At 43.5% G+C, this 57,671-nt stretch carries 52 protein-coding genes (2 of these 52 running past the window's edge); 23 read left to right on the top strand and 29 right to left on the bottom strand.

What is annotated here, in order from left to right; all coding sequences use genetic code 11:
• Positions 1-10: the 3' end of a pyridoxal-phosphate dependent enzyme gene (locus L1D21_RS07560; RefSeq protein ID WP_239844629.1), read on the top strand. Its footprint begins 914 nt before the window's first position; the window shows 10 of its 924 coding nt (coding positions 915-924); its start codon lies beyond the left edge, outside the window; the stop codon is at positions 8-10.
• Positions 11-184: 174 nt separating this feature from the next.
• Here L1D21_RS07560 and L1D21_RS07555 read toward each other — a convergent pair whose 3' ends face one another.
• Positions 185-358: a hypothetical protein gene (locus L1D21_RS07555; RefSeq protein ID WP_239844628.1), complete on the bottom strand. Its 174-nt coding sequence runs from the start codon at positions 356-358 to the stop codon at positions 185-187.
• 473 nt (positions 359-831) lie between these two features.
• Between L1D21_RS07555 and L1D21_RS07550 the strand changes: the two genes are divergently transcribed.
• Positions 832-1,785 (top strand): chemotaxis protein CheV, encoded by a 954-nt coding sequence (locus L1D21_RS07550; protein WP_239844627.1) that lies wholly within the window; start codon positions 832-834, stop codon positions 1,783-1,785.
• On the opposite strand, the gene L1D21_RS07545 is transcribed toward L1D21_RS07550, so the two are convergent.
• Together L1D21_RS07545 and L1D21_RS07540 are read right to left on the bottom strand one after the other, a co-directional pair.
• A complete protein-coding gene (locus L1D21_RS07545; protein ID WP_239844626.1) occupies positions 1,765-2,418 on the bottom strand; it encodes a hypothetical protein in 654 nt (217 codons plus the stop codon). The genes L1D21_RS07550 and L1D21_RS07545 overlap by 21 nt on opposite strands.
• A 57-nt stretch (positions 2,419-2,475) precedes the next feature.
• Entirely contained in the window at positions 2,476-2,835 is a 360-nt protein-coding gene (locus tag L1D21_RS07540) for a DUF2750 domain-containing protein (RefSeq protein WP_239844625.1), read from the bottom strand.
• 254 nt (positions 2,836-3,089) lie between these two features.
• Between L1D21_RS07540 and L1D21_RS07535 the strand changes: the two genes are divergently transcribed.
• From L1D21_RS07535 to L1D21_RS07515, 5 genes are all read left to right on the top strand, one after another.
• A complete protein-coding gene (locus tag L1D21_RS07535; RefSeq protein ID WP_239844624.1) occupies positions 3,090-4,277 on the top strand; it encodes a lytic murein transglycosylase in 1,188 nt (395 codons plus the stop codon).
• 110 nt (positions 4,278-4,387) lie between these two features.
• Positions 4,388-5,263, top strand: a complete 876-nt coding sequence (locus L1D21_RS07530) for a WYL domain-containing protein (RefSeq protein WP_239844623.1) — start codon at positions 4,388-4,390, stop codon at positions 5,261-5,263.
• A 119-nt stretch (positions 5,264-5,382) separates the two neighbouring features.
• Complete coding sequence (locus tag L1D21_RS07525; protein ID WP_239844622.1) at positions 5,383-5,865, top strand: peptidylprolyl isomerase; 483 nt, start codon at positions 5,383-5,385, stop codon at positions 5,863-5,865.
• Between the two features lie 128 nt (positions 5,866-5,993).
• Positions 5,994-6,215, top strand: a complete 222-nt coding sequence (locus L1D21_RS07520; RefSeq protein ID WP_239844621.1) for a DUF3389 family protein — start codon at positions 5,994-5,996, stop codon at positions 6,213-6,215.
• Positions 6,216-6,408: 193 nt separating this feature from the next.
• Positions 6,409-7,080, top strand: coding sequence for an alpha/beta hydrolase (locus L1D21_RS07515; protein ID WP_239844620.1), 672 nt, complete (start codon positions 6,409-6,411; stop codon positions 7,078-7,080).
• Positions 7,081-7,158: 78 nt separating this feature from the next.
• On the opposite strand, the gene L1D21_RS07510 is transcribed toward L1D21_RS07515, so the two are convergent.
• The gene (locus L1D21_RS07510) at positions 7,159-8,391 is read right to left on the bottom strand and encodes a uracil-xanthine permease family protein (protein WP_239844619.1); all 1,233 of its coding nucleotides are present in this window, start codon (positions 8,389-8,391) and stop codon (positions 7,159-7,161) included.
• 183 nt (positions 8,392-8,574) lie between these two features.
• On the opposite strand from L1D21_RS07510, the gene L1D21_RS07505 reads away from it, so the two are divergent.
• On the top strand, positions 8,575-9,672 hold the full coding sequence (locus L1D21_RS07505; RefSeq protein WP_239844618.1) for a DUF2066 domain-containing protein: 1,098 nt from the start codon (positions 8,575-8,577) through the stop codon (positions 9,670-9,672).
• Between the two features lie 70 nt (positions 9,673-9,742).
• The gene (hda, locus tag L1D21_RS07500; RefSeq protein ID WP_239844617.1) at positions 9,743-10,453 is read left to right on the top strand and encodes a DnaA inactivator Hda; all 711 of its coding nucleotides are present in this window, start codon (positions 9,743-9,745) and stop codon (positions 10,451-10,453) included.
• 183 nt (positions 10,454-10,636) lie between these two features.
• Here hda and L1D21_RS07495 read toward each other — a convergent pair whose 3' ends face one another.
• The 3 genes from L1D21_RS07495 to L1D21_RS07485 all read right to left on the bottom strand — a co-directional run bounded on the left by L1D21_RS07495 (position 10,637) and on the right by L1D21_RS07485 (position 13,008).
• A complete protein-coding gene (locus tag L1D21_RS07495; RefSeq protein ID WP_239844616.1) occupies positions 10,637-11,011 on the bottom strand; it encodes a DUF2069 domain-containing protein in 375 nt (124 codons plus the stop codon).
• Between the two features lie 14 nt (positions 11,012-11,025).
• Positions 11,026-11,373, bottom strand: a complete 348-nt coding sequence (gene arsC, locus L1D21_RS07490) for an arsenate reductase (glutaredoxin) (RefSeq protein ID WP_239844615.1) — start codon at positions 11,371-11,373, stop codon at positions 11,026-11,028.
• Between the two features lie 177 nt (positions 11,374-11,550).
• On the bottom strand, positions 11,551-13,008 hold the full coding sequence (locus L1D21_RS07485) for a M48 family metalloprotease (protein WP_239844614.1): 1,458 nt from the start codon (positions 13,006-13,008) through the stop codon (positions 11,551-11,553).
• Positions 13,009-13,198: 190 nt separating this feature from the next.
• Between L1D21_RS07485 and L1D21_RS07480 the strand changes: the two genes are divergently transcribed.
• Positions 13,199-13,426, top strand: coding sequence for a sulfurtransferase TusA family protein (locus L1D21_RS07480; protein WP_239844613.1), 228 nt, complete (start codon positions 13,199-13,201; stop codon positions 13,424-13,426).
• A 30-nt stretch (positions 13,427-13,456) separates the two neighbouring features.
• Positions 13,457-14,539, top strand: coding sequence for an AI-2E family transporter (locus L1D21_RS07475; RefSeq protein WP_239844612.1), 1,083 nt, complete (start codon positions 13,457-13,459; stop codon positions 14,537-14,539).
• Positions 14,540-14,627: 88 nt separating this feature from the next.
• Here L1D21_RS07475 and bcp read toward each other — a convergent pair whose 3' ends face one another.
• Positions 14,628-15,098, bottom strand: coding sequence for a thioredoxin-dependent thiol peroxidase (gene bcp / locus L1D21_RS07470; protein WP_239844611.1), 471 nt, complete (start codon positions 15,096-15,098; stop codon positions 14,628-14,630).
• Positions 15,099-15,108: 10 nt separating this feature from the next.
• Positions 15,109-15,651, bottom strand: coding sequence for an ACT domain-containing protein (locus tag L1D21_RS07465; RefSeq protein ID WP_239844610.1), 543 nt, complete (start codon positions 15,649-15,651; stop codon positions 15,109-15,111).
• A 242-nt stretch (positions 15,652-15,893) separates the two neighbouring features.
• Here L1D21_RS07465 and dapA point away from each other — a divergent pair, with 242 nt between their 5' ends.
• The 6 genes from dapA (at position 15,894) to L1D21_RS07435 (ending at position 25,255) form a co-directional block, all read left to right on the top strand.
• Positions 15,894-16,778 carry a 4-hydroxy-tetrahydrodipicolinate synthase gene (dapA, locus tag L1D21_RS07460; protein ID WP_239844609.1) on the top strand — a complete coding sequence of 295 codons (885 nt, stop codon included), beginning with the start codon at positions 15,894-15,896 and terminating at the stop codon, positions 16,776-16,778.
• A gap of 3 nt (positions 16,779-16,781) precedes the next feature.
• Positions 16,782-17,903, top strand: coding sequence for an outer membrane protein assembly factor BamC (gene bamC, locus L1D21_RS07455; RefSeq protein WP_239844608.1), 1,122 nt, complete (start codon positions 16,782-16,784; stop codon positions 17,901-17,903).
• Between the two features lie 133 nt (positions 17,904-18,036).
• On the top strand, positions 18,037-20,430 hold the full coding sequence (locus tag L1D21_RS07450) for a GGDEF domain-containing protein (protein ID WP_239844607.1): 2,394 nt from the start codon (positions 18,037-18,039) through the stop codon (positions 20,428-20,430).
• Positions 20,431-20,572: 142 nt separating this feature from the next.
• A complete protein-coding gene (locus tag L1D21_RS07445; protein ID WP_239844606.1) occupies positions 20,573-21,658 on the top strand; it encodes an efflux RND transporter periplasmic adaptor subunit in 1,086 nt (361 codons plus the stop codon).
• Complete coding sequence (locus L1D21_RS07440) at positions 21,655-24,753, top strand: efflux RND transporter permease subunit (RefSeq protein ID WP_239844605.1); 3,099 nt, start codon at positions 21,655-21,657, stop codon at positions 24,751-24,753. The genes L1D21_RS07445 and L1D21_RS07440 overlap by 4 nt, the downstream gene beginning before the upstream one ends.
• A gap of 166 nt (positions 24,754-24,919) precedes the next feature.
• Positions 24,920-25,255: a hypothetical protein gene (locus L1D21_RS07435; protein ID WP_239844604.1), complete on the top strand. Its 336-nt coding sequence runs from the start codon at positions 24,920-24,922 to the stop codon at positions 25,253-25,255.
• A gap of 86 nt (positions 25,256-25,341) precedes the next feature.
• Here L1D21_RS07435 and L1D21_RS07430 read toward each other — a convergent pair whose 3' ends face one another.
• From L1D21_RS07430 to L1D21_RS07355, 16 genes are all read right to left on the bottom strand, one after another.
• Positions 25,342-25,554 carry a DUF2897 family protein gene (locus tag L1D21_RS07430; protein WP_239844603.1) on the bottom strand — a complete coding sequence of 71 codons (213 nt, stop codon included), beginning with the start codon at positions 25,552-25,554 and terminating at the stop codon, positions 25,342-25,344.
• 12 nt (positions 25,555-25,566) lie between these two features.
• Positions 25,567-26,304: an 8-amino-3,8-dideoxy-manno-octulosonate cytidylyltransferase KdsB gene (gene kdsB, locus L1D21_RS07425; protein WP_239844602.1), complete on the bottom strand. Its 738-nt coding sequence runs from the start codon at positions 26,302-26,304 to the stop codon at positions 25,567-25,569.
• 70 nt (positions 26,305-26,374) lie between these two features.
• Entirely contained in the window at positions 26,375-27,445 is a 1,071-nt protein-coding gene (gene kdnB / locus L1D21_RS07420; RefSeq protein ID WP_239844601.1) for a 3-deoxy-alpha-D-manno-octulosonate 8-oxidase KdnB, read from the bottom strand.
• 92 nt (positions 27,446-27,537) lie between these two features.
• Positions 27,538-28,722, bottom strand: coding sequence for an 8-amino-3,8-dideoxy-alpha-D-manno-octulosonate transaminase KdnA (gene kdnA, locus L1D21_RS07415; protein ID WP_239844600.1), 1,185 nt, complete (start codon positions 28,720-28,722; stop codon positions 27,538-27,540).
• A 205-nt stretch (positions 28,723-28,927) separates the two neighbouring features.
• Positions 28,928-29,539, bottom strand: a complete 612-nt coding sequence (gene can / locus L1D21_RS07410; RefSeq protein ID WP_239844599.1) for a carbonate dehydratase — start codon at positions 29,537-29,539, stop codon at positions 28,928-28,930.
• Positions 29,540-29,628: 89 nt separating this feature from the next.
• On the bottom strand, positions 29,629-30,462 hold the full coding sequence (locus L1D21_RS07405; RefSeq protein WP_239844598.1) for an alpha/beta hydrolase: 834 nt from the start codon (positions 30,460-30,462) through the stop codon (positions 29,629-29,631).
• Positions 30,463-30,477: 15 nt separating this feature from the next.
• Complete coding sequence (locus L1D21_RS07400; RefSeq protein WP_239844597.1) at positions 30,478-31,152, bottom strand: M15 family metallopeptidase; 675 nt, start codon at positions 31,150-31,152, stop codon at positions 30,478-30,480.
• Complete coding sequence (dapE, locus tag L1D21_RS07395; protein WP_239844596.1) at positions 31,146-32,276, bottom strand: succinyl-diaminopimelate desuccinylase; 1,131 nt, start codon at positions 32,274-32,276, stop codon at positions 31,146-31,148. The genes L1D21_RS07400 and dapE overlap by 7 nt, the downstream gene beginning before the upstream one ends.
• Entirely contained in the window at positions 32,276-32,617 is a 342-nt protein-coding gene (locus L1D21_RS07390; protein ID WP_239844595.1) for an ArsC family reductase, read from the bottom strand. Before L1D21_RS07390 ends, dapE begins: the two co-directional genes overlap by 1 nt.
• A gap of 199 nt (positions 32,618-32,816) precedes the next feature.
• Positions 32,817-33,326, bottom strand: a complete 510-nt coding sequence (crr, locus tag L1D21_RS07385) for a PTS glucose transporter subunit IIA (RefSeq protein ID WP_239844594.1) — start codon at positions 33,324-33,326, stop codon at positions 32,817-32,819.
• A 69-nt stretch (positions 33,327-33,395) separates the two neighbouring features.
• Positions 33,396-35,102, bottom strand: coding sequence for a phosphoenolpyruvate--protein phosphotransferase (gene ptsP, locus L1D21_RS07380; protein ID WP_239844593.1), 1,707 nt, complete (start codon positions 35,100-35,102; stop codon positions 33,396-33,398).
• A gap of 11 nt (positions 35,103-35,113) precedes the next feature.
• A complete protein-coding gene (locus L1D21_RS07375) occupies positions 35,114-35,374 on the bottom strand; it encodes an HPr family phosphocarrier protein (protein ID WP_239844592.1) in 261 nt (86 codons plus the stop codon).
• 35 nt (positions 35,375-35,409) lie between these two features.
• Positions 35,410-35,796, bottom strand: coding sequence for an ACT domain-containing protein (locus L1D21_RS07370; RefSeq protein ID WP_239844591.1), 387 nt, complete (start codon positions 35,794-35,796; stop codon positions 35,410-35,412).
• A gap of 104 nt (positions 35,797-35,900) precedes the next feature.
• Positions 35,901-37,529, bottom strand: coding sequence for a methyl-accepting chemotaxis protein (locus tag L1D21_RS07365; RefSeq protein WP_239844590.1), 1,629 nt, complete (start codon positions 37,527-37,529; stop codon positions 35,901-35,903).
• A 367-nt stretch (positions 37,530-37,896) separates the two neighbouring features.
• Complete coding sequence (gene fusA, locus L1D21_RS07360) at positions 37,897-39,990, bottom strand: elongation factor G (protein WP_239844589.1); 2,094 nt, start codon at positions 39,988-39,990, stop codon at positions 37,897-37,899.
• A gap of 421 nt (positions 39,991-40,411) precedes the next feature.
• Entirely contained in the window at positions 40,412-41,740 is a 1,329-nt protein-coding gene (locus L1D21_RS07355; protein WP_239844933.1) for a M28 family metallopeptidase, read from the bottom strand.
• A 398-nt stretch (positions 41,741-42,138) separates the two neighbouring features.
• Here L1D21_RS07355 and L1D21_RS07350 point away from each other — a divergent pair, with 398 nt between their 5' ends.
• From L1D21_RS07350 to L1D21_RS07335, 4 genes are all read left to right on the top strand, one after another.
• Positions 42,139-43,542 carry a DEAD/DEAH box helicase gene (locus L1D21_RS07350; RefSeq protein ID WP_239844588.1) on the top strand — a complete coding sequence of 468 codons (1,404 nt, stop codon included), beginning with the start codon at positions 42,139-42,141 and terminating at the stop codon, positions 43,540-43,542.
• Positions 43,543-43,857: 315 nt separating this feature from the next.
• The gene (locus L1D21_RS07345; protein ID WP_239844587.1) at positions 43,858-45,105 is read left to right on the top strand and encodes a sugar MFS transporter; all 1,248 of its coding nucleotides are present in this window, start codon (positions 43,858-43,860) and stop codon (positions 45,103-45,105) included.
• A gap of 154 nt (positions 45,106-45,259) precedes the next feature.
• Entirely contained in the window at positions 45,260-46,474 is a 1,215-nt protein-coding gene (locus L1D21_RS07340; RefSeq protein ID WP_239844586.1) for an RsmB/NOP family class I SAM-dependent RNA methyltransferase, read from the top strand.
• Between the two features lie 258 nt (positions 46,475-46,732).
• Positions 46,733-49,852, top strand: a complete 3,120-nt coding sequence (locus L1D21_RS07335) for a DEAD/DEAH box helicase (protein ID WP_239844585.1) — start codon at positions 46,733-46,735, stop codon at positions 49,850-49,852.
• A 45-nt stretch (positions 49,853-49,897) separates the two neighbouring features.
• Here the strand turns inward: L1D21_RS07335 and L1D21_RS07330 are convergent, their stop codons facing one another.
• The 4 genes from L1D21_RS07330 to pabB form a co-directional block, all read right to left on the bottom strand.
• On the bottom strand, positions 49,898-50,317 hold the full coding sequence (locus L1D21_RS07330; protein ID WP_239844584.1) for a secondary thiamine-phosphate synthase enzyme YjbQ: 420 nt from the start codon (positions 50,315-50,317) through the stop codon (positions 49,898-49,900).
• A gap of 88 nt (positions 50,318-50,405) precedes the next feature.
• Positions 50,406-51,806 (bottom strand): asparagine--tRNA ligase, encoded by a 1,401-nt coding sequence (gene asnS / locus L1D21_RS07325; RefSeq protein ID WP_239844583.1) that lies wholly within the window; start codon positions 51,804-51,806, stop codon positions 50,406-50,408.
• Positions 51,807-51,950: 144 nt separating this feature from the next.
• A complete protein-coding gene (locus L1D21_RS07320) occupies positions 51,951-52,520 on the bottom strand; it encodes a CoA pyrophosphatase (protein WP_239844582.1) in 570 nt (189 codons plus the stop codon).
• On the bottom strand, positions 52,510-53,970 hold the full coding sequence (gene pabB, locus L1D21_RS07315) for an aminodeoxychorismate synthase component I (protein ID WP_239844581.1): 1,461 nt from the start codon (positions 53,968-53,970) through the stop codon (positions 52,510-52,512). The genes L1D21_RS07320 and pabB overlap by 11 nt, the downstream gene beginning before the upstream one ends.
• 132 nt (positions 53,971-54,102) lie before the next feature.
• Here pabB and L1D21_RS07310 point away from each other — a divergent pair, with 132 nt between their 5' ends.
• Both L1D21_RS07310 and L1D21_RS07305 read left to right on the top strand, forming a co-directional pair.
• The gene (locus L1D21_RS07310) at positions 54,103-55,620 is read left to right on the top strand and encodes a fumarate hydratase (protein ID WP_239844580.1); all 1,518 of its coding nucleotides are present in this window, start codon (positions 54,103-54,105) and stop codon (positions 55,618-55,620) included.
• Positions 55,621-55,756: 136 nt separating this feature from the next.
• On the top strand, positions 55,757-57,671 hold the 5' portion of the coding sequence (locus L1D21_RS07305; protein WP_239844579.1) for a S9 family peptidase. It continues 134 nt past the right edge of the window; the window shows 1,915 of its 2,049 coding nt (coding positions 1-1,915); it begins with the start codon at positions 55,757-55,759; the stop codon falls past the right edge of the window.

Here is a 57,671-nt window from a genome sequence, read left to right as displayed (position 1 = left end):
AAGCAATTGATTTAAAATGGTTAGTTGATTAGTGCATTAATGCCATTTGGCTAGGTTAGTATCTGTGAAAGTGATACAACCTGAGCCAAATGAAGTGCTGAGTCGTTGACTTAATGGTGTCAATCCTACTGGTTGCTTGAGCAACCTTCGATACAATGAGAGGAAGGGTATCGAATAGCGAGGTTTATTTGTTACTTGAAAGCAACCATTTCATGAATTGTAACGCTTCGGTACGCTTTGAAAATGTTTGCTTATTTTTACCAAGACTATCGGTAAATGCGATAGATGACTTGTTTACTGATATTGAGGCCACTGGGAAATTAACTGTGATCTCATGACCATTCATTTTGTACGACATAGGCCATACTCCTTTTATTTTAGCTGCTTATGCAGTTGAATTTTATAAATAAAAAATCCTTAGCTTTTTGCAAAGATGAATTTTAACCTTGTTGAAGTTACCTACCTTTATTCATCTAATCAAGTCTCTATTACAAATTGATAGGGGGATTACCCTGTTCAAATTGCGAATAATGCAAGATCGACGCACAGTACATCATGGTTACATGACAGTAAGATGACGAAGAGGAAACTGCTGATTTGTTGGATGCGGTGACGAAAGGGTCTAGCGATACAAAAAATAGGGCAGGAATTTCAAAACCGATGGATTATATCGCGCCTTTACTGCTTGTCAATCGATTTAAACTTTAAATATCAGAAATGATAGTGGCATCGGCTTATGCTTATTCAAATTAGGCCAAGCGGCTTAATGACTTAAGCTTTGTGCCCACAGGCCGATAGCTAAATGAATTAGAAGTCATCAAGAGAATTAAAATGACCAGAGTGCTGGAAAGCGTTGATCAGCGTACTCAGTTAGTGGGTGAAAATCGATTAGAGCTGTTGTTATTTAAAATCAATGCAACTCAACTGTTTGCAATTAATGTATTCAAAGTCAAAGAGGTGGTTAAGTTGCCTCGATTAAGCAAACTGCCTGGAAGTCACCCGAGTATCAAAGGCGTGGCTAATATTCGAGGAACATCAATTCCGGTTATCGATCTGCGTTGTGCCATTGGCTTTAAGCCTATGCTCGATACCAGTGAGGCGAATTTGATCATCACCGAATACAACCGAAGCATCCAAGGTTTTATGGTTGGTAAAGTTGATCACATTATCAATATGACTTGGGGGGATGTGTTACCGCCACCTAAAAGCACGGGCAGTAATAACTACTTAACCGCAATTACTCAGGTTGATATTCAAACGCCGTCGGGAGCAACAACGGAATTAGTGTCGATTATTGATGTTGAGAAAGTGCTGGCAGAAATTATTCAATATGACGTGCGTTTGTCTGATGGTGTTTTAGACCAATCATTAATGACACAGATGCAAGGGCGAAAAATCCTCTTGGCCGATGATTCTTCTACCGCGCGTGAGCAGGTTAAACAGACTCTTACACCTTTAGGCATAGAAGTCATCGAAGCCTCTGATGGCCTTGAAGCATTATCCATGCTGCAAAAGTGGTGTGAGCAGGGGCGTGATGTGGCCAATGAGCTACTGATGTTGATCACCGATGCCGAAATGCCTGAAATGGATGGTTATCGATTAACCCACGAAGTGCGCAATGATAAGCGAATGGATCAGCTGTTTATTACCTTAAATACTTCGCTGAGTGGCAGCTTTAATAATCTGATGGTAGACAAGGTTGGTTGCGATCGGTTTATTTCTAAGTTTCAACCAGATTTATTAGTCGATACGGTACAGCAGAGGTTACGAGATATCGTCGGTTGATTCGTTGGCAATATCTTGCAGTACCTGGCGCTTAACCGCTTTACTTGCGACGATATTAAGTCGACTGACTCTGACGGCGTAAGCAAATCGGTGCCGCCCGACAATGCTGACAAGTTGTTGTAAAAAGTCTTTATCTAGACCTAGCATCTGGCTGTAATGATCAACGGCTTTCGCGATAGAGCTGTAGTTTACGCCGTCAAATTGAAAGCCCAGCTGATAATCAGTGCTATCTAGCGCGACGCCATTAATACTGATTGGCCAAGGTGCCGCGCTGACTCTGCCTTTAGCGACTTGGTACATAAACCAAGCGCTTTTTTTAAAGCCTTCAAATACCTTGCAAGAAAACTCCGATTCGGCGAGTTCCTGTTCGGTCCAATTCTCACCAATTGCCAGGTGTTTAGCGTAGATCCGCATCAGTTCGTCTTTAACCGCCATATGGCAATCCCAAATGGAAGTCAGCGGATTTTTACTCGCAATTTTCTTGCATTCTTTGCAGCTTGGTACCGCAAGCGAGGGGTGAGGTGTATAGGCTTGAGCTGGATATTCAAAAGTATCGGCACAGGGTTCAGCGCAAAACCAACAGGTGTGGCGTTGCTCGAAGGGAATATCAATCAGGGGAAAGTCAGCAGACAAGAGTCAGTTACCTTGTCTGCTTAGATGTGATAAAACACGGTTGGCAATGAACTCGATTTAAACTTGCTCAATGTCCACTAAGTGCTTGGCTAGCGTGATAGGGTCGAGTTCAAGACAATCTTGGTCTGCTTGCCAATCTACACCGACTAACACGCCATCATCATGTAAATCTTGGATCCAATACTCTAGTAACTCTTCTAATGGAATTGCGGCAACTTGGTAATCTTGCCACTCCTCGGTGCAATGCTGTTTAGCTTGCTCAGGTGTTGACCAAAGCGGCATTACATCGGTTTCATCAAACTCTGAAGAGTCACATACTACCCAGCCTTCGCCAGTTTCGTCTTGAAGACCCCAAACCGCTTGGTGCTCAGTTACGTTTTCGATAAAGCTTGATAAAACTGGGTTGCTATCAGTCATACAGATCTCTTAAAAGTTTGTGATAAACAAGGCCATTATACGCAAACTGGCTGCTGTACCAAGTGATAGTTTTATGAAAAGGACACTATTTAGGCGCTTACCTTAAAAAGCACTGACTTAAGCAATAATTAATCAGAAAAGACTAGTGTAATCAGTTTCTATGGTTATGATGTGCAGAGGCTAGCCCGTTTCTTTCGGTCGCTGTTTTTTGGCTAGCGCAGGTTTGCGGCTATTGATTAAATGGAGTTGTTGTTTTGAAAAAATTGTTTACTTTCGCTTCACTCATACTAGCAACAGGGTTCTCCACCCTTGCTCAAGCGAACCAAGATTTCGATACCTGTGTTGTGGGCTTAAAGCAAAAAGCAAAAGATGCAGGTATTTCGGCTAAAACCATAGACGAAACCTTAGGCCAAGTCAGTTATGTCACTCGGGTTATCGAACTGGATAAAAAGCAGCCTGAATTCAGTCAAAGTTTTGATAACTATTTCAGTAAGCGGGTGACAGATTGGCGAGTCGAAGAGGGACGCCGATTACTGAAACAACATCGTCAGTTACTCACCAAACTGCAACAGCAATATGGTGTTCCACCACAATATCTAATGGCGTTTTGGGGATTAGAAACCAATTTTGGCAGCTATAAAGGTAAAATGCCCGTTATCGACAGTTTGGCAACCTTAGCCTGCGATCCAAGACGTAGCAGTTATTTTACCGGTGAATTACTGCAAGCAATGAAGCTTAAGCAGAATTATCAATTCAGTACCAGTGACATGGTGGGTTCATGGGCTGGGGCTATGGGACATACTCAATTTATGCCTTCAGCGTATGCCAAATATGCTATCGATGGTGATGGTGATGGTAAGGCCGATCTATGGAACAGCACAGAAGATGCTTTGAGTTCTGCGGCGAATTTTTTGCAGCAATTAGGTTGGGTTAAAAATGAACGTTGGGGGCGGGAAGTCAAGTTACCCGCGCAGTTTGAGTTTAAATCACTGGGGCGTAATTCTACGCAGCCATTAGTGAATTGGGCTGAATTAGGCATTATCAAAGCCAATGGTCAAAAGCTATCTACACCTGATATGACTGCTGCACTATATTTGCCCGCTGGCCATACTGGGCCTGCATTTTTAGGTTACGAAAATTTTAATGTGATCATGCGCTGGAACCGTTCCGAGTTCTATGCCATCGCCGTTGGGCATCTTGCCGATAGAATTAACGGCGCGGCACCTTTAATGGTGGCACCACCGCAACAGGATAACTTTAGCCGCGATAAAATTAAGTTGCTGCAAAGTAAACTCAATGAACAAGGTTTTGATGTGGGTAAACCTGACGGCGTGTTAGGGACGAACTCCCGTACTGGACTACAAGCGTATCAACGCAGTGTTGGCATTGTTGCCGATGGTTTTCCAAGTGAAGAGACATTTAAACGGATAGGTATCGAGTAATAAACTTATCGTGTATCAATTGCATCCTTAGGGGAAATCTATTAGTTTTGGCGCATCAACATACCTTAAGTCAATGTCTGTAAGGTATTAAATCAATAGGGTTTTGCAATATGGATGCATTAGACAACTTATCTCATGCCGAACGCCAACGACTGGCGTTTATCGATTTTAGTTTGCAGTATTTTGGTCAGATCTCGGCGCAGGATTTAATCGCTAAATTTGCCACGGGCTTAGCGGCGTCTAACCAAGACTTGATTAATTATCGTGGTCTTGCGGCAGATAACATGAGCTTGATGCATCAAGATAAGCGTTATCTGCGAAACCCAGGTTTTAAGCCGTTGTTTGACCATGATCCTGAGATGATTTTGCATGGTTTAGCAAATGGATTTGGCGACGGTTTGTCCCATCCGGTGCAGCCAAGTGCAGTGTGCATTGATGCTGTGCAGCTTATCCATCCCGATACCAATATTATTGCCGGGATTATGCGGGCTATTCAGCAGAGACAAGCGATTAGCGTCACTTATGTGTCTGTGTCTTCTGGCGAAACACAGCGCGATTTAGTGCCTCATACTTTAGTTAATAATGGTCAGCGTTGGCATGTGCGTTGTTTCGACAGGACCCATGAGATTTTCACCGACTTTGTGGTAACTCGTATTAAATCTGTTGCAATCAGTGCTAATGAGCCTTTTGATCATGAACTGGCGGCGCAAGACAAACATTGGCAAACCGTTATCCCACTGGTGATCATTCCTCATCCAAGTTTAAAGCATCCTGAGGCCATCGAACTGGATTATCAGATGCAAGATGGCAAGCTGACTCTTCATAGTCGTGCAGCACTGGCTGGTTACTTATTACGTCAGTGGAGTGTCGATTGCTCAGCAGGACATCAAATCAGCCAAGGGGTTTGTCAGCTAGCATTAGCGAATTTGCAGGTGTTGAGCCAAATTGAGCATCTCACGATAGTTCCGGGCGCTAAGTCTCGTTAATTTGTCCCTGTTTAGGGATACGGCAGTTGATATTCAAATAAGAGAAACGGCTAGAGCAATAATCTGAGTTTTGTTAAGCTCTAGCGAATTTAATTAATCAAATGATTTAAGGACGCTCAATGAGCATTAAAGACGATATGGTCGTGCAGTTTAATTACACCTTGCGTGATGAAGCAGGTGATGTGCTTGAGACCAACGAAGGATTAGATCCAATTGCTTATCTTCATGGCCACGACAATATGATGCCGGGTGTTGAAAATGCGATTGCGGGGCATGAAGTCGGTGATAGTTTTTCTGTGACTCTGCCTCCAGAAGAAACTTATGGTGTGCGCAATGAAAATGCCGAGCAAAGAGTCTCGGTTAAGCACCTACAAGGCGCTAAAGTATGGAAGCCTGGTATGCGCGCATTGATCAATACTGATCAGGGCCAGCGCCAAGTAACCATTATTAAAGTCGGTAAGTTTATGGCCACTGTCGATGTCAATCATCCCTTGGCTGGCCGTGAATTAACCTTCGATCTTGAAATCATTGATGCGCGTGATGCGACCGATGAAGAGATTGCTCACGGTCATGCCCATGGTGTGGGTGGACATCACCATTAATATTATTGACTATTTATTGCTAAGTGAAATTAGCTGAACAATTAAGCCGCACAAATTTAGTTGAATAATATTTGCGATAAAACCCAGACGTTAGTTTGGGTTTTTCACTATCAATGGAGTGCAATGTTATGGTGATCGAGTTTTCAAAAGGGCGTTTAATCCTTACTAATAACGAAATTCAAGCCAAATTAAATCAAGGGCAAGTGACCTTTTATGCTATGGCTGAAGATCTTAAAGTGATTTCAGATGCTTTGCTGTTGGTAGCTGATGCTGGTGCGGTTCGTTGGACTTTGACATTGGATAACCGCGAGCAACTGGATGTGATTATTGAGCAGTTACAACTGATTTAACACTGTTAGTTTGTGGGTTTTGTCTTAAGTTTCTCTGTCTTTTCAGCTTCTTGTTCCATTTTCTTATCACTGTTATTAACCAATGACAGTTTATGTGTTGCTAATTAATGTTAGGCACGATTAACACTTGTGGTTATTTTTGCTTTATCATTGCGTCGGCAATTTTTCATCATAATAATTATAGGATAACACTATGCCAGATCAGCCATTAGAGCGACTGACTATTGAGCCCAAACAAGCAGCACGCGCTTGTGTGATTTGGTTACATGGACTTGGAGACTCTGGTGCAGGCTTCGCACCTGTGGTGCCATTACTTAACATGCCTGACGCTTTAGATGTGAGATTTATTTTTCCTCATGCACCAAATTTGCCTGTTACTATTAATCAAGGCTTTGTGATGCCAGCTTGGTATGACATTAAGGGCATGGATATTGAAAATCGCGCTGATATGGTCGGCGTTCAGGCTTCTGAAAAAGCCATTGCAGCGCTTATTGATGAGCAGATAAATTTAGGCATTCCTGCTAACAAAATTATTTTGGCGGGTTTTAGCCAAGGCGGGGTGATGAGTTTGTTCACTGGACTGCGTTATCCACATGCACTTGCAGGCATCATGGCATTATCTTGTTACCTCGCTACAGGAAATAAATTGCCTGAGGATCTGAGTGAAGCGAATAAAAACACGCCATTGTTACAACATCATGGCGAGCAGGATGAAGTGGTACCTTTTGCTGCAGGTCTAGCTGGCTATGAATTGATAAAAGCATCTGGCTATTCGACTTTATGGCACAGTTACCGTATGGGTCATAGCGTTTTACCAGAGCAACTAAAAGATATTGGTGATTGGCTAACGCAGCGACTAAGTTAATCTGCTCGTTAATCCGCTTAAACTCGCCACAAAAAATCCACCTCTTAGGTGGATTTTTTGTTTTAGTACAGTCGTAAATTAGCTGGCAATGGATTCTTGTGGTTTAGGCAAGGGCAGTAACAAGTTCATCATGATTGCAACAATACCACATAGGCTAATGCCAGTAAGACTGAATGAGCCAATACCGAAGGCCATACCGCCAATACCAAACACTAAGGTTACGCCTACAATACATAGATTTCTTGGTTCGCTTAGGTCGACGTGGTTTTTGATCAAAGAGTTAAGACCCACAGCTGCAATGGAGCCAAACAGTAGACACATGATCCCGCCCATCACAGGAACTGGGATAGTTTGCATTAATGCACCTAATTTACCGATGAATGCCAACGAAATTGCGGTGATAGCAGTCCAAGTCATGATACGAGGGTTGAAGCTCTTGGTCAGTGTTACTGCGCCTGTTACTTCTGAATAAGTTGTATTTGGTGGTCCACCTAAAGCCGCTGCTGCAATGGTCGCAACACCGTCACCACTTAGCGTACGATGCAGTCCAGGCTTTTTAAGGTAGTCTTTACCTGTGACATTAGAGATAGCGAGGATATCACCAATGTGCTCAACAGCAGGTGCGATCGCAACAGGGATCATAAAGGCGATAGCATGCCAATTAAACTCAGGCGCGACGAAATTGGGGATGGCTAACCAACTCGCATTATGAACCGGTGAGAAGTCGACAATACCTAGAGCCAGACTTAAGCCATATCCCACGATAATACCTGCTAGAATAGGCATTAATTTAGCAATCCCTTTAGCAAAAATTGCGACCGCAATCGTTGTCAGCAGAGAGGCTATGGAGATAATCAATGCGTGATCGGCATCGACCAAAACTAAGGTTCCATCACCGCTTTTACCCATGGCCATATTGACGGCGACAGGAGCAAGCCCTAAACCGATCACTATGATCACTGGGCCAACGACGACAGGAGGCAGCAGACGTTTGATAAAGCCATCGCCTCTGAATTTAACCAGACTCGCAAGTAATAAATAAACACAACCTGCAGCCATCAATCCGCCCATAGTGGATGGAATTCCCCATGTTTGTACGCCATATAAAACTGGCGCGATAAACGCAAATGAGGAGGCTAAAAAGATGGGGATTTGGCGTTTTGTAATGAGTTGAAATAACAAGGTACCAATACCAGCGGTAAATAGTGCCACGTTAGTGTCTAAGCCGGTTAATAACGGCATGAGAACTAAAGCACCAAAGGCAACAAATAGCATTTGTGCGCCTTGTAGGGGGATCATTAAGCGATTCATTATTATTCTCTATTCGTAGGTAAACTGTTTGATATTAGCGTGTTAATAACATTTTTACATCTTCAAGGATCACACTCTGCTTATTTGATTGAAATCCATCTTATCGATGTGATCTCGACATACATGATTTAGCGCTTTGTGTTACACTTGCGCCAATCTCTTCGCTTTAAAGAATTAATACGGATGTTCAAGACTCTTATTTTCGGTATTTTTACTGCTTCTATAGTGTTGATGGCTAATGCGACAGTAGCGACAGAGCGACTGCAATTAGATGAGAGCGTAGTCAAGGTGGACGACAGAACCACCCAAACCAAGAATGCGGCTTTACAACAAGCACTACGTGATGTGATTTTGAAAAACTCAGGCAGTGAAAGTGCGCTAGATGTTGCCAGCATCAATTCTGCTATTAGTAATCCAACCAGCTATATCCGTCAATTTGGCTATCAAGATATTGAGGGGCAGCAGTATTTACGGGCCTCTTTTGACCAACAAAAAATCATTAAATTACTGCGGGATGCTCAGCTGCCAGTTTGGGGCAAACAAAGACCATTAACCTTAATGTGGTTGGCCGATCACAATCAAGGCGAATTCAACATTGTTAGCGATGCTTCAGATACTGTAGTGAGTGGCGATATCAGACAGATTTCGCAATCTCGTGGTATGCCGATGCTACTTCCTTTGATGGATTTGGATGATGCAATGTTTGTGGGTGTTAATGACGTTAGAGGCATGTTTGCTGATCAAGTTGCTAAAGCATCTCAGCGTTATAACACTGATTATTTCATCATGGCTTCGGTAGAAATTAATAGTGATAATAAAGCAAGCTTTAACATGGTGCTTTATCCTATGGGCACTGAACAGGGCTTGTATCAACCGCTAGCGCAAAAATCTGGTGTTGCCGACACTGAAACCGCTGCCATTGGTCAGATGCTTTCAGCTGTGAGTGAGTTTTATGCCGCCCGCTATGCGGTAGCGGATAGTGGGGAGTCTTTAAGTAAAAAGCTGACCTTTATTGATTTAAGCCAACGCAAGCAGTTAGTGGATATTGAGAAGTTTTTAACTCAACTCAGTGCAGTAAAATCGGTGTCGTTAATTCAACTTAAAGGCTCTACTGCGTCCTTCTCACTGGAATTATTTGGCTCAGAAGCAGATTTGAAGCGATTGTTGAATCTCGAGTCTAAGGTAAAGCAGCAAATCGTGCTACAACCCAATGTTGATCAGAGCGATCCGTTAGCACCATCACAAACTGAAGTCGTTAATTATATTTGGCTAGGACAGTGATGTAAGGTGGGCACCTTTTTGATGGTTCCCGCCATTTTTAACCCAACATGCGAACTTGAGACTTAATTTAGTGGCATCTCATTCCCCCCTACAATTATCGTTACCTGTTTATTTACCCGATGATGAGACTTTTAAAAGTTATTATCCGGCCTCGGGTAACGATGAGTTGATTCAAAGCTTACAAGCCTGTGCAGATGGTCACATCAATAAGTCCGTTTATTTATGGGGGCCACAAAAGTCTGGCCGAACCCATTTAATGCACGCTACTTGTGCACGAGCCAATGAGCTGCATCGTAATAGCTTTTATCTGCCGTTGGCGATTCATGCCAGTATCTCTACCGAGCTGCTAGAAGGGTTGGAGCAAGTGGATTTGGTGTGTATCGATGATATTGATGCTATTGCCGGTCATCCGCTGTGGGAAGAGGCATTATTCGACCTCTATAACCGCATTGCAGAACAAGAGAATTGTGCCTTAGTAGTTAGTGCCAGCGCTTCGGCTATCGACAGTGGTTTTACGCTGCCGGATTTAGTTTCTCGTATGCAGTGGGGGATGACCTACCAATTACAGGCTATGGCTGATGATGAGAAGCTTGCAGCATTACAACGCCGTGCAGCTATGCGTGGCCTTCAGTTACCTGAGGATGTGGGCCGTTTCTTATTGAATCGTTTAGCTCGAGATCTACGAACCTTGTTTGATGTGCTCGACAGACTGGATAAGGCATCGTTAGTGCATCAGCGTAAGTTGACCATTCCTTTTGTCAAAGAGATGCTCAGATTATAAATTAGGGCTGACAACAGTTGTTGTGACGACTAATCGATAGAGCATTTGTACATATGGCAAACTAACTAAAAAAGCGCCACGGGGATTATGAAGAGACCCAGTGGCGCTTTTTATTTGCTTCGTCATGATTAAAGCAAGCTAGGGTTAAAGCTAACTAATAGCTAAATCATGGTATGAATAGCATTACTTTTTGTTTTTCTTTTTTAAACCTAGCCCAAGTTCACGGCCCTTGACTCGTGCGTAAAACGGCAGCGTTATCATTAGCACAGACAGTAATAGCACTTCGATAATAGCAAAGACTAATGCCGTGTCGGTGACATATAACAGGGTTAAGCCGTGTAATAAGTACAAGCAGATAATAAAACTGGCCCAAGCGTAGGTATAAGGATTACCGGTTAAAATGCCTTTTAAAGGCGCTAACAAAGGTAAAATCCATAATAGGCTAAAAACCATGGAATACTCACCCGTTAATCCTTGGTTACCAAACCAGGCGGTCATCAGTAATAACAAGGCGACATAGCAAGTACGACTTATTTTAAACAGCTTATCTGAACTCATTAGCTTGGTTTGCCTTATAACAGTGAAAGCACATTTTCAGGTGGACGACCGATCACCGCTTTATCATCAATAAGCACAATTGGGCGTTCAATCAATTTCGGGGTGTCAACCATGGCTTGGATCAATAATTCGTCATCAGTGACTTGGTCTAAACCAAGGGCTTTATACTCAGTTTCTTTGGTGCGCATTAACTCGCGAGGGCTAATGGCTAACTTATCTAAGATTGAGCGGATCTCACCTTGAGTTAATGGAGTTTTCAGGTATTCGATGATTTGAACCTGACAGCCGTTTTCTTCCAGAAGTGCCAAAGTTTGGCGGCTTTTAGAACAACGAGGATTATGAATAATACTTGCTTGAGTCATCGTTTTACTACCGTTGCTGAAATTTGTCGATATTCTACTGCAAAAGGTGACCGGAGTCACAAGGGGTTATGGCTATTATTAAAAATGGCGATCGTTATTATACTGATTGGTATTATTGTGTCGTTTGCGAAGCATCGCTTAAAAAACAACAACCGCCAAAGGGCGGTTGTTAAGCGGCTAAAGTAGCTCTAATGCTCTTTTCGATTGTTTAAATTGTCTTATTCGCGCTTCGATACGGGCCAGTTGTAAAGGATTTTGCTCTGATAAACGATAGGCAAAATTAAGTTGATCGATAGCACCAGCATAATCGGCGGCTAATGCTAATGATTCGGCCTTAGCATAATGCTCCATCGCCTTATTGCCCGACTTTTTATAAGCATCACTGAGTAACAAAAGTGGTAGCTGATTTTGTTTATCGAGGAAGATCATCTCTTCTAACAGTGGAATCGCTTTTTTAGGTTGTCCAGCCTCTATGTAAGCATTAGCTAAGTTGAGGTTAATTACTTGCGATGTAGGTTTTAGACGCTTTTCACGCTCTAACAGGCTAATAGCTTGGTCGAACTTCTGCCGCTCAAGTAATAAATCGGTTTTAGTGTCGATATAAAATAGGTTATGGGGATCCTCTTTTAGTAATCCATCTATGATGGTTTCAGATTGAGGCGCTTTTTTTTGTCGCAGTAAGGCGAGGGCAAGTCCATATTGCGCTGCTTGTCTAAAGTTATAGCTGTTTTTATCGAGTTGTTCTTCAAATAGAGACGTCGCTGCTTCTTCGCTGTAACTTGAAAATCGAACCTGAATGCGGGCTTTCGCAAGTTGAAAATCTAAGTTATCGGGGATATATCGATGTGGGTATTGCGCTGCACGGTTTCTTGCTTCGCTAATACGAGACTCAGGTAAAGGGTGAGTCAATAGCATTTGTGGTGGCTTAGATGTAAAACGATAGCGGGTGGCTAACTTTGCAAAAAAGTCGGCAGCGCCTTCGGGATCGAAGCCTGCTTCAACTAAGATTTTCATTCCGATCCGGTCGGCTTCTTGCTCATGTAAACGGGTATAGTTAATTTGTGCTTGGGTTGCTAATGCTTGTGTGGTCGCCAAGGCAGCGATACCAACCTGCGGCGCGGCAATGGTTAATAATATTGCACCTAAAAGTCCAGCCATGGTAGCGGTAGAACTTTTGGCATTAGCCTCTAAACTTCGGGCTAAATGTCGTTGGGTAACATGGGTAATTTCGTGCGCTAAAACCGAGGCAATTTGGCTTTCGTTATCGGCATTGAGAAATAATCCCGTATGAACACCTACGTGACCCCCAAAAAATGCGAAGGCGTTAATTTCATCATTACGTAATAAGAAGAAGTAGAAAGGGGTTTTCACTCCGGTGGCATGTGCCACCAATCGATTACCTAATTCTGTGATGTATTGATTAAGCACAGGATCATTGAGAACTGGAGCTGACGAGCGGATGACTCGCATATAGGCGTCACCATAGCTACTCTCTTTCTCTAAACTAAAGGTATTAACTGCTGCGGTGCCAAGATCGGGTAAATCGTTGTTTGCAAACCCTTGTGGTGCAATTGAGAAAAGGGCGAATGACAGTGCGCCAGCAACGAGGGATTTGACTGTATTTATGTTTCTCAAACTTTTCCTTAGCGGTTATCTGTATTCTATCTATTTTGAGCTACCAAACGGCAATTAGTTCATTGAATTTGGTGAACTAAGTCATTGCATCATGTGCATAACAAAGGGATGTTTGAATAGCGCATTGATAACTTGTGGTTTAGCTAGAGACTTAGGATAATAGCGACAGTTTACATTTAGCAAGTTCATTATGATTTTTATTGATTTAACGGCTGATCGTTGTCCACTTGCATTGGTTAAGTTTAAATTGGCGCTTAAGCACCTTGCCGTTGGTGAAGAGTTACAAGTGGCACTAAAAGATGCTGGAGCTCGGCAAGATGTGCCACGTTATCTCAATAAAATTAATTGTTCTTATACTGAGCTGAAAAATGACCCACAGGTGTTACTCTTATCTATTGTGAAACACTTAACCCCATAATTTTAGAGCGTTACTGCGTAGGAATAGTGAATGTTATCCATATTAGCAGATTGGTATAAAGCCCGTTTTAGCGATCCTCAAGCCGTCACCTTAGTCTTTATTTTAGTGGGGATTGCGCTGGCTATTTATTTCGCAGGCGGATTATTAGCACCACTATTAGTGGCCTTAGTGTTGGCCTTTTTACTGGAGTGGCCCGTTGCACAAATGGTTAAAGTTGGTATTAACCGTACCACTGGCGCCTCACTGGTCTTAGTGTTGTTTTTAGGCGTCATGTTATTACTGACATTTGGTTTGGTGCCCAGCATTTGGCGACAAGGCGTAGCCTTAGTTGCCGATCTGCCTAACATGTTAGACAAAGGCTTATTGACCTTAAAAACTTATGTAGAACAATACCCGCGTTTTTTTAGTGTTGAGCAACTCGATGCGAGTGTAGGCGAGATAAAAAAACTACTTGATACGCATAATATTATCGATTTTGGTAAGCAGTTAATCGGCTACTCGGCATCATTATTGGTATTGATGGTGTACGCGATTTTAGTACCATTGTTGGTGTTCTTCTTTTTGAAAGACAAAGATGAATTAATTAAGGGCAGTAAACGTTTTATTCCAGCCAATCGAGAACTGGCTCGTAAAGTGTGGCTTGAGATGGATCAACAGATCTTTAATTACATTCGTGGCAAAGTGATCGAGATAGTAATTATCGGGGTTGCTAGCTATATCTTCTTTGCGATTATGGATCTACGCTATGCTGCATTACTCGGTGTTTTAACCGGTTTTTCTGTGCTCATTCCTTATGTTGGTGCAACATTAGTGACGCTTCCCATCGCTTTGGTCGCATTCTTCCAATGGGGCATCAGTCCTGAATTTGGTTATCTGATGCTTGGTTACGGTATTATTCAGGCACTCGATGGCAACTTGTTGGTACCGATATTGTTTTCAGATGCTGTTGATCTGCATCCTGTGGTTATTATTGCGGCGGTATTAGTGTTTGGCGGTTTGTGGGGAGTCTGGGGAGTGTTCTTTGCCATTCCGTTAGCTTCACTCGTCAAAGCCGTTATTAACGCTTGGCCTAAGTCTGAGAAAGAGAAACAAGCCGAAGAACGAGCCGCATAAATGTTTTGCGATCAATTAATTTGATATCAAAAAAGCCAGTATAATACTGGCTTTTACTTTATTTGGGCTGTTTTTTTAGGGTTGTCTTTTATTGTTGCTCAATAATATTCAATACCACTTCATGGTGATCTTTGGTCTTAAACTTGTTGAATACGTGGGCGACTTTACCGTCTTGTCCTATGAGGAAACTCAGGCGGTGGATACCATCATATACTTTACCCATAAACTTCTTTTCACCCCATACGCCAAATGCATCGGCAATCGCGTGATCCTCATCACTCAGGAGTGAAAAATTAAGAGCGTGTTTATCGGCAAAGCGGGCTAACTTAGCAACGGGATCGGGACTGATGCCCAATACAGTGACATTAAGTCCATCGAGTTGAGGTTGGGTGTCACGCAGACCACACGCCTGGACCGTACAGCCTGGTGTTAGTGCTTTAGGATAGAAATAAACCAGCACAGGCCCTTTGTCGAGTGCTTGTTTCAGAGAAATGGATTCGTCATTTTGATTCTTTAGCATAAAGTCAGGTGCGAGATCACCTGCAATTAAGGTATTCATAAAAATTCCTTTATGGTTGTGTTTCGATACCTTGCATACGTTCGATGCTACAGCTGAGGTTCATTTGGTGTGCCAATTCATGCAGACTCAGTTCTAATTTATCTATCTCGACTTTTTCAGGCACATTAATAGTTAATGACACAGTTTGAATTGGTTCACCTTGTGCGTTTTCTTCGGCGTGAGAGCGTACCGCGGCGAGATCAAGTGAACGATCGGCTAAGAATTGTGTCAGTTTTCCCATAGTACCGCGCTGATCTTGGCCATTTAAGGTCACCAGTAGTCTGGATACGAAATTGAGTGGAGTATGTTTTGAAGTACGCTTCATGACCGTGAGAAGGCCCAGCTCAACACTTAATGTAGATAAGCTAGTTTCCATCTTTGTGATCGATGTCCAAGCGCCGGAAATCATCATGATTAAGGTGAATTCATTACCAAACAATGCCATGCGGCTATCGACAATATCACAATCGCATTCACTGGCTAGTCTTGCAAAGCGACTGACGATTCCGGGACGATCTGAGCCCAGAGCAGTGACGACCAGATGATTGGACATGAAATTCTCCTAAATTGACGACTTAACCTTGTTTAAAAAAACACCAAAGAACTAAGGTGCTATTTTGAAGACAGTTATGCTAACACATGTTCATCATTTTGCGATCCCTGTCTTAATAAACAGCAGGAGAAATGGTTAGCATTCTTAAGGGATGCCTTTCTAATAAATCGCAACATAGTTATGCTTGTTTTTAACAGTTAGCATCAGTACCATAGCGAGTCCTGAATCCTTGGGGAAGTCACATGATAAACGGAAGCATTGTAGCCTTAATCACACCTATGAATAGTGATGGCTCGGTTGATTATGCAAGTCTAGAAAAACTAGTTGAATACCATATTGAACAGGGAACCGATGGCATTGTTGCCGTAGGCACCACTGGTGAATCTGCAACCTTACCACTTTCAGAACATATAGAAGTTGTTGCCCATACGGTTAAATTCGCTGCAGGTCGTGTACCTGTTATTGGCGGCAATGGCGCTAATGCAACGGCTGAAGCGATAGAGCTAACCAAAGCTCAATCTAATCTTGGTGTTGCAGCCATGCTTGGGGTGACACCTTATTATAATAAACCGACACCAGATGGTTTAGTTGCGCATTATACTGCGGTTGCTAATTCAACTGATATTCCACAAATTTTATATAATGTTCCCGGACGCACTGCAGTGGATATGCTACCAGAAACAGTCGCGCGTCTAGTGGAAGTACCTAATATCATGGGCCTGAAAGAGGCGACTGGCGATGTGAGTCGTGTGGCTCGTCTGCGTCAATTATGTGGTGCAGATTTCAAATTATACAGTGGTGATGATGCAACGGCGCGTGAATTTCTTTCACTTGGTGGTGATGGTGTTATTTCTGTTGCCAACAATATCGTGCCACGTCAGTTCAAAGCAATGTGTAAAGCAGCACTAAATGGCGATACAGCAGGGGCTATAGCGGTCGAAGTAGAGATCATTTCTTTATTTGATTCATTGTTTTGTGAAGCTAATCCTATCCCCGTTAAGTGGGCTGCTCACCGTATGGGATTGATCAATCATAGTCATATTCGTTTACCTTTAACGGAACTTTCACCTAAGTATCATGGTCTGTTGCTAGAAGCGATGAAAAAAGCCCGGATAGAGGTCCAATAATAAATGCTAAAGCAAGTAACCCCGATTTTGCTAATTGCAGCTGTCACAGCCTGTAGTTCACCGATAGATAGACGTCAGGCTAATGGTAACGAAGATTATGTCTCGTTAACTCCCCAGCCTGATTTGGTTATTCCGCAAGGGCTTAACAAGCCTAATTACAGCTCCGAGTACAATATTCCTGAATTAGGAAGTAAAGCTGATGCTAGCTTAGTGGGTAAAAAGCTTGATATTCGTCCGCCATTGCAAATTTTGCCTATGGCGGAAGGGACTCATGTTGAAGATTCTAGTGACAAGATAAAAGTGGTAGTGGAATCTATCGATAATGAAGTCGACCTACGCCAAGAACTGTATACAGTGATCACCGATTACTTAAATAGCCGTGATGTTAGTATCGTAAGGCAAGATAATGCTGCTGGAGTGATTGAAACTGATTGGATTGAAAACCAGGAAGTCATCGATTCAAACTTTTGGGGTAGCGACGAAGTGTATACAGTACGTCAACGTTATCGTTTTACTATCGACGTAAGACCCCATGGCCGCAGTGGTAACTTAACCATCGAGCTTATCGATCATGAAGAGCATTTTGATGGTCAGCAACAAGATATCTTATTAACTGGTGAAGACAAGCGCCGTTACACCGTCGATATGCTGAACGGCACTATCGCATACATGAGCGTTAAGCGTGACAAGATGCTTAAAGCCAAACGAATTCGTGAAAGTTTAGGTATTACTGTTGAGTTGGTCAAAGCTGCTGACGTTGCTGAAGGTGAGACTCAAGCTGCAAGTTATTGGTTAGCAGACGCGCCATATAACCGTACTTGGGAACGCCTACGCATTGTATTACCAGAAATGGGCTTCGAAATTGTCGATATGGATAGCAACAAAGGCTTGTACTATATCAATGTTAATGACGATTCAGGCTTTTGGAGCTCATTATGGAGTGAGAAGAGTTTGCCTATTAAAGAAGGTTCTTATCGCTTATTGGTTGATGAAGATAACGCTGACGACAGCAAAACCCGAATTTATCTAAACGATATGGCCGATGCGCCAGTGGATAATGAGGTGGTCGAAGCGGTATATCAAGGTCTATCTGATTTAATGAAAGAAGATCGTAAGGTCAGATAATCTCAGTTTTGATAAATAAAAAAGAGGCTATTAAGCCTCTTTTTTTATAATTATTTGTTGTACTTGAACTCGCTAGGGAAGGTTTTTTACCATATAGTTTATGGATTGAACTAGTCCAATGCACGGGGAATAGATGACGGCAAAATTTCAGCTTCAAGATGTCGATGCAAAGTACTTAGATATAGTGAGTACATTTGCCATTGAGATGCTGTCTCTACATGAGATTGACGAGATATTATGGCACCTTGCCCGCAATGTCGTTGCCCAGTTGGGTTTTGATGATGTGGTGATTTATCTATTGGATGAATCCCGTGATGTTTTAGTTCAGAAAGCCAGTTTTGGTGCCAAAAACCCCAAAGATTTAGAAATTTTATCTCCTATTGAATTGAAAGTGGGTGAGGGGGTCGTTGGACAGGTCGCCAAGATTAAAAAACCGCTACTTATCACCGATACTCGCCGTTTCCCCAATTATATTGTCGATGACGCACCACGCTTATCAGAGCTTGCAGTACCCATGATAGTTGAGGGTGAAGTGGTGGGGGTTATTGACAGCGAACATCCCAAAAAGAATTTTTATACCCAGCAACACGAACATATCGTGATGGCGTTAGCCTCAATTACTGCGATGAAGATCCACAAGGCAAAAACCTTAGTCAAATTGCAAAATACTATCGAAGAACTGGAATATTCGAGCAAGATCCAAGATGCGTTATTTGAAATTGCTGAGCTGATTTTTGAGACCGACAGCTTGAATGCCTTCTATAAAAGATTACATCAATGCATTGGCAGATTAACTTTTGCCAAGAACTTTTACGTCGCCATTTTAGATGAGGACCGTAGCGGTTTAAATTTTGTCTACCATGTGGATGAATTTGATCAATTAGATGCGTTTGAGCAACTCGATGAAACGAATAGACGATTGGAAATCGATCCTAGCTACTTGAGCATTACTGGTTATGTACTACTTAAAAATAAGCCTTTGTTAGTCAACGAAGCGCAAATAAAATCCATGGTCGAAGATAAGACGATTCAGGTGTTTGGGAAAATGCCTAATGCTTGGCTAGGGGTGCCATTTGGTGATGATCAATTTAAAGGCATTGTCGTTGTACAAAGTTATGCTGATAGTTATCAATTTCAGCAAAAAGATAAACAGTTATTGGTGTTTGTGGCTAAGCATATCCGTAATGCAATTGAGCGAATGAACGTTAAGTCTCGCATGGAGTTCCTCGCATTACATGACTCGTTAACTGGCTTACCCAACCGCACGTTATTTATTGATAGGTTAACCCAAGCAATCAATAACGCTGATGAACAAAGCGGCGTATCATTGCTTTATATGGATGTGGATCGATTTAAGAGTGTCAATGACACTTACGGGCATCATCTCGGTGATGAACTGCTAAAAGGGTTAGCCGAGCGTTTATCTCAGGCATTAGGTCCTCATGACACCTTGTGTCGTTTAAGTGGTGATGAATTCGCTATCTTGCTCAGCAAAGTAAAAAATTCACAACACAGCGAATTTATCGCTGCGCAGTTGTTAAGTTTACTCGAAGAGGTAATCGATCTAGGTGGTATCCGAATTAAAGTCTCAATAAGCATAGGGATTGTTAACTGTTTTAATCGCGATTTATTACCAAATCAATTGCTGATGTTGGCCGATGAAGCCATGTATAAAGCTAAATTGCAGGGGCGTAACCAGATCTTTGTTTGTAACGAAGATATGGAAGAGGGACTAACATCGACCTATAAACTGGAGCGTGAGTTTTTATTGGGGATCGAAAAAAAGCAGTTTTATCTCGAATATCAGCCGGTATATGAGTTAAAAACCGATCTTTTGGTGGGCGCCGAGGCGCTAATTCGCTGGAAACATCCTCAGCATGGCATCTTGGGTCCAGGGCGCTTTTTACCTGAATTACAAAGGTCTGGCTTGTTAGAGAAGCTAGACCTCTACGTGGTACAACACGCATTAGAGTTCATGATTAAACATCAATTAAAACTGCCTAGCGGTTTTAAACTCAGCGTTAATGTATCAGGTGTAGGGTTAAATTCAGGGCAATTACTTAACTTATTTGAATATTATTATTGTCATAATAGTTCTGTATTGTCGCAAATCTGCGTGGAAATAACCGAGCAAACCTTAGTAACCTCGGTGGAGGAGACCACTTTTACCATTGAGCGCTTGCGTCAAATGGGGATCTCCTTGTCATTGGATGATTTTGGAACCGGTTATTCATCGTTGAGTTATTTACATAAGTTTGTTTTTGACATGCTGAAGATCGACCGCTCCTTTATTAGCCACATGGATATGGCTTACGACAACCGAGTTATTTTGGAAACGATCATTAATCTAGCCCGTTCGCTTAACATCAAGACGGTTGCCGAAGGTGTTGAAACCCAAGAACAATATCAGAGTATGCAGGTGTTGGGTTGCGATTACGCACAAGGTTATTTTATGCATCCGCCGTTAGCTGAGGACGTATTATTTGAAGTGGTCAATAATCAGCACGTTTTTAACCATATTAGTTGAGAAAACCAACAGTCTGTCGATTCATCAACCAATAAGGTGTTGTTGCTAAATTGTTAAGTTTGTAAGCAAAAGTAAAACACCTTGAAGCGCATATATTCCTAGGTAAACTACCGTTAACAAAATGATCTCTTTTGGAAGATTGATGAAAAAAACTATAATATTCTCAATACTTTTAGCGGCAGGAGCCGCTTACTATTTCTATTCAAATCAACCTGCTAGCAAGGCCGAATCACAAGCTCGTCCTACACCGAACGTGGTAGTGGCTAAAGCAGAAATGCAGCCCATTCGTGATGAGGTTGAAGCATTAGGTACTACCAAAGCTAACGAATCTATTGCTGTTACACCTAAAGTGACTGATATGGTAACAGAGCTTAACTTTGACGATGGTGACATTGTTGAGAAAGGGCGGATGTTGGTACGTTTGCAAGATCGTGAGCAAATTGCCAGAGTTACAGTTGCTAATGTTAAGATGAAAGATCATAAGCGCGAATTGGCTCGTATTAGTTCATTGGTTACCAGTCAAACTGTCGCCGAGCTTGAGCGAGACAGACTGCAAACTTTAATCGATACCGCTAAGGCTGAATTAGATGAAGCTGAGTCAGCGCTGAAAGATCGACATATTCTAGCCCCATTTTCGGGTCGCTTAGGCTTACGCCAAGTGAGCTTAGGCAGCTTGGTCACTCCTGGTACTGTGATCACTACACTGGATGACATTTCGGTGATTAAACTTGATTTTTCAGTTCCTGAACGCTTTTTACAATCGATAGAGATAGGTAAAGAGGTAGAAGCAACTGCGGTTGCCTTCGATGATGAAGTATTTAAAGGTAAAGTTGTTTCGGTAGACAGCCGAATTAACCCTGTCACACGTGCTGTGGTGGTTCGCGCCGAGATCCCGAATAAGAAGTTGCGTTTGCTTCCAGGTATGTTGATGACAGTTAAACTGATTAAACAGAGTCGTGACGGGTTAATCATTCCCGAATCTGCCATTATTCCCATTCAAAAAGACCACTTTGTCTATTTAGTAAACGATGAAAACATCGTAGAGCGTCGTCAAGTTAAACTGGGTATTCGCAAGCGAGGCTGGGTAGAAATTGTTGGTGGTATCGAGGTAGGTGAACAGGTGATGATCCGCGGTATCCTCAAGGTGCGTCCTGGTGACAGTGTTAAAGTTGAGACCAGTGAAAACTTTAGTTTTCAGGATCAAGCTAAGGTAGGACCTACCGTATGATGCTGACAGATTTGTCGGTAAAACGGCCGGTTTTTGCTTCCGTTATCAGCATATTACTGATTGTTTTCGGTTTAGTATCTTTCGATAAGCTGCCACTTCGTGAATATCCTAATATCGATCCGCCAATTGTTTCTATACAGACAAACTATCGTGGTGCGAGTGCGGCAGTTGTCGAAAGCCGCATTACCCAGTTGGTTGAAGATCGGATCAGTGGTGTAGAGGGAATTCGAAACATCAACTCATCCAGCAGCGATGGACGTTCTTCGGTCACGCTTGAATTTGATGTTGGTCGCGACATTGAAGCCGCCGCTAACGATGTACGTGACCGCATTTCTGGTTTACTGAATAATCTTCCTGAAGAAGCCGATCCCCCAGAAGTTCAAAAAGCTAATGGCGGTGATGAAGTGATCATGTGGCTCAATTTGGTGTCTGATCAGATGAACACCCTTCAGCTTACCGATTATGCTCGCCGTTATTTGGAAGATCGTTTTTCGGTTATTGACGGGGTAGCCAATATTCGACTCGGTGGCGGTAAAGTCTACGCCATGCGGATCTGGATAGACCGTCAAGCCTTAGCCGCAAGACACCTTACCGTTGCAGATATTGAAAAGGTACTGCGCTCTGAAAACGTTGAGTTACCCGCGGGTTCTGTTGAGTCTAAAGAGCGTCACTTTACTGTGCGTCTCGAGCGTACTTTTAAAACCGCCGAAGACTTTTCAAACTTAGTGTTAAGCGAAGGTGAAGATGGCTATTTAATCAAGTTAGGTGACGTTGCAAAAGTTGAGATTGGTTCCGAAGAGGAACGTATCACTTTTAGAGGCAATAAAGAGGCGATGATTGGTTTGGGGGTTTCCAAACAGTCAACGGCAAACACTCTTGATGTAGCTAGAGCTGCAAATGCTTTGGTTGATAAAATCAACCCAACGCTCCCCGCAGGTATGGAAATTAAGCGCTCCTACGATAGCTCAGTATTTATCGAGGCATCGATTAACGAGGTTTATCAGACTCTGTTTATCGCTATGTTTTTGGTGATTGTGGTTATTTATCTGTTTTTGGGTAGTGTGCGAGCCATGTTAATCCCCGCGTTGACAGTGCCCGTTTCTCTCATGGCTACCTTCATCGTGTTATTTGCCTTAGGTTATACCATCAACTTACTCACCTTATTGGCGATGATTCTTGCTATCGGTATGGTGGTTGATGATGCCATCGTGATGTTAGAGAACATTCATAGACGAATTGAAGAAGGGGATTCACCACTCAAAGCAGCATTTTTAGGTGCAAGAGAGGTTGGCTTTGCGATTGTAGCTACCACCCTAGTATTGGTTGCGGTATTTATGCCTATCACTTTCCTTGATGGCGATTTAGGTAAACTGTTTAAAGAATTTGCTGTGGCGATGAGTGCTGCGGTGATTTTTTCCAGCATCGTTGCACTGACATTGAGCCCAATGATGTGTTCGAAGCTGCTAAAACCTGCTGCTCAAGATGGTTGGTTAGTGCGAAAGATTGATGCGGGAATGGACAAGTTTACTGCATTTTACCGCAGCATATTAGCGAGATCGATGAAGCATCCAATCTTGATCAGTTCCTTTGTGTTTTTATCTTTAGCAGCCAGTGGCTATTTAATGACTAAAGTACCACAGGAGTTTGCACCTCGCGAAGACAGAGGCTCGATGTTCTTGATTGTCGATGGACCGCAGGGCGCAAGCTTTGAATACATGACGCCATATATGGATGAAATAGAAGCACGTCTAATGCCTTTGGTGGATAGTGGTGATATCAAACGTTTATTGATCCGTGCTCCACGTGGTTTTGGTCGCAGTGCCAATTTTTCTAATGGTATGGCGATCATTGTGCTTGAAGATTGGGCAACACGTCGTCCTGCATTTGAAATAATTGCTGATATACGCCAGCGTTTATCAGACTTGGCCGGTATTCGAGCATTTCCGGTGATGCGTCAGGCCTTTGGTCGTGGTGTGGGTAAACCGGTACAGTTTGTACTGGGGGGACCAAGCTATGAAGAACTGGCTAATTGGCGTGATATTTTGTTAGAAAAAGCCAAAGAGAATCCAAACTTAATTGGTTTAGATCATGACTACAAAGAGACCAAGCCTCAGTTGAGGGTGGTGATAGATAAAGATCGCGCTGCCGACCTTGGGGTGTCTATCTCTCATATTGGTCGAACGTTAGAGTCGATGTTGGGGTCACGTTTGGTAACTACCTTCATGCGCGATGGTGAAGAGTATGATGTGATCATCGAAGGAGATCGTGATAATCAGAATACTGCCACCGATTTGACCAATATCTATGTACGTTCAGATAGAAGCGGTGAGTTGATCCCCTTGGCCAACTTAGTCAATGTGGAAGAGTTTGCCGATGCCAGCCAATTAAATCGTTACAATCGTATGCGTGCTATCACTATTGAGGCTAACTTGGCTGATGGCTACAGCTTAGGCGAAGCATTAGATTACTTAAATGATATAGCGCATGTTTATCTGCCAGCAGAAGCGGTGATCAGTTATAAGGGACAGTCGTTAGACTATCAAGAGTCAGGAAGCTCGATGTATTTCGTCTTCTTGCTGGCGCTGGGTATTGTTTTCCTCGTGTTAGCAGCGCAATTTGAAAGCTATATTCACCCAATTGTGATCATGTTAACTGTGCCTTTAGCAACATTAGGAGCCTTGATTGGGCTGTGGTTAACCGGACAAAGTCTGAATATTTATAGTCAGATCGGGATCATCATGTTAGTGGGATTGGCGGCGAAAAACGGTATATTGATCGTTGAATTTGCCAATCAACTGCGTGATAAGGGAATCGTGTTTGATGATGCTATTATCCAAGCATCATGTCAGCGCTTACGTCCCATTCTGATGACGGGAATTACCACCGCAGCGGGAGCTATTCCGTTAGTGTTGGCACAAGGCGCAGGTGCAGAGACTCGCTTTGTTATTGGTGTTGTCGTGTTATCAGGCATCATCTTAGCGACCTTCTTTACGCTATTTGTGATCCCTGTAATGTATTCTCTGATCGCGAGAAATACTAGCTCACCAGAGACAATAGCCAAGGTATTGGATAAAGAGCTTAATGAACCATCATAGGCTATTTTAGTGTCATGCTGTCAAAGCCAACCTCACGGTTGGCTTTTTTATTTGATGTATTTTATATTGAATTTCATACAAATCGGTATAAAGAAGTGCTAAAACTAGTCGAGTAGAGCTTTTTCTTATACTGATTGGTATTAAATATAATGGATGAGGAGGGACTATGCGGGAAGTGTTTATAATGGATGATAGCCAGTCTAAAACATCACAGGCAAGCTTTCAAAAGGGAGCGATTCGTGTCGATGGAAGGTTAACTAAGACTAGGGAACAGCTTTGTTTCGAAGCACATGATCCTAAAAGTTATTATGGTCCTTATCAGCTTTTACTCAGCGACATAGTTAAAATCAAATCTTGTTGGGGCAAAGGGGCGGGTATTTTACCTATTACCCCAAATGGTGTTGAAGTGACCATGGAAAATGGTGAGCATTACCAATTTATCGTGGCGGATAATCAAGCCTGGATAAATCTTTTGACCCATGAGCTACAAGTGACTCAATAATGAAATGTACTTGATTAAAAATCATGGGCTTAATAGCAATAGACAATAAAAAAGCTTACCTAGGTAAGCTTTTTTATTGTCTATTGCTAATTATCATTATCTGAGTGCTTGGTGTCTTGCTCTTGCTTCACCGTTTTACTGTCAGGTAATTGGGTTTTGTCAGTAGGCTTAGGTTTAGTTAAATCGTCCTTGCCAAATTGTGGCATCTTAAACTTTGCACTGTATTTTAACACTGCAATATTACTGGCAATAACGCCAATAACCAGAATGATGATCAACCATACTTCAAGATCTGACATAGCTTCCTCGGCTTAATCTACTGCTAAGCGTTTTTCACAAATACGAATATCTTCTGGAGTATCAACTTCTGGTGAGTCGAATGCACTGATGGCGACCTTGATTTTATAGCCATGTTCAAGGGCTCGTAATTGCTCAAGCTTTTCGAGATCTTCTAAGCGTCCTAGCGGTAACTTAGCAAAGGTTGAAATAAACTCTCGGGTATAGGCATAAACACCTAAGTGTTTATACACAGGGTAGTCGTTGGTATCTCGTCCAAAAGGAATGCGGGCACGAGAAAAATATAACGCATTAAAATCGTTATCAAACACCATCTTAACATGCTTAGGGTCATTGAGTTCATGCTCTTCGGTGATCTCATATCCTAAAGTGGCCATTGAGAATTCACCCGGATGACGTTCAAAAAGCGTGATGATTTGCTCTATTGATATAGGATCGATAAGGGGTTGATCGCCTTGTAGGTTGATCACTAAATCATCATCGGCAAGCCCTAGTTGGGTAATGGCATCTTCAATTCTATCGGTTCCAGAGGCGGCATTAGCGTCAGTCATTACCACTTTACCACCGAAAGACTCAACCGCTTCTTTAATACGATCGTCATCGGTTGCCACATAGATGGCGGTTAATCCTTTGGCCAAGCCAGCACGTTCATAGACATGTTGGATCATCGGCTTGCCGTTAATCGGTGCTAGCGGTTTACCGGGAAAGCGGCTAGAGCCATAGCGTGCAGGGATTAACAGAGTTACATTCATAGATATACCTTAATTGGTCATTGCATGGATATTAATAAAAGGGCCCGAGATGAGCCCTTTTATGACACCATTAAATACGACGGAATAACTTGGTGAGCATCTCGTCGGTTACTTTCTCTTCCCATCCACTACCGTAAACATTGTCCCATAATGGACCCATGCTCTTCGTGACGGCAACCATTTTAGCAATCGTCTCATCAGGAAGATCTTTACAGATATTCTTAGGAAGGGTGATGTTGTGCTTTTCCATCATGGTGCGGAATTCAGCCACGCCTTCTGGATAGAACTCTTCAAGGACGTTAAAGGCTAAGCAGTTACCGATGCCGTGATGATAACCTAGTACATAGCTTAGACCATAAGAAACGGCATGACACGCACCTACTTGGCTATAGGCGATGCTCATTCCGCCCATGTAAGATGCCATCATCAACTTGTCATCTTTTTCTGGATGGTCGTCAATGAAAACTTCTAGACAAAGATCCATCGACTTTTCTGCGAAGGCCTTAGCAAACTCATTCAAATAAGTGCCTTGCAATGATTCAACACAGTGGATATAGCAATCCATACCTGTGTAGAACCATTGATCCGTTGGCACCCCAGCGATGAGCTCAGAGTCCATAATGATTTGATCGAATACAGTGTAGTCCGAGTTTAAACCTAGCTTTCTAACAGGGCCACATAATACTGCGGTGCGAGAGGCTTCTGCACCGGTACCTGAAACAGTTGGAATACCAATATGGTGAACCGCTGGGTTCTTGATAAGATCCCAGCCTTGGTACATTGCACTGCCACCAGGGTTAGTGAGCATCAAAGACACCGCTTTGGCTAAGTCCATGGTTGAGCCGCCACCAAGACCAACTACGCTTACTGGTAATTTACTATTGAAGGCTTGAACCTGTTCAGTTAATGAATCGACTTGTACTGTTGTTGGTTCTTCATCAACATTGACATAGATAACCAGATCATGGTCTTTGGCTGGAACGCGTTCAGCTAATGGTTTATTTTGATGAACATCATCGATAAGAAAAACCACAAAGTCATCTTCAACTTTACGCTCTTCGCCCAATACTTTGTCCAGATCAACAAAGCAACCACGGCCAAAGATCATTTTAGGTACGCATTTAAAATTTTTGAAACTCATTACAACATTCTCCGTTGAGACTAGTACTGTAAAAAGTACTATCGAGCCATTAGGATTAAAGGCTCGATAGGGGTGTTAACTTTAGAAACTAATTAAGCAAAAGCACGCTGAATGTTCGCGATACGCTGCTGGATTTCTTCTTCTGTCCAAGACAACTTGATGAGCATTGAGATGGTACGGCTCATGATGGCATCTGATTTAGGTACAGACACTTGAGTATAGTCAGGTTTGTCTGCAATTAGTGTGATCGGCAAAGCAGCAGGCGACTTAAGCTCTTGAATGTGTTTCCAATTGCTTAGGTAGTGCCAGTTGTTAACATACCAGTAGAAGCAGCCATCTACACCGTTTTCAGCCAGTTTTTTGCTGATCTCGATAGTACGTTCTTCGGTCGGCATCATAAAAGTCAAGAAGCCTGCTGAATCACCTTCGGGATCAGGAATTTCACGGAATGAAACTTCAGCAATATCAGCCATCGCGTCTTTTAGGAGCTTTTTATTCTTGCGTTGAATATCGATAATGGTATCTAACTTACGTAGCTGAGCAAGACCCAATGCAGAGTTCATTTCAGAGATGCGGAAGTTAAGCCCCATAATCGGATGTCCTTCTGCACCACGGTCATTACCAACATGGTCATGGCCGTGATCAGAGAACATGTGAGCGTGGTTGTAGATGGTTTCATTGTTCGTCATGATAGCGCCACCTTCACCACAAGTGATGGTTTTAACTGAGTCAAATGAGTAACAACCGACATCACCAATAGTGCCTAATGCCTGTCCTTTATAACTGCCGCCAATGGCTTGGCAAGCATCTTCGAGTAAAACCAAATTGTGCTTGTCACATATGGCTTTGATCTCATCCATCTTGGCCATAGAACCACACATATGTACTAGGTTAACGGCTTTGGTGCGTGGCGTGATTGCTGCTTCGATACCTTCAGGAGACAAACATAAGGTTTCATCGATTTCAGCAAATACAGGCACTGCACCAGCCATAAATACTGCTTCAACTGATGCAACAAAGGTAAACGGAGGCACGATAACTTCATCACCTGCACCGATTCCTGCAGCAGCCATTGCCGTTTGTAATGCTGCAGTACCACTCGATACAAGGTGAGCATGTTTAGCGTTCATCTTTTCGCAGAGTAGGGCTTCCATTTCACGCGTTTTCCAACGGTCATTACGCATGTGATCAAAGTTATAACGGAAGGTAAACCCGTTCTCCATTACATCTGCAACTTCTTGCTTTTCTTCAGGACCAAATAATTCAAAACCAGGCATGGAAAGTTTCCTTAGCATTCGCTGCGCGTGTTGCGCGAAAAAAATATACTGAATTATAACTGGGATGAAGTAGAAACTGCGATGTTTATTAAGGAATATTTACTAAAAAAGGAAAATATTTGCTTTGCTACTAAGACAATAATAAAAAAGCGCATGATTTTGCATCATACGCTTAGGTTGTCATTATTATTTGAATGACGTGAGATTATTTGTTGTTCAATATCTCGTTATCAACTGTGACATCAAGGTCTGACAATAGACCATTTTCAACGCTGTAGATCCAGCCATGAACCGCAACGTTTTGTCCTTTAGCCCACGCATCTTGAACGATAGTGGTACTGGTAACGTTACCTACTTGTTCAATAACATTAAGCTCACATAAACGATCGAAACGCTGTTTCTCATCGAGCTTATCTAGCTCATCTTGATGCAGGCGGCGAATATCACGAATATGACCCAACCAGTTATCGATAAGCCCTAAACGGTCGGAGCCCATAGAAGCTTTAATACCACCGCAACCATAATGGCCGACAACCATAATGTGTTTCACTTTCAATACTTCAACGGCATATTGTAGTACTGATAAGCAATTAAGATCCGTGTGGATCACCATGTTTGCAATATTGCGATGAACAAAGACTTCACCTGGCATCAAGTCGATGATTTGATTTGATGGCACTCGACTATCGGAACAGCCAATCCATAGATATTCGGGATTTTGCTGCTGTGCAAGTTGTTGAAAAAAAGCTGGATTTTCTTCAAGAATACGACCCGCCCAGCGGCGATTATTATCAAACAAAGGTTTCAGTAATTTCATTTTTATAATGTCTTGTCTATTAAGAAGATTATTATTGTCATTGTATCACCGAAAATCTCACTCTGTGGTCTATTCAGTGACGCCTAATCTTAACCTAGTCGGTGACTTAGGAAAGTCATAAGTTGTTGATTAACAAAATCAGCTTGCTCAAGTGTTGCCATATGGCCTGCCTGAGGAATATGAATAAATTCACTGCCATCAATCGCATCATGCATTAAATAGCTTTCAAGTACGGGGCGTGGTTTATCCTCGGTTCCAACCATGATCAGGCAAGGAAGTGTTAATAATGTGGCATCTTCCATTATGTCTCGGCGCGCAAACATCATGCGTCCGATGCGAACAATTGACTCAATATTGTCCCTAGGAAGGGCAGCTAAAGCCTGCTTGAATTGTGCTTGTAATTCAGGCTTGCGCTCTGTGATATCGGCTGCAAAAAATAGCGGTGCTATCTCATCGACAAGCTCAATTGGAAAAGCTTGTTGCTGGCGAACGCTGTCGAGCATCTTATCGTATTTAGCTCGGCTGACTTCTGGTTCAAATCCAAGAAAACAGCCAATCAAGGTTAAGCTATTGACCCGTTGTGGCACCAATAAACATAGCTCTGCAGCCCACATACCACCAATGCCTGAGCCAATAATCGAAAACTGGTCGATATTTAAATTGTCCATTAATGCGAGGTGATGCTCGGCTAATGTTTTGAGCGAATGGCAAGTTTTAGGCATTGGCGCGGAATTGCCATGGCCCCAAAGATCGCTAACAATACAGCGATAATGTTGGCTTAGTATTGCAATTTGTGGCACCCACATCTGGCTATCCCAAAGGTAAGGATGGGCTAATAACAATGTAGGCCCGCTACCAATATCAAGATAACTGAGCTGCTGTTGTTCTATGGTGATGTGATGACGATACTGGTTGAGATTCATGTATGTTATTTCAATTTAAGATAGTGGTTCAGGAGCGATACGAAAGGCGAACTCGTTAACAATACTGTCTAATCTGGCTAAAACGGCATCTTTAAGTAACATATCCTGTTTCGATAACAGTGCTCTCAGTTGCTCGATATTAAGCTCGCTGAGATATTGCTTGGCTTTGGGATAATAACTTAGGTGCCAAGGTTCGGCGCTCACTCCGCTTAAACCGGGTTGATAAGGGAAGTAAAAGCCAAAGTCACTGCCATATTGACTGAGCCAGGTGTGCATTTTATGGCAGGGACCGGTGGCACAATATTCGGCTTCAACAAGCTTTAGATTGGCTTGATTAATACGTTTAGCATCAAACAGATCCACATCTGTGCCCCAGTGATGGCGAGAAATTCCCGGCAATGCAGACCAAAGCAAAATACTATCTATTAATTGATCATCATTAAGAGAATCGAAGGAGATAGGCTGAGAGTCTTTATCCAATAAGGTACGTTGACCGCTGGCTTTGGCATTCCAGATAGTAAGTTGGCGCTCAAAGTTGCGATATGCGGAGCAGATGGTGATGCTGATATCATCCTTCGCTGCCGCCGTTTGGAGCTTTTGCAGTTGAGCGGCGGTATCACTTTCGAGTAAATGGCCTTGATAATCCACTAATGGCGCATCGCCAAGACCATAAACATCAGTCGTTAACACAATAGGTTTTCCAAAATACGTTCATAGACCAGGGCGAGCTGCTCGATATCATCGACCTTAACACATTCATTCACTTTGTGAATCGTGGCATTGACAGGACCCAGCTCCAACACTTGCGCACCCGTTGGAGCAATAAAGCGACCATCTGAAGTGCCACCTGAGGTTTGAGGATCAGTATCTAAACCTGTAATAGTTTTAACCGCTTCTTTAGTAGCATCGAGTAGGGGGCCTTCACCTGTTAAGAAAGGTAAGCCATTGAAGACCCAGTCGATATCGTAATCTAGTCCGTGAGCATCAAGAATGTTGAGTACTCGTTGAATAAGAATTTCAGCGGTGACTTCGGTAGAGTAACGGAAGTTAAACATCACCTCTAGTGCCCCAGGGATGACGTTAGATGCGCCGGTACCGCCATTGATATTGGCGATTTGAAAACTGGTGGGCGGGAAAAATTCATTACCGTTATCCCATCTCATTTTGGCCAACTCATCTAAAGCTGGTGCCGCTTTATGAATTGGGTTGTCGGCTAGGTGAGGATAGGCAACATGGCCTTGAATTCCTTTGACCGTGAGGTGACCTGTTAAGCTACCACGGCGGCCGTTTTTTACGATATCACCCAGCTTATGGGTTGAAGAGGGTTCACCAACTAAAGACCAAGTGATTTTCTCATTGCGGGCTTCAAGGGTATCGATAACGCGCGTAGTACCATTAATAAATGGACCTTCTTCATCGCTGGTGATCAAAAAGGCGATAGAGCCATTATGATCAGGATGCTTTTCCACAAAGCGTTCAGTGGCCACCACCATGGCAGCGAGTGAGCTTTTCATATCGGCGGCGCCACGGCCATGTAAGTAGCCATCGATGACCACAGGATCGAACGGTGGTGTATGCCAACGATTTAAATCACCTACGGGCACAACATCGGTATGGCCAGCAAAACAAAACACTGGCGCTTCAGTACCGCGTCTTGCCCACATATTAGTGGTGTCTTCAAACACCATAGATTCGATATTAAACCCTTTCGCTGATAGGCGTTCTGCCATCAGTTGCTGACAACCTTCATCCAGTGGTGTTACCGATGGGCGTGAAATAAGATCTTGCGCGAGAGCCAGAACCTCTTGAGCCATTACTGAAATATCTCCTGATATTGTTCGGCTTTAAAGCCCACATAAATCTGCTGTTCAAATACTAACACCGGACGTTTAATCAATGTTGGGTAGCTATGCATTAAGGTAATGGCTTTATCTTGGTCGAGATCGGATTTTTCTGCATCAGACAGATTTCGGAAACTGGTACTACGTTTGTTGAACAGGGCTTCCCAACCCACTTGTTTGACCCAAGATTGAATATCTTCAACGGTTAATCCATTTTCACGAAAGTCGTGAAAGGTTACAGACTGATTGTTGCTTTCGAGCCATTTACGGGCTTTTTTCACCGTATCACAATTTTTGATGCCATATAGGGTCAAACCAGTTCTCCTTGTAACGTCTGCTTATTGTTGTGCTCAGGGTTTTATCATAATGGGTATTAATGTGTGCATTGTGTCATTGAGTGCTGTCTGGCTCAAGTATGTTTATGGGTGTTTGTTGAGTAATCAAGCTGAGTTGAATATGGCTCTTGGGGGCAAGCGCCCAGGCAGGGCGCAATTAAGAATAATTAAGAGTGGGTTACAGCTGAACAGTGAAGATGACATCTTTGCCAGCTTCAATTGAACCTTGGTGTTTTACAATGCATTGAACATCTTCCATGTTAGCAAGAACAACAGGCGTGAGCAGGCTGTCTACATGGGATTTTAGGTATTCTAAGTCGAACTCTAAAATAGCATCACCGGCTTTGACCGTTTGTCCTTCTTCAGCTAAACGTTTAAAACCGTTACCTCTAAGTTCTACCGTACCAACGCCAAAATGCACAAACAGCTCTAAACCTTGAGGAGACTCGATACTGAAGGCGTGATTAGTTTCAAATATCTTTCCTATGGTGCCGTCTACAGGCGCCAAGATAAGATTGCCTTTAGGTGCGATCGCGATACCATCGCCGACAATTTTTTCGGCAAATACAACATCGGGTACTTTTTCAATGGCGACAATCTCTCCCGATACGGGAGCTAAAATATCTATGCCGCCAGTCACAGGTGGCTGTCCAGATATTAATCGTCTAATTCGGCTTAAAAATCCCATTCATTAGCCCCTATACATTTATCATTATTCTTGCGTGCTCTAACTTAGGTTAAGCATACCCAAAAATTATCAAGAGTGACAGCATGTTAGCAATTGATTTAATTCAGCTATGCGCGTTGTCACAGTGGCTTGCTGAGCAAGGGTGACACAATCTTCGTAACACCATTGACTGAGCGCCTGTTTGACTTCCAGTAATGAAGCAATACTGACGCTTAATTCGTCGACTCCGAGTCCAATTAACAGCGGCGCAGCAATTGGATTACTGGCGAGCTCACCACATACAGATACTGTGATATTTTGCTGTTTTGCACTATTAATGGTTTGAGCTATCAGCTTCACTATCGCGGGCGATAACACCGGATACTTATTGATAAAGTAAGGGTTGGTTCTATCTGCAGCCATTGCATATTGGGTTAAATCATTAGTGCCGATACTGATAAAGTCTAGTAGAGGAAGCATGGACTCAAGATTAATCACCGCTGCAGGGGTCTCAACCACAATGCCCAGTTCCACATCGCCATAACCTTGCTCGGCCTCATTGAGTGCAAGTTTACATTGCTCAATAATTTCAAATACCGTATCTAATTCTTCAACCTGATTAACCATAGGAAACATCAAGCGGATAGGACCATGATTGGCAGCGCGTAAGATGGCTTGTAGCTGAGAGCGAAACAGGGCTGTATGGCTTAAGGTATAACGTATGCCACGCACACCTAAGGCGGGATTCTCCTCTTTGGGCATGGTAAGACTCGGCACATCTTTATCGGCGCCCAGATCGATAGTGCGGATCGTCAGTGGTTTGCCATCGAGCAAGCGTAAGGCATCACAATAAAGCCGATACTGTTGCTCCTCATCAGGGAGTTGATCGCTATTCATGAACATAAATTCAGTACGGAATAGCCCGACACCTTCGGCGCCAACTTCGGCAAGATGATTGATCTCGCTAATCGAGCCAACGTTTGCCAGCAAAGCCACCTGATGGCCATCTTGGGTTTGTGTTAGCTGGTGTTTAAATTTTTCCAGCCCTAACTTACGTTGGATTGCCTGTTGCTGTAGTTGTTGTAGCAGTTCGATTTGATCTGCCGTAGGCTCGATAATGACTTCACCTTGTAAAGCGTCGATAGCTACTGTAGTGCCATCAATGATTATATCTAAATCACAGGGACAGCTCATCAACGTGGGGATTGCAGCGCTGCGCGCTAAGATTGCCGTATGGCTGGTAACACCGCCGGTCTGTAACACTAGACCAGCAATTTTATCTAAAGGTAAGGTGGCAAATTCGGCAGGCGTAATATCTTTGGCTAACACAATACAGTTATCAGGTAAGGCGGATAATTGCACACACTCACCGGTTAACAACAAATTGACTAACCGCTGCCCAAGACTCAATACATCTTCTGCACGACAGCTAAGATAAGCACTGTTCATCTCGCGCATCGCCTGTGCTTGTTTAGCAAAAGTATGTTCTACGGCAAGGGCGGCTGAAAATTGCAACTGGGTAATGGTATTGATCAATTCTTGCTGAAGTTCTTCATCTTCAAGCAGCAGCAAATCGGCTTCAATTAATTGGTAATGCTCACTGTCAACATTGAGATGCTTAGCACTAGTTTTAATTTGTTCAATTAAGTTGTTGAGTGCTTGCTGAAGATGACGACATTCTTGTTTGAGTTTTGAGGGGGGGAGAAGATGATAATCAAGTGGACAGTCCAGAGGCCGAAACACTTTAGCTTGCCCAAGTGCGATACCGGCTGAAACAGCAATCCCTTTGATTATCATCCTAAAATCCTTTAACTAAGAGTGATTAATAATGCCGATACGCTTTCAACTGCTTGCTGAGCTTGAGGGCCGTTAGCACTGACCGTGACCGAAACCCCGTTATATAAACCCAAGGTTTGTAACTTAAAGAGGCTTTTAGCGCTGGCTTGTTTTCCTTGGCATTCGACTAAGATATCACAATCAAATTGTTTTGCTTGTTTAACTAGCATGGCGGCTGGACGCGTATGGATCCCATGCTCTGCGGTAATGGTGACGGTTTTTTCGTATGTCATCTGATAACTACTCGTAACATTTTCTGGTACAACAATTAATAATGGATTATTTGATAATTGGATTTTTTTAATGACCTAATGGCAAGTTCAAGCTTGTCTTTTTTTACCAATATATAGTCAGTGTCAAAGGTCGATAGGGCAAAGATACTGATCTTCGCTTCTGCTAAGGTGCCTGAAACACTGGCTAAAATCCCTGTCATCGAGAAACCTAAAGGCCCCACGACTTCTAAACAGCGCCAATCGGGTTCTTGTTCAATACTGTCCAATGCTAACTCTGCAGGTACCACAACCGAGAGTTCATCTTGTGTTTTCCCAATAAAAAACATCGGTTGTTGAAACACTCGTGGATCAAGCTTATCCTCAGGTGGAAAGCTATGAATGCTGTATAACTGCGGATGTACGGCTAATGTCATACGAACCATGGCACAGAGCTCTCCTTTGCAAATTGGCGATAATCTTATCATAATTTAGCCAAAAAAAAGGAGAAGCGATATGCTTCTCCTGACTATTTAACCTCAACAACAAATTAGACTTTAAACTGGCTCAATATTGTAGTGCTGCTCAGGCTAATTTCTTTCAATGATTCAGCTGCTAGGCGATTACTCTCATTGGCTTTAACAGAAACCTCTGATAATTCAGTAATACTGCAAATATTGCGGTTAATTTCTTCGGTGACTAAAGATTGCTCCTCAGTGGCACTGGCAAGCTGAGTGTTCATATCACTGATATGGGCGATAAAGTCTAAGATAGCGTTAAGTGATTCTCCTACCGCTTGCGCCTGATGTTGTAATTGTTCTGATTGTCCCTGAGTTTCACTATTACTGCTCATGACACTGGCTACACCGGTTTGGATGTCAGATATAATCTTTTGAATCTCATTAGTGGAATCTTGGGTTCGGTTAGCCAGAGCACGAACTTCATCAGCCACTACGGCAAAGCCACGGCCATGGGTTCCAGCCCTCGCGGCTTCTATGGCGGCATTTAAAGCAAGTAGGTTAGTTTGGTCTGCAATACCACGGATCACATCGAGAATATTACCAATCTGCTCAGATGAAACCCCAAGGTGTTGGGTGGTCGATTCTGCAATCCGCAGTTCGTTTACTAGTTTTTGGGTGTTCTCTACAGTGCTGTCCATTTGCATTTTACTGTCTTGTGCTTGCTGTTTAGCGCTGTTGGCTGCATCGGCAGCTTGTTGAGTACTGTTGGCCATTTCATGGGTGGTCGAAAGCATCTGATTAATTGCTGTCGCCACACTGCTGGTTTCTTGATGCAAATGATCGACACTAGCATTTGATTCATTCACTGCATTCAGAAGCTGCTCAGCATCCTGATTTAATTCATGGCCTACAGGTTGAAGATTTGCCACCATCATATTGATTTTAGCTACAAAAATATTAAAAGCCTTAGCAAGCTCAACCACTTCATCATTGCCTTCGGTAGGTAGTCGCTTAGTCAGGTCGCCATCGCCTTGGGCGATATCATTCATGGCATCGATTGCTTGAACAAGTGGGGTATTAATCGAATGATTTAATACCAAAAAGAAAGCAAAAATAGGTGCAGAAATTAACACCATGATCAGCAAATAGTCGTACATTACTGCTACCGTGGCTTCATTCACGTCGCTCATATAGGCGCTAGTGATAATGGTCCAACTCCACTGTTCGAAACTTCTGGCTTCAATCAAAGTCATTTCAGGTTGTCGACTATTTGGGTTGATGGTTTCGACTTCTAGGCTAGATTTACCTGTGGCTTTGGCTTGGTTGACCAATTTAGCGAGGGATCTGTTATTGCTCAATGTAGATATGTTTTTACCGATATCATTGGCGTTAGCCCCATTAGCAATGACCACTCCATTGTTATCAAGCAGGATAAAATGGCCTTCATTGCTGTAGTGGATTTGCTGGATGAGATCTGCAGCTTGTTGTTTCGCGGTGTCGATTGAGACTTGTTGATGGGAGGCTTGCTTATCATATGCTGACAGAATGCTGAACACTGTGGACAGCTGAGCATCATTTTGTAGCCATTTCTGTTCAATAAGGTTCGTTTTCTGCTCATAAATGGAAAAACTAGCAAAGACGATTGTTCCTATGCCAGCAAGAAATAACATAAAAATGAGTCGCTGTAGTATGGTGAAACGTCGGAGCAGAATAAGCATAGAAGCCCTTATTTTTTAGGTCGTCAGGTAACCGAAGTGAATATACCTTTTATCGGTAAAATATTGAATGACTGAATAGCTGTTTGTCTTTTGTTTATCAAATAGTTGAGCGAGGTCACGCTAGGATTTATTAACACTGAATAGCTTATCAATGTAGCTCACTATTTATGCTGCAAATGGACCATTTTAGAGGGAGTTATACCGATCAGTATAAGAACATGATTTTTTTGCTGAATAACATAATAGCGTGGTAATTATGTAACGAATAAAATCACGCTTTTTGGGTAGTGCTGTTGTGAGACCATAAAAAAACCCTAACAATCAAAATTGTTAGGGTTTTATTAAAACTGTCGCTTAGAAAGTAAAATTACTTCTTAGCTTCAGCTGCTTTACGCTCTTTAACTTGAGCGATAACTTTTTCAGATACACTGTTTGGACAAGGTGCGTAGTGTGAGAACTCCATAGAGAACTGACCACGACCTGAAGTCATTGTACGCAGTGAACCGATGTAACCGAACATTTCAGATAACGGTACGTCACCCTTAATACGAACACCAGTTACGCCAGCTTCTTGACCAGAGATCATGCCACGACGACGGTTAAGGTCACCGATCACATCACCAACATTGTCTTCTGGGCTGAATACGTCAACCTTCATGATTGGCTCAAGAAGTTGTGCGCCAGCTTTTGGCATAGATTGACGGAATGCACCTTTAGCAGCGATTTCGAAAGCGATAGCTGATGAATCCACTGCGTGGAATGCACCGTCAGTCAGTTCTAGTTCAACGTCTAATACTGGGAAGCCAGCGACTGTACCAGTTTGCATCATAGATGCGAAACCTTTTTCAACTGCAGGCCAGAATTCTTTAGGTACGTTACCACCGACAACTGAAGACTTGAATGTAAAACCAGTGTTTTGCTCGCCAGGACGGATAACATAGTCGATCTTACCAAACTGACCAGAACCACCAGATTGTTTCTTATGGGTGTAGCTATCTTCAACTGGTTGAGTGATAGTTTCACGGTATGCCACTTGTGGCTCACCTACAATCAGTTCAACACCGTAGGTACGCTTGAGGATGTCTACCTTAATGTCTAGGTGAAGCTCACCCATACCTTTAAGGATGGTTTCGCCAGAGTCTTCGTCAGTCTCTACGCGGAAAGATGGATCTTCTGCGATCATCTTACCGATAGCGATACCCATCTTCTCACTACCACCTTTATCTTTTGGCGCTACAGCGATAGAGATAACTGGCTCTGGGAACACCATGGCTTCAAGAGTACATGGGTGCTTAACATCACATAATGTGTGACCCGTTTGCACGTTCTTCATACCAACGATAGCGATGATGTCACCCGCTTGTGCTGATTCAAGTTCGTTACGCTCATCTGCCTGCATCTCAACCATACGGCCAACACGCTCAGTTTTACCTGTTGCAGAGTTAAGGATAGTGTCACCCTTCTTAATGCGACCAGAGTAGATACGTACGAAGGTCAGGGCACCGAAACGGTCGTCCATGATCTTGAACGCAAGTGCTTTTAATGGCGCATCTGCGTCAACGATAGCGTGTTCGCCAGTTGGGTTACCTTCTTCATCAGTTAGATCTTGTGGATCAACTTCAGTTGGCGATGGTAAGTAATCAACAACTGCGTCTAGTAGAAGCTGCATACCTTTGTTCTTGAACGCAGAACCACAGTATGTTGGGAAGAAGGCTAGGTCACGTGTACCCTTACGGATACAACGCTTGATGTCTTCCAGAGAAGGCTCTTCGCCTTCCATGTAAGCTTCCATCAGATCGTCATCTTGCTCAACAGCTGTTTCGATCAGTTGCTCACGGTATTCTTCAACTAGATCAACCATGTCTGCTGGGATGTCTTCAATGCTGTAGTTTTCAGCTTGTCCACTTTCGTCCCAAATCCAAGCTTTACGAGTTAGCAGGTCAACAACACCCTTGAACTCATCTTCGATACCGATAGGCAGAACCATGACTAATGGTACAGCCGCTAGTACGTCTTTAGTTTGCTTAACAACACGTAGGAAGTCTGCACCCATACGGTCTAACTTGTTTACGAAGATGATACGAGATACTTCTGATTCGTTCGCGTAACGCCAGTTAGTTTCTGATTGTGGCTCTACACCACCAGAACCACAGAATACACCGATACCACCGTCAAGAACTTTCAGAGAACGATAAACTTCAACTGTGAAGTCAACGTGGCCAGGGGTGTCGATAACGTTAAAACGGTGATCGTTCCAGAAGCAACTTACAGCAGCAGACTGAATGGTAATACCACGCTCAGCTTCCTGTTCCATGAAGTCGGTTGTTGATTCACCGTCATGAACTTCACCGATCTTATGGATCTTACCGGTTAGCTTAAGGATACGCTCTGTTGTGGTGGTCTTACCCGCATCAACGTGAGCGAAGATACCAATGTTTCTGTACTTTGATAAATCAGTCATTTTTCTACTCTATTGGAGTTACGTTCTAAAATTCGGGGGGAAGTATATCAATACTTTTGGAATTGTTTTAATAGATTTTTATTAAAATCCTGCAAATTTGGTTAAATAAGTCCGATTTTTGATGTTCGGGTGGACAGGTAACACCAGTAAAAGCCTTGTGATATCGGAAGTTGCTTGATTTTTGACCGTTAACAGCCGTCGAGATTTTTTCTTATATCATTTTATGCAATTGTGAGCTTGGTTCAGTACAGATAATTATGTGACAAAAATATGCTGAGATTAGGCTTATCTTAAGAGTTTTTTCAAGCATCTGGTGGCGATATACAGAATGGTTTTTGCTGAGAACTTTTTAACAGTTGGTGTAGATAATGCCTACACCAACTTTGGGATGTTGAACCATCAAAGCTCAACAGTCGAGTCGTTAAAATGCGCCTGTTCGGCCAGGAAAAACAACCGGGCTGGTATTGCCATTATTGCCTACCGCAGCGACACCGTAGAGATAGTTATCTATTACCATGTTTTTCAGAGTAAATTGATCGACATTGCCTACATAACGGCTATGGCTCCATTCACTTTCAGTAGTATCGCGCCAATATACGCGATATCCCACAACCTCTTTACGATCTGATTTTTGCCATTTCAAATGGGTATCGGCTGTGACTTCCCCGCTAATGGTGACATTAGTGGGCGGCGCTGGTGCCCAAGCCATCGCTGCCAAGCTGATGGCATTGAGTGCGGTGAGTTTGGCGGTAAAGTCTTTATCGACACCCGAAATGACATCACCGTATTCGATACCATTCTCAACACGAATATCTTGATGTTGGCGATTATAGTTTTCATTGGTTTCCATCACTCGCACCGCAGGCATGCCTGCTTTGTTAAAGGGTAGGTGATGTCCGCCACGTCCAAATCTGTCTAAGCGATAAATTAGCTTAACATCGAGGTTGGTCATGTATTGGTCTGCAAGCGACTTGATATGACGCGCCAGATTACGAGAGGATGAATCATTTTCACCGCCACTGAAATATCGCTCTTTGGCTTCTTCTGGGGTTTCTGCAATACGAACACCTTCAGAAAACACCCGAACAGTATGATTGCTCACTACGCCGTTAATGCCTTGGATGTTACCTATCATATCGTTATTGAGCACGGCTTCTACATGCCAATCATGTTGCTGTGCGTATTGCGCCAATGCTGCGCCGCCATAAAGACCTTGTTCCTCACCAGATAACGCCGCGTAAACTATGGTTCCATTGAATTGATATTGAGATAGAACTCGGGCCGCTTCAAGCGCACCTGCCACACCGGATGCATTGTCATTGGCACCGGGAGAGATAGAGGTAGAATCCATCACATCGCTGACGCGTGAATCGATATCACCACTCATCATCACCACGCGGTTTGGATCGGTTTGTCCTTTTTGAATAGCGATAATATTAACGATTTCAGTTGGATTGGGAATGCGTTTACCTGTGTTGGTTGAGCTGACTTCGATAACTTCCAGACATTGACCGCATTGTGCTGAAATGCGTTCAAATTCCGCTTTTATCCATCGGCGAGCAGCCCCTATGCCATGGGTCTCAGATTTTGTGTCAGAAAGGGTATGGCGAGTCCCAAAGTCCACCAGGGTTTGCACATCTTTGATGATGCGATCACTATTGGGCGCGGTGGCAATATCATAAAGGCGCAGATCTTCTGTCGCTGGTACGCTGATGCTGTCTGATTTGGCCGAGGCGGTAGTAGAAAACATCAGCGGACAGATAAGCAGCGGCGAGGCGAGCAATAAACGAGAAAGATGATGACTGGGAGCAAGATGAAACTTCATGTTGGCCTCATTGTTGTTTTGATTATTGGAGCAAACTTTTTGGGCAAAGCGGTATGGACGAAACCAATCTAGTTAAGGTTATAAATAATTAAGATATAGCGTCGATTAAACTACCAGCTTGCACGGCAGAATGCATCTGTTTGATAAGCTGATGTTTGTAACAAATTTTATAGCCATCTTATTCTCACCTCATTGATGTCGTTCTGTTATAATCTCTGTTTGCTTAATTGTATTAATCCGTTTGAGCTTTAACCATCAATGGCTGCGGATAACATAGCCATACTGCCTTTTAGCCGATAGCGCTAACATCAATGAGAAGATCCATGACCTTTGCAAATCTAGGTTTACCCCCAGCCCTGTTTAACACCTTAACTGAACTCGGTTATGTTGAGCCCACCCCGATTCAGAGTGAGGCGATCCCGTTAGCGCTAAAAGGCAAAAATTTGATTGCAGCGGCACAAACCGGGAGTGGTAAAACTGCGAGTTTTGTCTTGCCAATACTGACTCAGCTGCTAGGACGAGAGACACAGCGCAAAAAACGCGCAAGAGCCTTGATTTTAACTCCTACACGCGAATTGGCTATTCAAGTCGATAACAGTATCAAGGCTTATGGTAAAGGATTAGGTTTAGTCTCTATGCCAATTTATGGTGGTGTTGAAATGGCGCCGCAAAAACAGCAGTTAATAGATGGTGTCGATGTTGTGGTGGCAACACCAGGGCGCCTGCGAGATCTCTATACTCAACGGGCGATTCATTTCGAAGAAATTGAAATCCTGGTGCTTGATGAAGCCGATAGGATGTTAGATATGGGCTTTATCGAAGATATTAATAAAATCATCGATTGCTTGCCTGAAGACCGTCAGAACTTGCTGTTTTCAGCGACGCTATCGAGACCCGTTCGTGAGCTTGCTAAAGCTGTAATTCCAAACGCTATCCACCTTTCGGTAACACAGAAAGAGAAGGGCAAGCCCAATATCGAGCAGTGGTTGACCACAGTCGATAAAGATAAAAAGTCATCGTTGTTGAGTCATCTCATTAATGAGCACCAATGGCAACAAGCCTTGATCTTTATTGAGACTAAACATGGTGCCGCAAAATTGGTAAGTCAATTGGAGAAACGTGGTATCGCAGCAGAGTGTATTCACAGTGGCCGGACTCAGGTGATACGTGAACAACTCTTGGCAGAGTTTAAAGCCGGTAAGATCAAGTATCTTATTTCGACAGGGATCTCTGCTCGTGGTATCGACATCTATGAATTGCCATTGGTGATCAATTATGACTTACCTTACCCAGCAGATGAATACGTTCACCGTATTGGTCGTACAGGCCGAGCAGGTGCCAGTGGTAAGGCCATTTCTTTGGTGTCTAAAGATGATTTTAAGAATTTATGCATGATTGAAAGCCGTTTAGGTCATTTAATAGAGCGTCGCGAAATAGCAGGTTTTACTCCGAGAAAAGCGGTACCTGTGTCGATTCTTAATTATGTGCCTAAGTCGCAACGTGATGATCAGGGCAAACGCATAGTTAAAGATAAGGCGGCCAAGCCTAATAAGAGCAGCAAGCCTAATCATAAAAGCAAAACCAATCATAACAGCAAGAGTGAGCGCGCTTGGGAGTTGGCAAAGCAGTCTGAACAAGCTGGTAATAAGCGGCAAGTCAAACCTAAGTTATCGAGCGAAACTCAAGCCAAAACTAATTTTAATCCCTGGACAGATAAGCCGCGTTAGCGGCTTTGGCTTATCTTATTCAATATTGTTATCACGAAAATTGATTAACATCTGGGCAAACCTCTAATTCCCCTTGTGGTGAATCTTCTATTCAATTAGTTTGATGAGCTTGTTTTTGTGTCGGCCTTATTATTAAGGCCGATTATTATGCTGGCCTAAGCTGTGACTAATTGCCGCAATGGGATGGTATCAACGGCAGTTATTACACCTATTTGTTCAGACTAATCATTGTTAAATCTTGATTTTATATAGCCATGGTAAGCATGTTGTGGCTTTTAAAGTGAAAATATTTGATACTTAAAAGAGATTAAATACATGGCATTAATCCAACAAGCTGATTCAAATGTTATTGTTGAAGCAAATAATCAGAGCTATCGATTTGCGTTAGTGTCGTTAACTTCACTGTTTTTTATGTGGGGGTTTATCACCTGCTTAAATGACATATTAATCCCCCATCTTAAAGCGGCATTCTCTCTTAACTACACCGAGGCGATGCTGGTGCAGTTTTGCTTCTTCGGGGCTTATTTTTTGGTTTCTATTCCCGCTGGTAAGCTGGTTAAACGTCTTGGTTATCAAAAAGGGATTGTAAGTGGTTTGCTTATCGCATCCTGCGGCTGTTTATTATTTTATCCCGCAGCGAGTTATGAAGTGTATGGTCTATTTCTCGGAGCATTATTTGTACTGGCTTCAGGTGTGACAGTCCTGCAAGTGGCGGCAAATCCTTATGTGAATGCATTGGGCTCACCAGAAACCGCATCTAGTCGTCTTAACTTAACTCAGGCTTTTAATGCTTTTGGCACCACTGTGGCTCCCTATTTTGGTGCTGTGTTAATTCTATCTGTGGCGGTAGAAACCTCACAAGCCGATGTGGTCAAAATGCCCTATTTGATGTTGGCTACGGCTTTTGCTGTGTTGGCACTGATCTTTGCTAAATTGAAACTGCCAACGATCAAAGAGCATGCAGATACCGTTGAAAGTGAAAAGGGTGTTGTCAGTTATAAAGGTAGAACCAGTGCATTACAGTCTCCACATTTAGTATTGGGCGCATTAGGGATCTTTGTCTATGTCGGTGGTGAGGTTGCTATTGGCAGCTTTTTAGTGAGTTTCTTGGCCCAAGATAATATCGGTGGATTAAGTGAGGCGAGCGCTGCAAGTTATATTACTTATTATTGGGGTGGCGCTATGGTGGGTCGCTTTATCGGCAGTGCCGTGATGCAGAAAATCCCTGCGGGTAATGTATTAGCCTTTAATGCTTTCATCGCGGCATCGTTAGTGGCACTGGCCATCAATAGTTCTGGTGCTTTGGCTATGTGGTCGATTTTGGCGGTTGGTCTATTTAACTCAATTATGTTTCCCACTATCTTCAGTTTGGCACTGAGAGATCTTGGCCCCCATACTTCTCAGGGGTCGGGGATTATCTGTTTAGCGATTGTGGGGGGCGCAATAATCCCATTACTTCAAGGTTTGTTGGCTGACAGTATCGGCATCCAACATGCGTTCTTCTTACCCATTCTTTGTTACTGCTATATTTTGTTTTACGGTATTAAAGGGTCGAAACTCTAATTTGGCTTTGCCAGCCCTAAATATTATTTTGGGGCGCTTATTGTGTGCTTGTCGTCTGAACTTGCTTTAGGGCTCGGGTTTTGCAGTTGATAGACTTGCGTCTGCGCCCTATAACTCCTATGATCGCCACGATTTTTCTTAAGTAGGCCTTATCATGCTAAATGCGTCGCTTTCTCCTAGCTCAACCGAATTAGTTATCAATGTACTGACTATGGTACTCAATGAGGGTAAGCCGCTTGATCGTGCCTATTCACATCATTTTTCAGGCTTAAAGCTGGCACCCTCTGAGCAAGCTAGAGTTACCTTGGTCGCTGGCGATCTGCTGCGCCGTTTAAACCTGTATTGTTATTTAGCGGATATGCAGCCTGAAGGTATTGAACGACTTGGCTCGCGTTTATTAAATGCCTGGCACATGCTACATGAATTAGATGTTCCTAAGTTACAATACTCGCTGTTAATTGAGCAGCAAGAGTTTGAACGTCGATTATCTGAGGCTAAAACCAAACCTGCTTTGTTCGATGGTTGTCCTGAGTGGCTTGATCAATTAGGCCAAGCGCAAATAGGTAAAAGTTGGGCCTTGGAGCGTGCAGCTTTAGCACTGTCTCCAAAACGTTATCTCAGAGCCAACTTACTTAAGTGCAGTCGTGAACAGTTACAACAAAAGCTTCGTTTAGAAGGCGTTGAAACAAAAATTGTTGATGGTGTCGATACAGCCATTGAAGTGTTGTCAGACTCTGCGTTGTTCCGTACCGAGGCTTTTAAACAAGGTTTGTTTGAGCAGCAGGATGCGGGATCGCAATTGGTTGCCGCAGCAGTCGATGCTAAGCCGGGCATGCGCGTTATCGATGCTTGCGCCGGTGCCGGTGGTAAAACCTTATCTATTGCGGCGCAAATGCAAGGCAAAGGGCGATTGCTTGCTATGGATGTTGAGCAGTGGAAACTCGATAATCTTAAGCAGCGTGCACGCAGAGCGGCGGCGCATAATGTCGAAACCCGTATTATTGCCAGTAGTAAAACCATAAAGCGCCTTAAACTGACAGCGGATCGCGTGCTATTAGATGTGCCATGTTCTGGCCTTGGGGTGTTAAAGCGTAATCCTGATGCAAAATGGCGCGATACACCTGAACGTTTACCTGTGCTAGTTCAGTTACAAAAAGATATCTTGCAAAGCTATAGTCGTATGGTGAAAGAGGGCGGCATGCTCATTTATGCGACTTGTTCTATTATGCCTCAAGAAAATCGGCAGCAGGTAGATACCTTCCTGGCTAGCAATCCTGATTTTAGTTTTATCGATGACGAAACGATTAGCGTGGCTGAATCCGGCTTCGATGGTTTTTACTTAGCAAGAATGCAGCGCATTGCTGTGTAACAGTAATTTACTTCAGTAATTTGTTTTAGTTATCACCAGCAACTCAGTTTACTAATCATAAGCTGAGTTGATGACGGCTTGTGTTCCATATAGCTTTTGCATCGTCCTTGTTGTATCTATCGCTTCCTTTTCATCCTCTCGCACAGCAGCGGCACAACCCTAACAATATGTTGATTTAACCACTGTATGAATGTGGGTTAAAAGTGATATCATTTCTCCTTTCAACTTTCGGTTAAAGGGTTAAATACTTCGTTTCGGATGGATACATTGTTAGTAGGGCTTCAGCATTTTACACAGCAACAACTTTTTGCCGCTTTGCAGTTACTATTGCAAAATCAATTAGTTGATTTTTCGGCTCAATCGCAGAAGTTGAGCGGGCGGTTTGTGCAAAACAAGCAGTCCCATTCTTGTGTGTTGCACTATAACGAAAATGAGTTGGTAGAGCAGTGTGATTGTAAACAATCCGATTGCTGTCATGGAGCCGCATTAGCCATAGAGTTCAATGCTCAGCAGCTCCATAGCCGCTCGACTCGTAGCCGCCGCGCCGATACTGCCATCCGTTTGTTTAAGAGCGAAGCTAATCAACTATTCGATCCTTTTCCAGCCATGGCGCGCCACCGGGTGTTATACCTGATCCAAGTTTCTGGTGATCAATACGTTATCAGCGTGCATAAAGGCTATTTAAAAAAGAATGGTCGTTATCAACATAAAGGTGAATTGGGCTTTGATATCGCTAATACCACGCCGTTACCTAAATATGTCAGCCAAACCGATTTGCAGTTGTTTTATCAGTTAAAACAGGGCTTATCGGCAAAAGAGTTGAGCAATCAACAGCAACAGATTAAATTGCCACTTAGCAATTCACTCTCTACAGATTTTTATTGCCTATTGGCAGGCAGTGGTCGCTGTTTTTTCCAAGATATTAGCGCTAATGCCTTGAGTTTAGATGTACATTACGATGAAGACTTTTTTGACTCTGAGTATCTGTTACCTCTGTCTTCAAACTGTTATATCGATGAGAGTAGCCAAACGCTAGTGCTTGATGAGCAGCAAAATGCCGCTATTAATCGCTCCTTGCTTCGTCACATCGAACTTGATGGTGATTGGCAGCCTTGTATTGATGTCGAACGACGGAGCCTTGAGTTTCCATGGCTTGAGCAAGGACTGCCAGCCATAGATATTGTGCGATTTACTATGCAGCACCAAGGTAAGGTTTATGATCTACCTCAGTTACTCTATATCGCGGCAAGTCATCCGCCGTTGATGACTCAATTGGCAAAATGTCAGCTTAAGCTCAATGCTCTGCCTTTAGTCAGTCAGCATTATGAAGCACCAGTGGTCAATAGCATCGAAGCTGGCGCTCGTATTTTAGCCGATGATATCAGTGAGTATGCAGTATTACTGCGAGAACTCAGTTTAGCCGATTGGCAGGTGGAATTTGCGGCGAAGAAGCGCTTTGTTAAAGTCAGCGCTAATACCTGGTATGCCGAAGTGGCGACGCCTAATCGTGATTGGTTTGAACTCAGTTTAGGCGTCGAAGTAGAAGGTGAGCGGATCAATTTATTACCACTACTGAGAAACTTAATTCATCAAGGTAAACCAGTCCTGCAATTCGATTCAGCTACTGGCTTGGATAAGAGTTTTAGTAAGTCTGTTACCATTGAATTAGCCTCTGGCGAGTTATTGTCGTTAAGTGCTCAGCGCGTCTCACGGATCTTAAACGTGCTAACTGAGCTTTATGATAAGCAGCCACTAAATGACCACCAGCAATTGCCTTTACCTAGGCATCAACTTGCCAGATTAACCCAATTAGATCATGCACTCACCCTTGAGAGCGACAGTAAGCCTGAGACGCTCAAATGGAGTGGTGCCACTTGGTTGCGAGAACAAGCATTAGCCTTAGGCCGTTACTTAACAGAAAATGATCCTTGTGAGTTTGTGGTGCCTGCAGGGCTTAATGCACAACTAAGACCCTATCAGGCTCACGGTGTTAGTTGGTTACAGTTTTTAAAACAACATCATTTCTCGGGGATCTTGGCCGACGATATGGGGCTTGGCAAAACCATTCAAACCTTGTGTAGTCTGCTGATAGACAAGCAGCAGGGCAAGTTGTGTTCACCTGTACTTATTATCGCTCCGACAAGCCTGTTAACTAATTGGCAGCGAGAAGCTAAACAGTTTTGCCCATCACTGAGTTGTTTGATCTGGAGTGGTAGAGGTCGACGCGAGCAGTTATCTCAAATAGATGAAATGGATCTGGTGATCACCAGCTACGGCATTATGGCACAAGATGCCGATGAGCTATCTCAACGCCATTGGTATCAGGTGATCTTGGATGAAGCTCAAACCATTAAAAATAGTCGCAGCCGAGTGACCAAACTGGTTAATGGTTTAGATGCTAGCCATCGTCTCTGTTTGACCGGTACGCCGATGGAAAATCACTTAGGTGAGCTTTGGTCGCTGTTTCATTTCTTAATGCCAGGATTTTTAGGTTCTGCTAGCCAATACCAACGTCAGTTTAAGCTGCCCATTGAGAAAGATAATTGTGATAACACTAGGCGTAAACTCGCACAGCGAATAGCGCCTTTTATGCTGCGCCGCACTAAATCACAAGTCGCAACAGAGTTACCCAAGAAAACGGTGATCAATACCTTAATCGAGTTGAGTCAGTCACAGTCAGACTTGTATGAAACCATACGCTTAACGGTGGCGGAAGAGCTGCAGTTGGCCATGCTAAAAACGGGGACTAAGGCCAATCGTATTGCCATCAGCAATGCCTTATTAAAATTGCGCCAAGTGTGTTGTCATCCCGCTATGCTCAATTTGGCTCAGCAAGATAGCGATTCAGAGCCGCAATCCTCTAAGTTAGCTTGGCTAGAAAATAAGCTACCTAACATGATTGAAGATGGGCGTAATATCCTGATCTTCTCCTCATTTACCAGCATGCTTGATCTCATTGCGACGCAATTAGATGCTCAAGATATCGGCTATGAGATGTTGACGGGTAAGAGCCGTCATAGAGATAAGGTAATCGATCGATTTCGCAGTGGTGAAGTCAACGTGTTCTTAATTAGCTTAAAGGCGGGTGGTGCAGGGCTCAATTTAACCGAAGCCGATGTGGTTATTCATGTGGATCCTTGGTGGAACCCCGCTGCAGAAGAGCAAGCGAGCGACCGCGCTTATCGTATTGGCCAGCAGAATCCGGTATTTGTTTATAAATTGATTTGTCAAAATACCGTAGAAGAGCGGATCCAGCAGTTACAGCAGTCGAAACAAGCTTTAGCTCAAAGCTTATATCAAACTGAAAGCCTGTCGGCGACCGAAATGGACAGTGACGACTGGCTTGCTTTACTGCAACCGATCAGCGAATCGCAGTAATTAGCTGCAAAATAATGGCATCCGACGAGCCACTCATCAAAGTGTTTATTCACCTTGTAAGGTAACTATGATTCGTCTTTTACCGCCATGGTTGCGCGCCTCACAGAGATAGATCCCTTGCCAAGTGCCCAAGTTAAAACGGCCGTTAGTTATAGGTAATGTAAGCTCAACTCCTAATAGTGATGACTTTAGGTGGGCAGGCATATCGTCAGCCCCTTCATAGGTGTGGCGATAATAGGGCGCATTTTCTGGGGCTAAGCGATTGATGTATTCTTCAAAGTCATCCCTAACCGTGGGATCGGCATTCTCATTTAGAGTGATGGCTGCCGAAGTATGCTGCAATAAAATGTGCGCAAGCCCTAGGTTAAACTGCTTAAGTTCAGGGACGGCTGCCACAATTTCATCGGTGATCAGATGAAAGCCACGAGGTTTAGCACTTAGCGTGATCTGTTTTTGCCGCCACATAATATTCTCTCCAAGTGTTAAATAAAAACGCCCTCTAAAGTGAGGGCGTTTAATAGGCTAACTAAATTGTGCGATTAAATGCGAATACTTAGAAGTTAGCCGATTTAGGTGCGCGAGGGAATGGGATCACGTCGCGGATGTTCGAAACACCAGTCACGTAAGAAACCAAACGCTCGAAACCAAGACCGAAACCTGCATGAGGTACGGTGCCGTAACGACGTAGATCGCGGTACCACCAGTAATCCTCTTGGCTTAGTTCCATCTCAGCAAGGCGAGTATCAAGCACATCTAGGCGCTCTTCACGCTGTGCGCCACCGATGATCTCACCAATACCAGGAGCGAGAACGTCCATAGCGGCAACGGTTTTGCCATCATCGTTTAAACGCATATAGAAGGCTTTGATATCTTTTGGATAGTTCTTTACAACTACAGGCGCTTTGAAGTGCTCTTCGGCTAAGTAGCGTTCATGCTCAGATTGCAGATCGATACCCCATTCAACATCAAACTCAAACTTCTTACCGCAGTTTTTCAGGATCTCAACGGCGTCGGTGTAATCAACCTGAGCGAAATCACTGGTAACGAAGTTTTCTAGACGTTCAATAACGGTTTTATCGATACGTTGAGCGAAAAATGCCAAATCATCTGGACGTTCTTGTAGAACGGCATTGAAGCAGTACTTCAACATACGCTCTGCAAGGCCTGCCACATCGTCTAAGTCAGCGAAAGCCACTTCAGGCTCGACCATCCAGAACTCGGCTAAGTGGCGGCTAGTGTTTGAATTTTCAGCACGGAAAGTAGGGCCGAAAGTATACACTTTTGATAGCGCGCTGGCATAGGTTTCAGCGTTTAACTGACCCGATACCGTTAAGAAAGATTCTTTACCAAAGAAATCTTCTTTATAATCCACTTTGCCATCTTCGGTACGTGGTAAGTTTTCCATATCTAATGTCGATACGCGGAACATCTCACCGGCGCCTTCACAGTCAGATGCTGTGATAAGCGGCGTAGAAACCCAGATGAAGCCTTCTTCATTGTAGAAGCGGTGGATAGCTTGCGATAAACAGTTACGTACACGTGCTACCGCGCCAATGATATTGGTACGAGGACGAAGATGTGCTAATTCACGAAGGTGCTCGATAGAGTGACGCTTAGCCGCCATTGGGTACGTATCGGGATCGTCAACCCAACCTGTGACTTCAACCGCGCTGACTTGCAATTCATAGGCTTGACCTTGACCTGGAGATTCAACAACTTCACCTGTCATGATCACAGAGCAGCCAGCGGTCAATTTTAAAATTTCATTGTCGTAATTAGCTAAGCTATTTGGCACCACGCCCTGAATTGGGTCAAAACAGGAACCATCATAGACGGCAAGAAAAGAGATGCCGGCTTTGGAATCTCGGCGAGTTCTTACCCAACCGCGTACGGTCACTTGCGAACCAACCGCAAAATCACCTTTAAATACAGAAGCGACAGATGCAATGCTCATTGTTGCTTAGTTCTCCAACGAATCGTTTTTATGAAAAATTTTGGAGGTTTATATTACCTTGCTGACGGCTTTTCTCAAGGGAAAAACCGTATATATACACAGTTGAAGATAAATAATTGTGTTTGTAGGAATAGTCGTTAGGCGTTAACGGCTAATTTGACGACAAAATGTATCGATCATCGCCGCCGTTGCCCCCCAAATCATATAATGTTTGAAAGGAATAAAATACACAGAGTATTGAACGCCGCGTCGAGTAAACTGTTTTTCGATGCGATTTTGAGGCTCCAATAAAAAAGACAAGGGGACGGTAAACAGCTCATCGACTTCACCTGGATCGAGTACAGGCACGAAAGATTGTTTCACCACCCCGATGATTGGGGTGATCGCAAAACCGGTGAAAGTATTAAAGGTCGGGTATTGCCCTAATACTTCGACATTGCCCTTGGGCAGGGCAATTTCTTCATAGGCTTCACGCAGCGCAGTGGCTGTCATAGAACTGTCTTGTTGTTCGACTTTACCTCCAGGGAAACTGATCTGCCCAGGATGCGCCCGAAGGTGGGTTGGCCGCTGAGTGAGCAGTAAGTGAAGTTCGTTATCTTGTTCTATTAAGGCGACTAATACAGCGGCTTGACGGAGTTTTCGAGCAATAGACGGCCCAGTGTCTTGGGGTAAGACCTGCAGGGCGTAGCGATGTTTAAACTCATCAAGCGTCATCTTCACTTGCCAAAATAGGTAGTATCTTACTTACCTTATCATAGCTCTCCTGATATTCAGCATCCACTTGGCTATCGGCAACAATGCCGCCGCCAGCCCAGCAATAGAGTTTGTTCTTTTCGGCTACTAAAGTGCGTATGGTGATGCTTGAATCCATCTGCCCATCTTGGCTGATATAACCAATAGAGCCGCAATAAAGGCTACGACGAGAAGGCTCTAGCTCCTCGATGATCTCCATTGCACGAATTTTGGGCGCGCCAGTTATTGAGCCACCGGGAAAGGCTGCGCGTAATAGGTCGCTGGCGTGATACTCAGGAGCGAGTTTAGCCGTTACCGTGCTCACCAAATGATGAACCGCAGGGAAACTTTCGATATCAAATAGTTTAGGCACATTGACGCTGCCACTTTGAGCAACTTTGCCGATGTCATTTCGCAGTAGGTCTACAATCATCAGGTTTTCGGCGCGATCTTTCTCTGAGTTGACAAGATGTTGCTTAGCTAATTCATCACCTTGGGGATCATTTGAACGTGGCGAGGTGCCCTTGATAGGTTTGGTTTGTATGGCATTGCCCCTCAACTGAATAAAACGCTCAGGCGATATCGACAGCAAGGCATTATTTGGCGTGCGAATAAAAGCAGAAAAGGGCGCTTTGTTGGTCTTACGTAGCTTCTGATAAGCCTGCCATTCATCGCCTTGATAGCTGGCTTCAAAACGTTGAGTCAGGTTTATTTGATAACAATCACCGCTGTGTAGGTAAGATTGCACTCGATTAAATTTGTCGATATAGGCTTGTTTATCTATTTGCGATTGCCAAGTCGATGTCAGTTTAAATGGGGCTGAGGGCTCTTTATTAGCTGAGGGCTCTATATTGGCTGAAGGCTCTATATCAGCTAAAGGCTCTACATTCGACAGAAGAGCTTCTATTTTAGTCAATTGCTGTTCGAGGGCGGTTTCGCCTAAATAATGCACCATAGACCACTGCTTAAACTGCTTATCAAAAATAAGTGCCCATAGATAAAGGCCCACATTCATTTCTGGTAATTGAATATCTGTGTTTGCAATGGCGGGTAAGGTTTCGATACGGCGGCCTAAATCGTAACTGAATGTACCGACAGCGCCGCCGCTAAATGGCAAATCGCAATGCGTTACATGTGGAAAATAGTGCGCCAATTGCTGTTGTAATAACTTGAATGGGTCGGTATCACTTTGCTCAGACTGATTCGATACCGCACCTGACAAATGGCAAATGGTTGTGGTATCTGCTTGGGTCACCAGAGTGGCGATAGGCTCGGCAACGATAATGTCATAACGTGCATCGATATGATCGGCATCGGCGGAGTCGAGTAACATAGCCCAAGGTTGATGACAAAAGTGGCTAAAAAGCGTGGTGGTGGCTATTTGCCAGTCTAGGTTTTTTACTACAACGCCCGGAGTTGACGAATAAACCATCTATTAACCTTATCTAAAAAGTGATGTTCCCCTAAAAGTCACGAAAGAGTATCATATTGTGAACAGATTCAAATAATACGCGACCCTAAAAATAGGGCGATGCATAACTAAACTGTGAGAAAGGAAACGTCTGTGAGTAAACAACAGCCCATCATCAAGCAAGCGGATCTCATTGAGAGCGTTGCTGACGCACTGCAATATATCTCTTATTATCACCCAAAAGACTTTGTCGATGCCATGAGCGAAGCTTATGAAAAAGAGCAAAGTGTGGCTGCAAAGGATGCAATCGCGCAGATCTTGATCAATTCTCGCATGTCGGCCGAAGGTAAGCGTCCTTTATGTCAAGATACCGGTATCGTCACTTGTTTCGTTAAAGTGGGTATGGGGGTGCAGTGGGACAAGCACGATATGACAGTACAGCAAATGGTCGATGAAGGTGTCCGCCGCGCTTACACTAACCCAGACAATCCGCTACGTGCATCTATCGTTGAAGATCCTGCCGGTGCTCGTAAGAACACCCGTGACAATACACCATCAGTTGTGCATATCGATATGGTTCCAGGCAATCATGTTGAGGTGGCGATTGCGGCTAAAGGTGGTGGATCGGAAAACAAATCTAAGATGGTGATGCTGAACCCTTCAGATGATATTGCCCAGTGGGTTGAGAAAACCTTACCGACGATGGGCGCCGGTTGGTGTCCACCAGGAATGTTAGGCATAGGCATTGGTGGTACTGCTGAAAAAGCCGCTGTGATGGCTAAAGAAGCCTTAATGGATCCAGTTGATATTCATGAGTTGCAGGCTCGCGGTGCAGAAACCACTGACGAAAAGCTGCGTCTTGAAATTTTCGAGCGTGCTAACAAATTAGGTATTGGTGCTCAAGGTTTAGGTGGTTTAACCACAGTTTTGGATATCAAAATAAAATCGGCCCCGACTCACGCGGCGTCTAAGCCTGTGGTGATGATCCCTAACTGCGCGGCAACGCGTCATGTGCATTTCCACCTCGATGGTAGCGGCCCTGCAGAGCTAACGCCTCCTTCCCTAAGTGATTGGCCAGAGATCACTCGTGAAGCGGGTCAAGATGTTCGTCGTGTCGACCTTAACACTGTCACTCAAGCCGATATCGAACAGTGGAAGAGCGGTGATGTATTACTCCTCAACGGCAAGATGCTTACTGGACGTGATGCGGCACATAAACGTATTCAAACTCTTATTGAAAGTGGTGAAGGTCTGCCTGAAGGCGTGGATTTTACCGGTAAATTTATCTATTACGTCGGTCCAGTAGATCCCGTTGGCGGAGAGGTTGTTGGTCCCGCGGGGCCAACCACAGCGACACGTATGGATAAGTTTACCGACTTGATGTTGGATAAAACCGGTTTGATGGGCATGATTGGTAAGGCTGAGCGTGGTCCAGCAACAGTTGAGTCGATTAAGAAGCACAAAGCTGTCTATCTAATGGCAGTCGGCGGTGCCGCTTACCTAGTATCGAAAGCTATCAAGAAGTCGCGTGTCGTGGCTTTTGAAGATCTTGGTATGGAAGCCATTTATGAGTTTGATGTACAAGATATGCCAGTGACCGTTGCTGTTGACAGCGAAGGGGTTAACGCCCATGAAACCGGTCCGGCAACTTGGAAGGTTAAACTCAGCTAATAAATATTTACACATTGATAAAATCATTGGGGATAGGCGGCTTGCCTAATCCCCAACTTTTGTTTAGTGTGCTTTTGCGTTTAGCTATTTTGGATCAGGATTCTCTGATCTCCACTCCAAAAAGATGACTATAACAATGAAAAAAACTGCAATCATACTTTCGTTAGCTGCCGCAGGTGTGGCATTAGGCGCTAACGCTGCTAGTCCAGAGCCTTTTAAGGTTCAAGATCTTGTAAAAATGAATAAGCTGCATTCGGCTGCAATGTCACATGATGGCACTAAAGTCGTTTATGCTGTGAAAAATATTGATGAAAATGGAGATGCTGAATCAGATCTTTATATTCAAGCTGTTGATGGGTCAGGTACGGCTAAGCGAATTACATCTGCTAAGGGAACCGAACACAGCGTTGCCTTTAGTCATGATGACAAAAGTATCTTTTTCCTAGCTGGCCGTGATGGTAGTTCGCAGTTATATGAACTGGCATTAGATGGCGGTGAAGCGCAAAAAATCTCTAACCTACCGTTGAATATTGAAGGCTTCAAACTATCACAAGATAGCCAACAAGTGGTTTTCAATGTGCGTGTATTCCCAGAGTGTAAAGATCTCACCTGTAGCGCCGATAAATTTGCTGCCGAATCTGAGCGTAAATCTACGGGGCGTGAATATGATCAGTTAATGGTACGCCATTGGGATACTTGGGGTGATCATAGCCGTAGTCATCTTTTTGTGGCTCAATTAAATGGTGAAACCATCACTGCGCCAGTGGACATTACCAGTGGCTTAGATACAGAAACACCCCCAATGCCTTTCTCTGGTATGGAAGAGGTAACCTTTAGTCCTGATGGCAAGTATGTGGTTTACAGTGCTAAAGCACCAAGCAAATCACAAGCTTGGGAAACTAACTATGATTTATGGCAAGTCGCTGTCACTGGTGGTAAAGCGAAAAACTTGACTGAAGCTAATAAAGCATGGGATGCACAACCAACATTCTCAAGTGATGGCCGTTACATGGCTTACTTAGCCATGACTAAGCCAGGCTTTGAAGCAGACCGTTACCGCATCATGTTACGTGACATGGTCACCGGCCAAGAGAAAGAAGTTGCACCTCTGTGGGATCGCAGTCCAAGTTCGGTGAGCTTTGGTAGTGATAACCGCACGCTTTACGTAACCGCTCAAGATGTAGGACAAGTTACGATTTTCGAAGTTAACACGCAGTTTGGTGATGTGAAAACTATCTATAACCAAGGCAGTAACAGCATCGTTGGTGTAAGCCAAGATAAGATCCTGTTTAACCATAAGAGTCTGGTTGAGCCTGGCGATCTTTATACTGTGGCATTAGATGGCCAAAATAAGCAGCGTCTTACTGAAGTTAATAAAGAAAAGCTAGCTAAGATAAAATTTGGTGAATACCAGCAGTTTAACTTCAAGGGCTGGAATAATGAAACCGTACATGGTTACTGGATTAAGCCGGCTAACTATAAAGCGGGTAAGAAGTATCCTATTGCTTTCTTAGTTCACGGTGGCCCACAAGGTTCATTTGGTAACTCGTTCAGCGGTCGTTGGAATGCCCAATTGTGGGCTGGTGCAGGTTATGGTGTGGTGATGATCGATTTCCACGGCTCAACCGGTTATGGTCAGGCATTTACCGATTCAATCACTAAAGATTGGGGCGGCAAGCCACTAGAAGATCTGCAAAAAGGTCTTGCTGCGGTTACAGAGCAACAGAAGTGGTTAGACAGTACTCGTACCTGTGCATTAGGTGGCTCCTACGGTGGTTACATGATGAACTGGATCCAAGGTAATTGGAGTGATGGTTTTAACTGTTTAGTTAATCACGCGGGTTTGTTCGATATGCGTTCTATGTACTATGTGACTGAAGAGCTATGGTTCCCTGAATTTGAATTCGGTGGCCCTTATGAAGAAAACAAAGCATTGTTTGAGAAGTTTAATCCAGTGAACTATGTAGAAAACTGGAAGACACCAATGTTAGTGATCCACGGTGAGAAAGATTTCCGTGTTCCATATGGTCAAGGCTTAGCGGCGTTCACCT

Origin of the sequence: Shewanella sp. Isolate11 (assembly GCF_022398315.1) — a bacterium.
Taxonomy (GTDB): Bacteria; Pseudomonadota; Gammaproteobacteria; order Enterobacterales; family Shewanellaceae; genus Shewanella.
The sequence above is the reverse complement of the archived record's forward strand: the minus strand, read 5'-3'. Positions and strand labels throughout refer to the sequence as shown.

What these genes read in the sequence shown, in the direction of transcription:
- L1D21_RS07555 (WP_239844628.1), bottom strand. Translation starts at nt 358, where the DNA reads ATGTCGTACAAAATGAATGGTCATGAGATCACAGTTAATTTCCCAGTG.
- L1D21_RS07550 (WP_239844627.1), top strand. Translation starts at nt 832, where the DNA reads ATGACCAGAGTGCTGGAAAGCGTTGATCAGCGTACTCAGTTAGTGGGT.
- L1D21_RS07540 (WP_239844625.1), bottom strand. Translation starts at nt 2,835, where the DNA reads ATGACTGATAGCAACCCAGTTTTATCAAGCTTTATCGAAAACGTAACT.
- L1D21_RS07530 (WP_239844623.1), top strand. Translation starts at nt 4,388, where the DNA reads ATGGATGCATTAGACAACTTATCTCATGCCGAACGCCAACGACTGGCG.
- L1D21_RS07525 (WP_239844622.1), top strand. Translation starts at nt 5,383, where the DNA reads ATGAGCATTAAAGACGATATGGTCGTGCAGTTTAATTACACCTTGCGT.
- L1D21_RS07520 (WP_239844621.1), top strand. Translation starts at nt 5,994, where the DNA reads ATGGTGATCGAGTTTTCAAAAGGGCGTTTAATCCTTACTAATAACGAA.
- L1D21_RS07515 (WP_239844620.1), top strand. Translation starts at nt 6,409, where the DNA reads ATGCCAGATCAGCCATTAGAGCGACTGACTATTGAGCCCAAACAAGCA.
- L1D21_RS07510 (WP_239844619.1), bottom strand. Translation starts at nt 8,391, where the DNA reads ATGAATCGCTTAATGATCCCCCTACAAGGCGCACAAATGCTATTTGTT.
- L1D21_RS07505 (WP_239844618.1), top strand. Translation starts at nt 8,575, where the DNA reads ATGTTCAAGACTCTTATTTTCGGTATTTTTACTGCTTCTATAGTGTTG.
- L1D21_RS07495 (WP_239844616.1), bottom strand. Translation starts at nt 11,011, where the DNA reads ATGAGTTCAGATAAGCTGTTTAAAATAAGTCGTACTTGCTATGTCGCC.
- arsC (WP_239844615.1), bottom strand. Translation starts at nt 11,373, where the DNA reads ATGACTCAAGCAAGTATTATTCATAATCCTCGTTGTTCTAAAAGCCGC.
- L1D21_RS07480 (WP_239844613.1), top strand. Translation starts at nt 13,199, where the DNA reads ATGATTTTTATTGATTTAACGGCTGATCGTTGTCCACTTGCATTGGTT.
- L1D21_RS07475 (WP_239844612.1), top strand. Translation starts at nt 13,457, where the DNA reads ATGTTATCCATATTAGCAGATTGGTATAAAGCCCGTTTTAGCGATCCT.
- bcp (WP_239844611.1), bottom strand. Translation starts at nt 15,098, where the DNA reads ATGAATACCTTAATTGCAGGTGATCTCGCACCTGACTTTATGCTAAAG.
- L1D21_RS07465 (WP_239844610.1), bottom strand. Translation starts at nt 15,651, where the DNA reads ATGTCCAATCATCTGGTCGTCACTGCTCTGGGCTCAGATCGTCCCGGA.
- dapA (WP_239844609.1), top strand. Translation starts at nt 15,894, where the DNA reads ATGATAAACGGAAGCATTGTAGCCTTAATCACACCTATGAATAGTGAT.
- bamC (WP_239844608.1), top strand. Translation starts at nt 16,782, where the DNA reads ATGCTAAAGCAAGTAACCCCGATTTTGCTAATTGCAGCTGTCACAGCC.
- L1D21_RS07450 (WP_239844607.1), top strand. Translation starts at nt 18,037, where the DNA reads ATGACGGCAAAATTTCAGCTTCAAGATGTCGATGCAAAGTACTTAGAT.
- L1D21_RS07445 (WP_239844606.1), top strand. Translation starts at nt 20,573, where the DNA reads ATGAAAAAAACTATAATATTCTCAATACTTTTAGCGGCAGGAGCCGCT.
- L1D21_RS07440 (WP_239844605.1), top strand. Translation starts at nt 21,655, where the DNA reads ATGATGCTGACAGATTTGTCGGTAAAACGGCCGGTTTTTGCTTCCGTT.
- L1D21_RS07435 (WP_239844604.1), top strand. Translation starts at nt 24,920, where the DNA reads ATGCGGGAAGTGTTTATAATGGATGATAGCCAGTCTAAAACATCACAG.
- L1D21_RS07430 (WP_239844603.1), bottom strand. Translation starts at nt 25,554, where the DNA reads ATGTCAGATCTTGAAGTATGGTTGATCATCATTCTGGTTATTGGCGTT.
- kdsB (WP_239844602.1), bottom strand. Translation starts at nt 26,304, where the DNA reads ATGAATGTAACTCTGTTAATCCCTGCACGCTATGGCTCTAGCCGCTTT.
- kdnB (WP_239844601.1), bottom strand. Translation starts at nt 27,445, where the DNA reads ATGAGTTTCAAAAATTTTAAATGCGTACCTAAAATGATCTTTGGCCGT.
- kdnA (WP_239844600.1), bottom strand. Translation starts at nt 28,722, where the DNA reads ATGCCTGGTTTTGAATTATTTGGTCCTGAAGAAAAGCAAGAAGTTGCA.
- can (WP_239844599.1), bottom strand. Translation starts at nt 29,539, where the DNA reads ATGAAATTACTGAAACCTTTGTTTGATAATAATCGCCGCTGGGCGGGT.
- L1D21_RS07405 (WP_239844598.1), bottom strand. Translation starts at nt 30,462, where the DNA reads ATGAATCTCAACCAGTATCGTCATCACATCACCATAGAACAACAGCAG.
- dapE (WP_239844596.1), bottom strand. Translation starts at nt 32,276, where the DNA reads ATGGCTCAAGAGGTTCTGGCTCTCGCGCAAGATCTTATTTCACGCCCA.
- crr (WP_239844594.1), bottom strand. Translation starts at nt 33,326, where the DNA reads ATGGGATTTTTAAGCCGAATTAGACGATTAATATCTGGACAGCCACCT.
- ptsP (WP_239844593.1), bottom strand. Translation starts at nt 35,102, where the DNA reads ATGATAATCAAAGGGATTGCTGTTTCAGCCGGTATCGCACTTGGGCAA.
- L1D21_RS07375 (WP_239844592.1), bottom strand. Translation starts at nt 35,374, where the DNA reads ATGACATACGAAAAAACCGTCACCATTACCGCAGAGCATGGGATCCAT.
- L1D21_RS07370 (WP_239844591.1), bottom strand. Translation starts at nt 35,796, where the DNA reads ATGGTTCGTATGACATTAGCCGTACATCCGCAGTTATACAGCATTCAT.
- L1D21_RS07365 (WP_239844590.1), bottom strand. Translation starts at nt 37,529, where the DNA reads ATGCTTATTCTGCTCCGACGTTTCACCATACTACAGCGACTCATTTTT.
- fusA (WP_239844589.1), bottom strand. Translation starts at nt 39,990, where the DNA reads ATGACTGATTTATCAAAGTACAGAAACATTGGTATCTTCGCTCACGTT.
- L1D21_RS07355 (WP_239844933.1), bottom strand. Translation starts at nt 41,740, where the DNA reads ATGTTTTCTACTACCGCCTCGGCCAAATCAGACAGCATCAGCGTACCA.
- L1D21_RS07350 (WP_239844588.1), top strand. Translation starts at nt 42,139, where the DNA reads ATGACCTTTGCAAATCTAGGTTTACCCCCAGCCCTGTTTAACACCTTA.
- L1D21_RS07345 (WP_239844587.1), top strand. Translation starts at nt 43,858, where the DNA reads ATGGCATTAATCCAACAAGCTGATTCAAATGTTATTGTTGAAGCAAAT.
- L1D21_RS07340 (WP_239844586.1), top strand. Translation starts at nt 45,260, where the DNA reads ATGCTAAATGCGTCGCTTTCTCCTAGCTCAACCGAATTAGTTATCAAT.
- L1D21_RS07335 (WP_239844585.1), top strand. Translation starts at nt 46,733, where the DNA reads ATGGATACATTGTTAGTAGGGCTTCAGCATTTTACACAGCAACAACTT.
- L1D21_RS07330 (WP_239844584.1), bottom strand. Translation starts at nt 50,317, where the DNA reads ATGTGGCGGCAAAAACAGATCACGCTAAGTGCTAAACCTCGTGGCTTT.
- asnS (WP_239844583.1), bottom strand. Translation starts at nt 51,806, where the DNA reads ATGAGCATTGCATCTGTCGCTTCTGTATTTAAAGGTGATTTTGCGGTT.
- L1D21_RS07320 (WP_239844582.1), bottom strand. Translation starts at nt 52,520, where the DNA reads ATGACGCTTGATGAGTTTAAACATCGCTACGCCCTGCAGGTCTTACCC.
- pabB (WP_239844581.1), bottom strand. Translation starts at nt 53,970, where the DNA reads ATGGTTTATTCGTCAACTCCGGGCGTTGTAGTAAAAAACCTAGACTGG.